62 protein-coding genes (2 of these 62 running past the window's edge) are annotated in these 55,317 nt (G+C 65.5%); 32 read left to right on the forward strand and 30 right to left on the reverse strand.

Features of this window, described 5'->3' with window-relative positions:
- The 3 genes in view from guaB to STE01S_RS11790 are tightly spaced (at most 32 nt apart) and all read left to right on the forward strand, a layout consistent with a single transcriptional unit that may run on beyond the window.
- Positions 1-21 carry the final stretch of an IMP dehydrogenase gene (gene guaB, locus STE01S_RS11780; RefSeq protein WP_058813334.1) on the forward strand. Its footprint begins 1,437 nt before the window's first position, so 21 of the gene's 1,458 nt are visible here — the last part of the coding sequence; its start codon lies beyond the left edge, outside the window; it ends in the stop codon at positions 19-21.
- A 9-nt stretch (positions 22-30) separates the two neighbouring features.
- Positions 31-1,221, forward strand: a complete 1,191-nt coding sequence (locus STE01S_RS11785; protein ID WP_062767851.1) for an RNA methyltransferase — start codon at positions 31-33, stop codon at positions 1,219-1,221.
- A 32-nt stretch (positions 1,222-1,253) separates the two neighbouring features.
- Positions 1,254-1,778, forward strand: coding sequence for a tetratricopeptide repeat protein (locus STE01S_RS11790; protein WP_003050253.1), 525 nt, complete (start codon positions 1,254-1,256; stop codon positions 1,776-1,778).
- A gap of 70 nt (positions 1,779-1,848) precedes the next feature.
- On the opposite strand, the gene mtgA is transcribed toward STE01S_RS11790, so the two are convergent.
- The 3 genes from mtgA to STE01S_RS11805 form a co-directional block, all read right to left on the reverse strand.
- The gene (gene mtgA / locus STE01S_RS11795; protein WP_062767853.1) at positions 1,849-2,556 is read right to left on the reverse strand and encodes a monofunctional biosynthetic peptidoglycan transglycosylase; all 708 of its coding nucleotides are present in this window, start codon (positions 2,554-2,556) and stop codon (positions 1,849-1,851) included.
- Between the two features lie 97 nt (positions 2,557-2,653).
- A complete protein-coding gene (rpoH, locus tag STE01S_RS11800; RefSeq protein WP_003050258.1) occupies positions 2,654-3,556 on the reverse strand; it encodes an RNA polymerase sigma factor RpoH in 903 nt (300 codons plus the stop codon).
- A 78-nt stretch (positions 3,557-3,634) separates the two neighbouring features.
- Positions 3,635-4,591, reverse strand: coding sequence for an RluA family pseudouridine synthase (locus STE01S_RS11805; protein WP_062767855.1), 957 nt, complete (start codon positions 4,589-4,591; stop codon positions 3,635-3,637).
- A gap of 119 nt (positions 4,592-4,710) precedes the next feature.
- Here STE01S_RS11805 and STE01S_RS11810 point away from each other — a divergent pair, with 119 nt between their 5' ends.
- The 11 genes from STE01S_RS11810 to STE01S_RS11860 all read left to right on the forward strand — a co-directional run bounded on the left by STE01S_RS11810 (position 4,711) and on the right by STE01S_RS11860 (position 15,092).
- Positions 4,711-5,355 carry a histidine phosphotransferase family protein gene (locus STE01S_RS11810; RefSeq protein WP_003050265.1) on the forward strand — a complete coding sequence of 215 codons (645 nt, stop codon included), beginning with the start codon at positions 4,711-4,713 and terminating at the stop codon, positions 5,353-5,355.
- A 62-nt stretch (positions 5,356-5,417) separates the two neighbouring features.
- Positions 5,418-7,820 carry a chemotaxis protein CheA gene (locus STE01S_RS11815; RefSeq protein WP_062767857.1) on the forward strand — a complete coding sequence of 801 codons (2,403 nt, stop codon included), beginning with the start codon at positions 5,418-5,420 and terminating at the stop codon, positions 7,818-7,820.
- Complete coding sequence (locus tag STE01S_RS11820; protein ID WP_120649320.1) at positions 7,817-8,254, forward strand: chemotaxis protein CheW; 438 nt, start codon at positions 7,817-7,819, stop codon at positions 8,252-8,254. Before STE01S_RS11815 ends, STE01S_RS11820 begins: the two co-directional genes overlap by 4 nt.
- A 71-nt stretch (positions 8,255-8,325) precedes the next feature.
- The gene (locus STE01S_RS11825; RefSeq protein ID WP_003050271.1) at positions 8,326-8,700 is read left to right on the forward strand and encodes a response regulator; all 375 of its coding nucleotides are present in this window, start codon (positions 8,326-8,328) and stop codon (positions 8,698-8,700) included.
- Between the two features lie 8 nt (positions 8,701-8,708).
- Entirely contained in the window at positions 8,709-9,824 is a 1,116-nt protein-coding gene (cheB, locus tag STE01S_RS11830) for a chemotaxis-specific protein-glutamate methyltransferase CheB (RefSeq protein ID WP_003050274.1), read from the forward strand.
- Complete coding sequence (locus tag STE01S_RS11835) at positions 9,821-10,678, forward strand: CheR family methyltransferase (protein ID WP_120649319.1); 858 nt, start codon at positions 9,821-9,823, stop codon at positions 10,676-10,678. The genes cheB and STE01S_RS11835 overlap by 4 nt, the downstream gene beginning before the upstream one ends.
- Positions 10,679-10,744: 66 nt before the next feature.
- On the forward strand, positions 10,745-11,434 hold the full coding sequence (locus tag STE01S_RS11840; RefSeq protein ID WP_062768003.1) for an N-acetylmuramoyl-L-alanine amidase: 690 nt from the start codon (positions 10,745-10,747) through the stop codon (positions 11,432-11,434).
- Positions 11,435-11,706: 272 nt separating this feature from the next.
- Positions 11,707-12,630, forward strand: a complete 924-nt coding sequence (locus STE01S_RS11845; protein WP_058812772.1) for an alpha/beta fold hydrolase — start codon at positions 11,707-11,709, stop codon at positions 12,628-12,630.
- A gap of 193 nt (positions 12,631-12,823) precedes the next feature.
- Complete coding sequence (locus STE01S_RS11850) at positions 12,824-13,621, forward strand: AraC family transcriptional regulator (RefSeq protein ID WP_082813314.1); 798 nt, start codon at positions 12,824-12,826, stop codon at positions 13,619-13,621.
- Entirely contained in the window at positions 13,590-14,816 is a 1,227-nt protein-coding gene (locus tag STE01S_RS11855; RefSeq protein ID WP_062767861.1) for a low temperature requirement protein A, read from the forward strand. The genes STE01S_RS11850 and STE01S_RS11855 overlap by 32 nt, the downstream gene beginning before the upstream one ends.
- Positions 14,817-14,840: 24 nt before the next feature.
- Positions 14,841-15,092, forward strand: a complete 252-nt coding sequence (locus tag STE01S_RS11860) for a hypothetical protein (RefSeq protein WP_058812769.1) — start codon at positions 14,841-14,843, stop codon at positions 15,090-15,092.
- On the opposite strand, the gene STE01S_RS11865 is transcribed toward STE01S_RS11860, so the two are convergent.
- Positions 15,076-15,507 (reverse strand): hypothetical protein, encoded by a 432-nt coding sequence (locus STE01S_RS11865; RefSeq protein ID WP_003047970.1) that lies wholly within the window; start codon positions 15,505-15,507, stop codon positions 15,076-15,078. The two genes, STE01S_RS11860 and STE01S_RS11865, sit on opposite strands and share 17 nt — an antisense overlap.
- Before the next feature lie 8 nt (positions 15,508-15,515).
- Here STE01S_RS11865 and STE01S_RS11870 point away from each other — a divergent pair, with 8 nt between their 5' ends.
- The gene (locus STE01S_RS11870; RefSeq protein ID WP_062767863.1) at positions 15,516-16,673 is read left to right on the forward strand and encodes a serine hydrolase domain-containing protein; all 1,158 of its coding nucleotides are present in this window, start codon (positions 15,516-15,518) and stop codon (positions 16,671-16,673) included.
- An 18-nt stretch (positions 16,674-16,691) separates the two neighbouring features.
- Here STE01S_RS11870 and STE01S_RS11875 read toward each other — a convergent pair whose 3' ends face one another.
- Together STE01S_RS11875 and pdxH are read right to left on the reverse strand one after the other, a co-directional pair.
- Positions 16,692-17,507: a PhzF family phenazine biosynthesis protein gene (locus STE01S_RS11875; RefSeq protein WP_003047965.1), complete on the reverse strand. Its 816-nt coding sequence runs from the start codon at positions 17,505-17,507 to the stop codon at positions 16,692-16,694.
- Positions 17,504-18,085: a pyridoxamine 5'-phosphate oxidase gene (gene pdxH / locus STE01S_RS11880; protein ID WP_003047963.1), complete on the reverse strand. Its 582-nt coding sequence runs from the start codon at positions 18,083-18,085 to the stop codon at positions 17,504-17,506. The genes STE01S_RS11875 and pdxH overlap by 4 nt, the downstream gene beginning before the upstream one ends.
- A gap of 132 nt (positions 18,086-18,217) precedes the next feature.
- On the opposite strand from pdxH, the gene STE01S_RS11885 reads away from it, so the two are divergent.
- The 9 genes from STE01S_RS11885 (at position 18,218) to STE01S_RS11925 (ending at position 27,680) form a co-directional block, all read left to right on the forward strand.
- On the forward strand, positions 18,218-19,150 hold the full coding sequence (locus STE01S_RS11885) for a DnaJ C-terminal domain-containing protein (protein ID WP_062767865.1): 933 nt from the start codon (positions 18,218-18,220) through the stop codon (positions 19,148-19,150).
- A gap of 3 nt (positions 19,151-19,153) precedes the next feature.
- Positions 19,154-20,230, forward strand: a complete 1,077-nt coding sequence (locus STE01S_RS11890; protein WP_003047960.1) for a YihY/virulence factor BrkB family protein — start codon at positions 19,154-19,156, stop codon at positions 20,228-20,230.
- 1 nt (position 20,231) lies between these two features.
- Complete coding sequence (gene fabI, locus STE01S_RS11895) at positions 20,232-21,056, forward strand: enoyl-ACP reductase FabI (RefSeq protein ID WP_003047958.1); 825 nt, start codon at positions 20,232-20,234, stop codon at positions 21,054-21,056.
- The gene (locus STE01S_RS11900) at positions 21,049-21,579 is read left to right on the forward strand and encodes a GNAT family N-acetyltransferase (RefSeq protein WP_082813315.1); all 531 of its coding nucleotides are present in this window, start codon (positions 21,049-21,051) and stop codon (positions 21,577-21,579) included. Before fabI ends, STE01S_RS11900 begins: the two co-directional genes overlap by 8 nt.
- Before the next feature lie 41 nt (positions 21,580-21,620).
- Entirely contained in the window at positions 21,621-21,995 is a 375-nt protein-coding gene (locus tag STE01S_RS11905; protein ID WP_062767867.1) for a VOC family protein, read from the forward strand.
- Entirely contained in the window at positions 21,992-23,068 is a 1,077-nt protein-coding gene (gene aroC, locus STE01S_RS11910; protein WP_062767869.1) for a chorismate synthase, read from the forward strand. Before STE01S_RS11905 ends, aroC begins: the two co-directional genes overlap by 4 nt.
- A 7-nt stretch (positions 23,069-23,075) precedes the next feature.
- Positions 23,076-24,866 (forward strand): SLC13 family permease, encoded by a 1,791-nt coding sequence (locus STE01S_RS11915; RefSeq protein ID WP_062767871.1) that lies wholly within the window; start codon positions 23,076-23,078, stop codon positions 24,864-24,866.
- Between the two features lie 91 nt (positions 24,867-24,957).
- On the forward strand, positions 24,958-26,310 hold the full coding sequence (locus STE01S_RS11920) for a dicarboxylate/amino acid:cation symporter (protein WP_062767873.1): 1,353 nt from the start codon (positions 24,958-24,960) through the stop codon (positions 26,308-26,310).
- 50 nt (positions 26,311-26,360) lie between these two features.
- Positions 26,361-27,680 (forward strand): dicarboxylate/amino acid:cation symporter, encoded by a 1,320-nt coding sequence (locus STE01S_RS11925; RefSeq protein ID WP_062767875.1) that lies wholly within the window; start codon positions 26,361-26,363, stop codon positions 27,678-27,680.
- A gap of 24 nt (positions 27,681-27,704) precedes the next feature.
- On the opposite strand, the gene STE01S_RS11930 is transcribed toward STE01S_RS11925, so the two are convergent.
- On the reverse strand, positions 27,705-28,601 hold the full coding sequence (locus tag STE01S_RS11930) for a hypothetical protein (protein ID WP_062767877.1): 897 nt from the start codon (positions 28,599-28,601) through the stop codon (positions 27,705-27,707).
- A gap of 173 nt (positions 28,602-28,774) precedes the next feature.
- Between STE01S_RS11930 and STE01S_RS11935 the strand changes: the two genes are divergently transcribed.
- The 3 genes from STE01S_RS11935 (at position 28,775) to STE01S_RS11945 (ending at position 31,416) form a co-directional block, all read left to right on the forward strand.
- Positions 28,775-30,166, forward strand: a complete 1,392-nt coding sequence (locus STE01S_RS11935) for a cytochrome P450 (RefSeq protein ID WP_062767879.1) — start codon at positions 28,775-28,777, stop codon at positions 30,164-30,166.
- A gap of 84 nt (positions 30,167-30,250) precedes the next feature.
- A complete protein-coding gene (locus STE01S_RS11940) occupies positions 30,251-30,691 on the forward strand; it encodes a hypothetical protein (protein ID WP_062767881.1) in 441 nt (146 codons plus the stop codon).
- Between the two features lie 8 nt (positions 30,692-30,699).
- Complete coding sequence (locus STE01S_RS11945) at positions 30,700-31,416, forward strand: extensin-like domain-containing protein (RefSeq protein ID WP_062767883.1); 717 nt, start codon at positions 30,700-30,702, stop codon at positions 31,414-31,416.
- Positions 31,417-31,425: 9 nt separating this feature from the next.
- On the opposite strand, the gene STE01S_RS11950 is transcribed toward STE01S_RS11945, so the two are convergent.
- The 11 genes from STE01S_RS11950 to STE01S_RS12000 form a co-directional block, all read right to left on the reverse strand.
- The gene (locus STE01S_RS11950; protein WP_003047938.1) at positions 31,426-31,797 is read right to left on the reverse strand and encodes a HesB/IscA family protein; all 372 of its coding nucleotides are present in this window, start codon (positions 31,795-31,797) and stop codon (positions 31,426-31,428) included.
- Positions 31,797-32,267, reverse strand: a complete 471-nt coding sequence (locus STE01S_RS11955; RefSeq protein ID WP_003047934.1) for an SUF system Fe-S cluster assembly protein — start codon at positions 32,265-32,267, stop codon at positions 31,797-31,799. Before STE01S_RS11955 ends, STE01S_RS11950 begins: the two co-directional genes overlap by 1 nt.
- Positions 32,264-33,445, reverse strand: coding sequence for an aminotransferase class V-fold PLP-dependent enzyme (locus STE01S_RS11960; protein WP_120694183.1), 1,182 nt, complete (start codon positions 33,443-33,445; stop codon positions 32,264-32,266). The genes STE01S_RS11955 and STE01S_RS11960 overlap by 4 nt, the downstream gene beginning before the upstream one ends.
- Positions 33,442-34,167: a SufD family Fe-S cluster assembly protein gene (locus STE01S_RS11965; protein ID WP_082813318.1), complete on the reverse strand. Its 726-nt coding sequence runs from the start codon at positions 34,165-34,167 to the stop codon at positions 33,442-33,444. Before STE01S_RS11965 ends, STE01S_RS11960 begins: the two co-directional genes overlap by 4 nt.
- On the reverse strand, positions 34,164-34,478 hold the full coding sequence (locus tag STE01S_RS11970; RefSeq protein ID WP_062767887.1) for a hypothetical protein: 315 nt from the start codon (positions 34,476-34,478) through the stop codon (positions 34,164-34,166). Before STE01S_RS11970 ends, STE01S_RS11965 begins: the two co-directional genes overlap by 4 nt.
- Positions 34,475-35,218: a Fe-S cluster assembly ATPase SufC gene (gene sufC, locus STE01S_RS11975; protein ID WP_062767889.1), complete on the reverse strand. Its 744-nt coding sequence runs from the start codon at positions 35,216-35,218 to the stop codon at positions 34,475-34,477. The genes STE01S_RS11970 and sufC overlap by 4 nt, the downstream gene beginning before the upstream one ends.
- Complete coding sequence (locus STE01S_RS11980) at positions 35,205-35,477, reverse strand: hypothetical protein (RefSeq protein WP_062767890.1); 273 nt, start codon at positions 35,475-35,477, stop codon at positions 35,205-35,207. The genes sufC and STE01S_RS11980 overlap by 14 nt, the downstream gene beginning before the upstream one ends.
- On the reverse strand, positions 35,474-36,952 hold the full coding sequence (gene sufB, locus STE01S_RS11985; protein WP_062767891.1) for a Fe-S cluster assembly protein SufB: 1,479 nt from the start codon (positions 36,950-36,952) through the stop codon (positions 35,474-35,476). The genes STE01S_RS11980 and sufB overlap by 4 nt, the downstream gene beginning before the upstream one ends.
- Before the next feature lies 1 nt (position 36,953).
- Positions 36,954-37,460 (reverse strand): SUF system Fe-S cluster assembly regulator, encoded by a 507-nt coding sequence (locus STE01S_RS11990; protein ID WP_003047910.1) that lies wholly within the window; start codon positions 37,458-37,460, stop codon positions 36,954-36,956.
- 292 nt (positions 37,461-37,752) lie between these two features.
- Entirely contained in the window at positions 37,753-38,610 is an 858-nt protein-coding gene (locus tag STE01S_RS11995) for a helix-turn-helix domain-containing protein (RefSeq protein WP_062767892.1), read from the reverse strand.
- Positions 38,611-38,740: 130 nt separating this feature from the next.
- Positions 38,741-40,558: a DUF885 domain-containing protein gene (locus STE01S_RS12000; RefSeq protein ID WP_062767893.1), complete on the reverse strand. Its 1,818-nt coding sequence runs from the start codon at positions 40,556-40,558 to the stop codon at positions 38,741-38,743.
- Positions 40,559-40,678: 120 nt separating this feature from the next.
- Between STE01S_RS12000 and STE01S_RS12005 the strand changes: the two genes are divergently transcribed.
- From STE01S_RS12005 to STE01S_RS12015, 3 genes are all read left to right on the forward strand, one after another.
- Positions 40,679-41,749: a quinone-dependent dihydroorotate dehydrogenase gene (locus STE01S_RS12005; RefSeq protein WP_062767894.1), complete on the forward strand. Its 1,071-nt coding sequence runs from the start codon at positions 40,679-40,681 to the stop codon at positions 41,747-41,749.
- Between the two features lie 82 nt (positions 41,750-41,831).
- Entirely contained in the window at positions 41,832-43,523 is a 1,692-nt protein-coding gene (gene ggt, locus STE01S_RS12010) for a gamma-glutamyltransferase (protein WP_062767896.1), read from the forward strand.
- 81 nt (positions 43,524-43,604) lie between these two features.
- Positions 43,605-45,434: an AMP-dependent synthetase/ligase gene (locus tag STE01S_RS12015; RefSeq protein WP_062767898.1), complete on the forward strand. Its 1,830-nt coding sequence runs from the start codon at positions 43,605-43,607 to the stop codon at positions 45,432-45,434.
- Between the two features lie 81 nt (positions 45,435-45,515).
- On the opposite strand, the gene STE01S_RS12020 is transcribed toward STE01S_RS12015, so the two are convergent.
- From STE01S_RS12020 to STE01S_RS12065, 11 genes are all read right to left on the reverse strand, one after another.
- A complete protein-coding gene (locus STE01S_RS12020) occupies positions 45,516-45,962 on the reverse strand; it encodes a hypothetical protein (RefSeq protein WP_255265940.1) in 447 nt (148 codons plus the stop codon).
- A 64-nt stretch (positions 45,963-46,026) separates the two neighbouring features.
- Positions 46,027-46,755, reverse strand: a complete 729-nt coding sequence (gloB, locus tag STE01S_RS12025; protein WP_062767902.1) for a hydroxyacylglutathione hydrolase — start codon at positions 46,753-46,755, stop codon at positions 46,027-46,029.
- 74 nt (positions 46,756-46,829) lie between these two features.
- The gene (locus tag STE01S_RS12030; RefSeq protein ID WP_003047492.1) at positions 46,830-47,267 is read right to left on the reverse strand and encodes a VOC family protein; all 438 of its coding nucleotides are present in this window, start codon (positions 47,265-47,267) and stop codon (positions 46,830-46,832) included.
- A gap of 9 nt (positions 47,268-47,276) precedes the next feature.
- Positions 47,277-47,714 carry an acyl-CoA thioesterase gene (locus STE01S_RS12035; RefSeq protein ID WP_062767904.1) on the reverse strand — a complete coding sequence of 146 codons (438 nt, stop codon included), beginning with the start codon at positions 47,712-47,714 and terminating at the stop codon, positions 47,277-47,279.
- Between the two features lie 9 nt (positions 47,715-47,723).
- Positions 47,724-48,491, reverse strand: coding sequence for an alpha/beta fold hydrolase (locus tag STE01S_RS12040; RefSeq protein ID WP_062767908.1), 768 nt, complete (start codon positions 48,489-48,491; stop codon positions 47,724-47,726).
- 10 nt (positions 48,492-48,501) lie between these two features.
- Positions 48,502-48,756 carry a DUF6356 family protein gene (locus tag STE01S_RS12045; RefSeq protein ID WP_062767910.1) on the reverse strand — a complete coding sequence of 85 codons (255 nt, stop codon included), beginning with the start codon at positions 48,754-48,756 and terminating at the stop codon, positions 48,502-48,504.
- 193 nt (positions 48,757-48,949) lie between these two features.
- The gene (locus STE01S_RS12050; RefSeq protein ID WP_062767911.1) at positions 48,950-49,858 is read right to left on the reverse strand and encodes an alpha/beta fold hydrolase; all 909 of its coding nucleotides are present in this window, start codon (positions 49,856-49,858) and stop codon (positions 48,950-48,952) included.
- Between the two features lie 4 nt (positions 49,859-49,862).
- The gene (locus tag STE01S_RS12055) at positions 49,863-50,054 is read right to left on the reverse strand and encodes a helix-turn-helix transcriptional regulator (RefSeq protein WP_062768012.1); all 192 of its coding nucleotides are present in this window, start codon (positions 50,052-50,054) and stop codon (positions 49,863-49,865) included.
- Positions 50,051-50,461 (reverse strand): hypothetical protein, encoded by a 411-nt coding sequence (locus STE01S_RS12060; protein ID WP_062767912.1) that lies wholly within the window; start codon positions 50,459-50,461, stop codon positions 50,051-50,053. The genes STE01S_RS12055 and STE01S_RS12060 overlap by 4 nt, the downstream gene beginning before the upstream one ends.
- A gap of 2 nt (positions 50,462-50,463) precedes the next feature.
- A complete protein-coding gene (locus tag STE01S_RS20420) occupies positions 50,464-50,634 on the reverse strand; it encodes a hypothetical protein (protein ID WP_162928273.1) in 171 nt (56 codons plus the stop codon).
- A gap of 104 nt (positions 50,635-50,738) precedes the next feature.
- Positions 50,739-51,152 (reverse strand): MerC family mercury resistance protein, encoded by a 414-nt coding sequence (locus STE01S_RS12065; RefSeq protein WP_062767913.1) that lies wholly within the window; start codon positions 51,150-51,152, stop codon positions 50,739-50,741.
- A gap of 149 nt (positions 51,153-51,301) precedes the next feature.
- On the opposite strand from STE01S_RS12065, the gene thrS reads away from it, so the two are divergent.
- Both thrS and STE01S_RS12075 read left to right on the forward strand, forming a co-directional pair.
- On the forward strand, positions 51,302-53,308 hold the full coding sequence (gene thrS, locus STE01S_RS12070) for a threonine--tRNA ligase (protein WP_062767914.1): 2,007 nt from the start codon (positions 51,302-51,304) through the stop codon (positions 53,306-53,308).
- Entirely contained in the window at positions 53,305-54,066 is a 762-nt protein-coding gene (locus STE01S_RS12075) for a sulfite exporter TauE/SafE family protein (RefSeq protein ID WP_062767915.1), read from the forward strand. The genes thrS and STE01S_RS12075 overlap by 4 nt, the downstream gene beginning before the upstream one ends.
- Before the next feature lie 10 nt (positions 54,067-54,076).
- Here the strand turns inward: STE01S_RS12075 and STE01S_RS12080 are convergent, their stop codons facing one another.
- Positions 54,077-55,317, reverse strand: the 3' end of a protein-coding gene (locus STE01S_RS12080) for an ABC transporter permease (RefSeq protein ID WP_062767917.1). It continues 1,261 nt past the right edge of the window; 1,241 of the gene's 2,502 nt are visible here — the last part of the coding sequence; the start codon falls outside the window, past its right edge; the stop codon is at positions 54,077-54,079.

The following is a 55,317-nucleotide window of genomic DNA, read 5'->3' on the forward strand; positions in this document are numbered from 1 at the left end:
CCGAATTATCCGGCGGGCTGAGGCCATCGCATGACCCCCGCCGCGCGCGTCCAGACCGCGATCGAGATTCTCGATACCATCGCTGCCGCGGCGCGCGAGGGCGGTGCGCCCGCCGACGCCCTGTTTGCCGAGGCGATGCGGGCACGGCGCTATGCGGGATCGAAGGACCGGCGCGCGATCCGCGGCCACGTCTATGACGCGATCCGCGCGGTGCGGTCGGTGCCGGTGTCGGGGCGCGCGGCGATGCTCGCGCTCGCCGACCGCGATCCGGCGCTCGCGGCGCTGTTCGACGGATCGCCTTACGGGCCCGCGCCGATTGCCAGCGACGAGCCGCGCGCCGAAACCGGCGTCGCCGCGCCGGCGCTCGCCGAATTGTTCGATCCGCTGATCGATGGCGCGGAAGAGGCGGCCATGCTCGAACGCGCGCCGCTCGATTTGCGCGCCAACCGCCTGAAGGCGTCGCGCGACGGGCTTGCCGAACTTTTTCCCGAGGGGCGCGCGATCGAGGGCACGCCCGACGGCTGGCGTCTGCCGCCCGAAACCGCGGCGATCCAGCATCCCGCCCATGAAAACGGCGCGTTCGAGGTGCAGGATGCGGCGAGCCAATATGCGGCGGCGGCGCTGGGTGCCCAAGCGGGCGCACGCATCGTCGACCTGTGCGCCGGGGGCGGCGGCAAGGCGCTCGCTATTGCATCGTTGACCGGCGATGCCGCCGACATATTGGCATGCGACGTCAATCGCGCGCGGCTCCAGCAATTGCCGCCCCGTGCGGAGCGGGCGGGGGCAACGCGGATCGAGACGCGCCTGCTCGATCCGGGGAAGGAAGCGGCGATGCTGGCCGATTGGTGCGGCAAGGCGACGCATGTTTTCGTCGATGCACCCTGTTCGGGCAGCGGCACCTGGCGGCGCAGCCCCGAACTGCGCTGGCGGCTGACGCCGGCGCGCCTCGACCGCCATATGGCCGATCAGGCGAACCTGCTCGCCATCGGTGCCGATCTGGTGGCGCCGGGCGGCAAACTCCTTTATGCTGTCTGCTCGATCATCGCGCGCGAGGGGCGGGCACAGGTGCAAGCGTTTCTGGACCGACATCGGGGCTGGACCGCCGACAGTGGCTATTTGCCGGACGGCATCGCGCGCGCCGCGGGCGCGGGCTATCTGTTCACCCCGGCGCACGACCGATGCGACGGCTTTTTCCTCGCACGGCTGACCGCGCCATGTTAGCGTCGCCGCAAATGAAGCGATGGGAGAATGCGATGCGCATCAGTTTACTGGCCCTTGGCGCCGGTCTCGTTCTGGCCAGCCTGCCTGTAGCCTCCGATGCGCAGCGTGCCGACAATGATATCCTGCCCCAATCCGTAGCGCTGATGAACCAGGGTCAGGCGGCGCAGGCGAAGGGCGATCTCGACGCCGCGATCGACGCCTATGAATCGGCGCTTGCCGCCGACCCGCGCAACCGTTCGGCGATCATCGCGCTTGCGCAAGTCGCGCGCGCGCAGGGCCTGCCGGGCAAGGCCATCGGTCTTTATCGCGAGGCGCTGCTGCTCGAACCCAACGACATCGCCGCGCTGGCGGGGCAGGGCGAAGCGCTCGCTGACAAGGGCGCGATCGAACTGGCGCGCGAAAAGCTCGCCGACGTCCAGCGGCTGTGCAAGGATAAATGCCCGCAGGTCGCGGCGCTCGAAAAGGCGATTGCCAATGGCGACACGAAGCGCGTCGTCGCGGCAGAGGCAATCACGCCCAAACCCGTCGTCGCGACCGTGACTCCCAGCCAGAACTGAGGCAGCCAAAACTGAGGCAGCCAGAACTGAAGGCAGCCAGAACTGAAGGCGGCGCGCCGCTTGCGCTCCCCTATTTATAGATGCACGCGTCCAGACCATCGCGCCGGACCTGGCCGATGCGCGCGGCGATCATATTGCCGTAACGGCGTGTGAAGCCCGAGGGGCTGATTGCCTCGCGCTTTTTGGGGAGCGGCAGGATCGCGGCAATGCGCGCGGCCTCGGCCGGGCTGAGGCGGTTCGCGCCATGGTTGAAATAGCGCCGAGCGCCCGCTTCGACGCCATAAGTGCCGATCCCCGTCTCGGCGACGTTCAGATAGACTTCCATGATCCGCCGCTTGCTCCAGAAGGTTTCGATCAGGAAGGTGAACCACACTTCCGGCACCTTGCGCAGATAGCGGGTCCAGCCGCTGCCCTGCCACAGAAAGACGTTCTTTGCCGTCTGCTGGCTGATCGTCGACCCGCCGCGCAGCCGCTTGCCCTTGGCATTCCGCTCGATCGCATCTTCGATGGCTTCGGTGTCAAAGCCGTTATGGGTGCAGAATTTTCCGTCTTCGGCGGCGATGGCGGCGCGGACCATGTTGCGGTCGATCGCCGAAAGGCTCGTCCAGTCCTTGGTGATGCCGTTGCTGTCGGCGAGCATGGTGAAGGTGACGGGCGGCGGCACCACCGCATAGACGAGCACCCACGCCGCCGACCCTATGGCGAACCATAGGAGCCATTTGAAGGGGCGCAGATACCAGGGGAGCGTGCGCTTTCTTGCGCGGGATCGGGATGCCATGCCGGGCAAATTAACCGCTCGCGCGCCTGAGGCAAGCGCGCGATCGGAACAAGACCGCTAACCTCGCCCCCGCCGGGGCGGGAGCAAGGAAAAGCGTTCAGGCGCCGATAAGGCGGCGTTCACCGGCAAGCTTGAGCATCGCCTTTTGCAGTTTTTCGAAGGCACGCACTTCGATCTGGCGGACGCGTTCGCGGCTGACGTCATAGACCTGGCTCAGATCCTCGAGCGTTTTCGGGTCGTCGGTCAGGCGCCGTTCGGTCAGGATGTGACGTTCGCGCTCGTTGAGCGTTGCGAGCGCTTCGGTGAGCAACTCGTGCCGCACGTCGCGTTCCTCGGCCTCGGCCACGCGCTCGTCCTGAAGCGGGCCTTCGTCGCCGAGCAGGTCCTGCCACTGGCTGTCGCCATCCTCGCCCATCGGCACGTTGAGCGACGTGTCGCCGCCCATCGCCATGCGGCGGTTCATGCTGACCACCTCATCCTCGGTGACGCCCAGATCCTTTGCGATCTTGGCGACGTTTTCGGGGCTGAGATCGCCGTCCTCGAACGCCTCGAGATTATTCTTCATCCGGCGCAGGTTGAAGAACAGCTTCTTCTGGGCCGCGGTAGTGCCCATCTTCACTAGGCTCCACGAGCGCAGGATGAATTCCTGGATCGAGGCGCGGATCCACCACATCGCATAGGTGGCGAGGCGGAAGCCGCGTTCGGGGTCGAATTTCTTCACGCCCTGCATCAGCCCGATATTGCCTTCGCTGATCAGTTCGCTGACCGGCAGGCCATAGCCGCGATAGCCCATCGCGATCTTAGCGACGAGACGCAGGTGCGAGGTGACGAGCTGCGCCGCAGCTTCGCTGTCGCCATGCTCCTGAAAGCGCTTGGCGAGCATATATTCCTGCTCGGGCGTCAGAAGCGGAAATTTGCGGATTTCGGCCAGATAGCGGTTCAGGCTCGCCTCACCGCCGAGCGCGGGCACCACTGCCGGAACATTGCTTTTGTTAGCCATGGAGAGTGTCTTCCCTAAAACCTGAAAATATCCTGCCGCGATTGCCTTTCGCGGTCAAAATAGATTTTCATTCGAAACCTAAACGCGCAGTTCATCGATCAGTTCCCGCATGTCCGCTGGGAGTTCGCTGTCGAGCGCGATGCTGTTACCGGTCACCGGATGAATAAAGCCCAAATGGGCTGCATGCAACGCCTGACGCGCAAAATGGCGGGCTTTAAGCAGATCCGAAAGCGGCTTTCGGGCGCGCCCATAGACCGGATCACCGACGAGCGGGTGGCCGATATGCGCCATATGGACGCGAACCTGATGCGTGCGGCCCGTTTCCAGCCGGCATTCCACCAAAGTTGCGTCCCGCAGCGGCTCGATCGTCCGGTAATGGGTGATCGCATGTTTGCCGCGGCCCGGCTCGACCACTGCCATCTTCTTGCGATTGACGCTCGACCGACCGAGCGCGGCCTCTACCGTGCCGTTGGCGGGCATCGGGCGACCGGTCGCGATCGCGAGATAGCGGCGGTCGATGCTGTGCGCGGCGAATTGCTTCGCCAGCCCCTCATGCGCCTTGTCGTGCTTGGCGGCGACGATCAGTCCGCTCGTATCCTTGTCGATGCGGTGGACGATGCCGGGGCGCGCGACGCCGCCGATTCCGGACAATTGTCCGGCGCAATGATGGAGCAGCGCGTTGACCATCGTGCCGTCGAGATTGCCGGCGGCAGGATGAACGACCATCCCCGCGGGCTTGTCGACCACGATCAGATGCTCGTCCTCATAGGCGATGACGAGATTCATGTCCTGCGCCACATTATGCGCGGGAGCGGGGGCGGGCAGGCGCAGTTCGAGCTTCGCCGGTGCGGATGCCTTGGCGGCGGGATCCCACAGGATGCGCCCGCCAGCATCGGTAACGCGGCCGCCCTTGATCAGCGTCTTGACGCGCTCGCGCGACAGGCTGGGCAAAGCCTCCGCCAGCGCCCGGTCGAGCCGCAACCCGGCCGCGCTGTCGCCCAACGCCACGGTCAGAATGTCGTCGTCCCCCTTCATTGGTCGTCATGTGGCCCCGTCCGGGCAATATTCAAGGGGATGGCGCTTGCCCTGAAGGGGGCCGCTGCCCTAGGAGCGGCGGTGCCGGAAACTGCCGAGCTTGGGGAGCCACTGCATCCATGACCGACGATCGCGTCGATTTCGCCTCGATGATGGCCTCGCGCCTGTGTCACGACCTGCTGAGCCCCGTCGGGGCCTTTGCCAACGGCCTCGAGCTGCTGGCCGATGAAAAAGACCCCGAGATGCGGGCGCGGGTGCTCGACCTGCTCGAACAAAGCGCACGGACATCGGCCGCGAAGCTGAAATTCTTCCGGCTCGCCTTCGGATCGGCGGGCGGCTTCGGCGAAGCGGTGCCGCCGACCGAGGCCAAGGGCGCGATCGAAGGGATCATGGCCGACCGCCCGATCACGCTCAACTGGATGATCGGCGAGGACGCGCTGCCCAAACCGGCGGTCAAGATCATCCTCAACCTCGCGCTGATTCTGGTCGATGCGCTGGTCCGCGGCGGACGGCTCGACATCGGCTGCGAGCGGCAGGGCGAAAATATCGAGATTGCGTTGCATGCCGAGGCCGAGCGCATCCTGGTCGATGCCGACGTCGAACGCATCCTTGCGGAAGGCGAGGCGGCGGCCGCGATGACCTCACGAACCGCTCCCGCGGTGCTCGTTCAGGCGGTGGCGGCGCAGAATAACGGCACCGTGATGCTGGCGCGCGAAACGCCGACGTCTTTGCTCGTCGGCGCGGTGCTGCGGCCCGCCGGGTAAAGCGCTCCTTAACCATTGTCGGTCATGGTTGCGCCTTGATTTTGGGGCGCAGCGGAACCGCGATGGACGATCTTCTGAACGATTTTCTGGCTGAAACGTCGGAAATCCTTGCCGATGCCGGCGGGGCGCTGGTCGTGTGGGAGGCCGATCCCGCCGACCGGGCGCAGCTCGATTCCATCTTTCGGATGATGCACACGATCAAGGGAAGCTCGGGCTTTCTGGCTTTGCCGCGCGTGACCGCGCTTTCGCATGCTGCCGAAGAGGCGCTCGACCAGGTTCGCCGCGGTCATCGCGCGCCCGACGCTGCGCTCGTCACCGGCGTGCTCGCCATCGTCGATCGACTGTCGATGCTGTGCGAGCGGTTGGCGAGCGAAGGCGCCGAGCCGGCGGGTGAGGATGGCGACGTTATCGCCTCCCTGTCGGGCGATGCGCCTGATCCGGTGCAGGCGGACGCGGCACCCGCGGTTCCGGCGGCGATCCGGATGCGGCGCGACGACGATATCATCACCGAATTGCAGGGCTGGCGGTCGATCCGCGTGCCGCTGCCGCTGCTCGACAGCGTGATGACGGGGGTTACCGACATCGTGCTCGCACGCAATGAATTTGCGCGGATGCTGCGCGAGTCTGGAGCCGATGCGGCACTGATCGGCGCGTTCGACCGCCTTTCCGATTCGATCGCGGGGATGCGCCAGTCGGTCAGCCAGATGCGGATGCAGCGTATCGACAAGCTGTTCGCGCCGCTGCCGCGCATCGTGCGCGATCTGGCGCAGGAACTGGGCAAGAAGGTCCATTTCGATACGAGTGGCGGCGAGGTCGAGCTCGACCGCGAGATGATGGAGAATATCCGCGATCCGCTGATCCATATCGTCCGCAACGCCATCGATCACGGGATCGAGGGGCTCGACGAGCGGGTCGCAGCGGGGAAGGATATTACTGCCACCATCAGGGTTTCGGCGCGCCAGTCGGGCAATCAGATCGAAATCGAGGTGCGCGACGACGGGCGCGGCCTGTCGCCCGACGCGCTGGTTGCCAAGGCGATCGCCAACCGGCTGCTCTCGGCGGCCGACGCTCGGACGCTGACGCCGGCTGAAAAGCTGGAGCTGATCTTTCGTCCGGGCTTTTCGACCGCGGCGCAGATCACGGAAATTTCCGGCCGCGGCGTCGGCATGGACATCGTCAAGGCGAATGTCGAAAAGATCGGCGGCCTCGTCGAACTGCGCAATGAAGAGGGGCGCGGCCTGTCGGTGTTGCTGCGCGTTCCGATGACGCTGACGATCATTTCGGGGCTGATGGTGCGCGCAGCAGGGCAATATTTTGCCATTCCGCGCGGATCGGTGCGCGAAATCCTGCTGGAGACGAACGACAGTGTTCGCATCGAGCGGCTCGGTGGCGGCGAAATCGCAACGGTGCGCGGCGAGCAATTCCCCTTGCTGCGGCTCGAGGATGTGCTGGCGCGTCAGCGCGGCGACGACGACGATGTCGACGACCGCGCGCTCGTCATCATCCGGCCGGGGCAGGGGCAGAGCTATGCGCTCAGCGTCGCGGCGATCCACGACCATGAGGAACTGGTCATCAAGCCCGCCGCGCCCATGATCATGGCGACCGGCCTTTATGCGGGCACCACGCTGCCCGACAACGGCCGGCCGGTGCTGTTGCTCGATGTTCAGGGGCTGCTCGCGGCGTCGGGCGTCGATGCCGGTGAAGCCGGCCGCAGTCAGGACCGCGCCGACGAACGCGAGGCGCAGGCCGAACGGGCGCGCAACGCGACGCAATTGCTGCTGTTCCGCGAGGCCGCCGGCCGCACGCGCGGCGTCCGCCTGTCGGTGATCGAACGGGTCGAGGAAGTGCCGCAATCGGCGCTGTTCGAAAGCGGCGGCGCCGTTCGGGTGCAGGTCGGCGACGAGATATTCCCCGTCCACGCGGCAACGGTGCCGGCCGGCGAGGCGGCGGTGAAACTGCTGCGACTGTACGACGGCGATACCGTGATCTGTTACCCGATCGCGGCGGTGATCGACATCGTGCGCCTGCCTGACGTGGTTGAACCCGCGTCCGCGCCGGGCCTGATCGCGGGTGTGGTGCTGGTCGGCGGCGAGCCGGTCGAACTCATCGATCCTTTCTGGATCATGGAATGTCACGCCGGCGGCCGCACCGCTGTCGCGGGCCGCGCGCCGCTGTGCCGGCTCGTGGGCGATGCCGACGGGTGGGGCGAGAATTTCCTGGCGCCGCTGCTGCGCGGCGCGGGCTACCGCGTCGCCACCGCCGCCGACGCGGGCGAGGAGGCCGATGTGATGCTGTGCCTGACCGAAAGCGGACAGGGCTGCGGCCATGATGCGGGCGATCTTCCCGTCATCTGCTTGCGGTCGGCAGTGGTTTCGGCAAGCCCCGAGGGCGCGAGCGTCTATCGCTACGACCGTGCGGGCTTGCTCGCTGCGCTGCGCCGTAAGGTCGGAGGAGCGCGGTCATGATGGAAAAGCTGTATCTGATCGCGCGCATCGCCGACACGCGCGTCGCGCTGCGCTCGCGCTCGATCAACTCGGTCGTCACGGTCGGGGCGCCGGTCGAAGTGCCGGGCGCGCCGCCGCACGTCGCGGGCCTGTTCGCGCTGCGCAGCCGCGTCTTCACGCTGATCGACCCGCATGTCGTCGTCGGCCTGCCGCCGGTGGCGGTCGCGAGCGGGCAGCGGGTGATCGTCGTCGATGTCGCGGAACATGGCTACGCACTGCTTGCCGACGAAATCGAGGATGTGTGCTTCATCGACGCGGCCGAGACGCGCCTGGCCGGCAAGCTGATGCCGGGATGGGCGCGCGTCGCCGAAGCGATGATCGAGCATGAGGGCGCGTCGCTGCTCGTGGTCGATCCGTCGCATTTTATCGTACCGCCCGCGCTTAAGGCAGCGTGATGCGGGCCGTATTAACATAGTGGACACCCCTTCGCCGTAACGTGGCGTAAATTCCGGGGTCGGAGGAATAAATGTCGAAATCCTGTCTGGTCGTCGATGACAGCAAAGTCATTCGCAAGGTCGCGCGACATATTCTTGAAAGCATGTCCTTTTCGGTCGACGAAGCGGCCGACGGGCAGGAGGCGCTGACCTTCTGCCGCGCCAATCGGCCCGACGTGATCCTGCTCGACTGGAACATGCCGGTGATGAGCGGGATGGAATTTCTCGGCGCCTTCAACGATCTCGATTTCGGGATCGAGGAGCGCCCGCGCGTCGTCTTTTGCACGACCGAAAACAGCATCGACCATATCCGCGCCGCGATCGAGGCCGGAGCCGACGAATATGTCATGAAGCCGTTCGATCGCGAGACGCTGGAAGGGAAATTGCAACTCGTCGGCGTTGCCTGAGCCCGGACGTGTCGCTGCCCCAATCTTCGCTGACTGATCCCAGGGTCGAAACCGACATACCGGCGGCGCGCACGGTTCGCGTGATGCTGGTCGACGACAGCCTGGTCGTCCGCAGCATCCTTGAGCGCATTGTCGACGGTACCCCGGGGCTGACGGTGTGTGCCTCGGTCGCATCGGCGCATGATGCGCTTGCCTTTCTGGCGACCGAGCCCGTCGATGTCGTGGTGCTCGATATCGAAATGCCGGGGATGAACGGGATCGACGCGCTGCCGCATATCCTGCGCAGCGCCGTGAACGCCCGTGTCCTGATCCTCTCGTCGAACTGCGTCGAGGGCGGCCCGGCCGCGATCGACGCGCTCTCGCTCGGCGCGAGCGATACGCTGGCGAAGCCGGGGCGGGGCAGCTTTTCGGGTCGCTTCGCCGAGATTCTGACCGACCGCATCCTGTCGCTCGGCCAGCGGCAGCCGATCCCGCCCGCGGCGCGGCTCGCCCGCCGCGAAATTCCGCCACCGGCCCCGGTGGCATTCGATGCGGCGGCGCCGCTCGCCTGCATCGCGGTCGCGGCCTCGACCGGCGGCATTCCGGCGTTCACCAACTTCCTCGCCAATCTCGACCCGCGGATTTCGGCGCCGATCCTGCTGACCCAGCATCTGCCCGACGCCTTCATGGAATTTTACGCGCGCCAGATCGCGACGATGACGGCGCGCACCGTTCGCGTCGCGGCGGCGGGCATGCCGGTATTGCCGAACCATATCTATCTCGCCCCCGGCGATGCCCATCTGATGGTCGTCAATGCAGGGCGGCGGCAGGAAATCGCGCTCGATCGCCGTCCGGTCGACAATGGCTGTTGCCCCTCCGCCGACCCGATGCTGGCTTCGGTCGCCGATGTCTATGGCGCCGGCGGTGTGGCCGTCGTGCTGAGCGGCATGGGCCGCGACGGGGCGACCGGCGCGGCGCGACTGAAGGATGCGGGCGGCACGGTCCTCGCGCAGGCGCCCGAAAGCTGCGTCATCTGGGGGATGCCCGGCGCCGTTGCCAAAGCCGGGATTGCCGCGGCGACGCTCAACCCCGATGCGATCGCGCTGATGCTCGGCGCCTATCTTGGCGGCAGCAAAAAGTCATGATGGGCGGCGGCGCCAGCGAGTCCGCCTATCGCGTGCTGATGGGCGTGCTCGAATCGCGCACCGGCCAGACGCTGTCGCCGAACCGGATATGGCGGATCGAAATGTCGCTGAAGCCGGTGATGCAGCGTCACGGCATCGCCGATCTCGACGCGCTTGTCGCCGCGCTCGTCACCTCGACCAGCCGGCAACTGCTCGACGACACGGTCGATGCGATGCTCAACAACGAAACCTATTTCTATCGCGAACATAGTGTGTTCGATGACATAGCGAAGACCGCGCTTGAACATATTCGCGAAACCAATGCGGCCAAGCGGCGCGTGACGATCTGGCATTGCGGCGTGTCGACCGGCCAGGAAGCCTATTCGATGGCAATGCTGCTCGCCGAACAGGGCGAGCAATGGGCGGGGTGGCAGGTCGATGTCGTCGGCACCGACGTCAGCTACCATGCGATCAGCCGCGCGCGCGTCGGGCTGTACAGTCAGTTCGAGATTCAGCGCGGGCTGCCGGTGCAGCGCATGGTGCGATGGTTCGACCAGACCGAAGGCGGCTGGCTGGCCAAGGCCGACCTGAGGCGCCGGATCGACTTTTCGGTGCAGAATATGCTCGTCGATCGCCCGCCGCTTGCCAGCCCGGCCGATCTCATCTTTTGCCGCAACCTGTTGCTCTATTTCTCGCTGCCGATGCGGCAGAAGGCCTTCGCGCGGCTGCGTTCGGTCGCCGCGCCGCAAAGCTTTCTGGTGCTGGGGGCGGGCGAGACGGTGCTCGGCCAGACCGACCAGTTCGTGGCGAGCCGCCGCCTGCGCGGGCTTTACGAGCCCGCCGACCAGCAGGTGCGCGCGCCGGTCGCGGCCTGACCTTGCAATTTGCGCCCGACTGGCGCAAGCGAACGCAAGGCAGGGCAGGAACGGGCCGCGACACGCATGAGCGACTTTATCGAACGCTGGTCACCCAATTTCGACGAGCGCGCGCTGCCCATCTCGATGATCGTGCTGCATTATACCGGCATGAAGACCGGCGCCGAAGCCCTTGATCGGCTTGCCGATCCCGAGGCGAAGGTGTCGGCGCATTATGTCGTCAGCGAGGACGGCCAGATCACCCATATGGTGCCCGAGGACAAGCGCGCTTGGCACGCGGGCAAGTCCCACTGGCGCGGGATCAGCGACATCAATTCGGCGAGCGTCGGGATCGAGATCGTCAATCCCGGTCATGAATTCGGCTATGTTCCCTTTCCCGACCCGCAAGTCGCCTCGGTCGTGCGGCTCGTTCATCAGATCAAGGACCGCCACGCGATCACGCGCGGCAATGTCGTCGGCCATTCGGACATCGCGCCGACGCGCAAGCAGGATCCGGGCGAGCTTTTTCCGTGGGGCGAACTGGCGCGCCGGCGCTTGGCGCTGCCGCGGCCGACCAAGAAACTGACCGATCCGCTATGGACGGACGCCGGTTTCCTGCTCGCGCTCGAACGCTTCGGCTATGATGTCACCGACGGCTTTGCCGCGACCGTCGCCTTTCAGCGCCGTTTCCGCCCCGAACTGATCGACGGGACGATCGACGGCGAATGCCGCGCGATCCTGCTCGCACTGCTGCTGCCGCAGCCCGAGGGTGATTGATCGAGCGGGAGCGACTGGAAACGAACATCGTCTTCATCGTCATCCCGGATCAAGTCCGGGATAACGAAGGTATGAAAGTCCCGCTTCGATGTTGTGTACCCCGGCCTTCGCCGGGGTACACAAAGCGGTTCGCCGAAACGTCCGCCAACCACCCCAAAGCCGACAAATCGAAAATTTGCAGCGCTTGCTGTCACCACCCGCCATTTGTTGCAGCTTGCCAGGGCTCACGCGCTCGGCCAGACGGTTTTGAAATGAAACCAGAGGAGCGATGCATGAGCGGCGATTTCGATCAGGTGCGGGTCAGGCTGGCGACGGGGGTCGAGCTCGACGTTGTTGATATGGGGCCGCGCGATGCGCCGGTGCTGATCTTCCTCCACGGCTTTCCCGAATCGCACCGCACCTGGCGCTTTCAGCTGCCGCATTTCGCGCAGCATTTCCGCTGCATCGCGCCCGATCAGCGCGGCTATCGCGGGTCGTCGAAGCCGCAGGACGCCGCCTCCTACACCCCCGACAAGCTGATCGCCGACATCTTCGCGCTCGCCGATGCGCTGGATGTCGCCGATTTCACGGTCGTCGGGCATGATTGGGGCGGGGCGATCGCGTGGGGTGTGGCGCTCGGCGGTCAGACGGGGGGATTGCATCCCGAATGGTCGGGCCGCGTCACGCGGGCGGTCATCGCCAATGCGCCGCACCCTGCGATCTTTCAGCGCTTGCTGCTGACCAATGCCGAGCAGCGCGCGGCGAGCCAGTATATCCGTACCTTCCGCGATCCTGCCAGCGACGCGATCATCGAGGAGCATGGCATTGCGGGCATCCTGGCCCATGCCTTTGCGGGCAGGGTGCCGAGCGGCGGGATCCAGCCGCCCGACGAGATCGCCCGGCTGCTCAAGGATTGGGAGGATCGCGACACCTGCCGCGCAATGATCAACTGGTATCGCGGTTCGCCCGCCAATGTGCCCGCAATGGACGACCCCTATGCCGAGCCGCCCGCGATGCCTTTTCCGAAGCTGACGATCCCGACGCTGGTCGTCTGGGCGCTCGACGATGTCGCGCTGCCGCCGTGCAACCTTGACGGGATCGAGGAACTGGTGCCCGATATCACCATCGTGAAGGTGCCGGGCTGCGGCCATTTCGTGCCTTGGGAAGCGCCCGATGCGGTCAACGCCGCGATGGACGAATTTCTCGCCGCAAACTGACCCGGGTCGCCGTTTCGCGGAGCCCGAAAAACGGCGGACGACTGTAACAGTCGCCCGCCGGAGGCGTCGGTTTTGGGGTGCACCTTCAGTCCGTCCACTGGTTTGCGACCCAAAAACTGAAGGTGCGATTTAACCATAGATTTGGCCTATATTGCAGGCTTTCAGATTCTCCCGCATTCGGCATATTCGCTGGATGAACGCGGGAGAAGTCAGGGCAATCGCCAAGGTCGACCGGATCGACGGCCCGAGCAGTTGGACGGTGTCTGGCAATTGTCACATGCTGATCCTTTACGAAGCGGGCAGCTACCACTGGCTTGAAACATGGCTCGACGGACGGCGGACATCGCTGGGCGATCCGATCCCCGGCGAAATGTGGCTGGCGCCCTTCGGTCACGAATATCGTGCGACGGCGCAGGGCGGCGCGGTGCGGAGCATCGAGGTCGAAATTCCGCATCACCGGCTCGCCGTTTCGCCCCATGCGCGGGCGATCGCGGGGCATGATGATCCGGCGATGGCGGCTCTCGCCCGCGCGCTCGCGGCGGGCGATGCCGAGGCGGGCGACGCCCTGATCGCCGCGATCGCCGAACGGCTCGCGACCACGGCGACGCTTCCGGTGCAGCCGGGCATCGCGCGCCGTATCGACGATCTGATGCGCTATATCCAGAAGGGTCTCGAGACCCAGCTGTCGGTCCACGAGCTTGCCGAGGAAGCGGGCATGTCGGTCAATAATCTGATCGTCCAGTTCGCGCGCGCGACAGGCCGGACGCCGGCGCAATATGTGCTGCACCAGCGGTTGCGTCGTGCCTGCTGGTTCCTGCTCAACCGGCCGCTGAGCGTCGCCGAAATCGCCTTTGCAACCGGCTTTTCGAGTCACGCGCATCTTTGTGCTGTGTTTCGGCGCAGGCTTGCTATGTCTCCCGGCCAGTGGCGCAAACTTATGAAGGGGAGGGCAAGCGTCGATGGCGAGGACCAATCTGTTTCGGGCGCGTGACGCGCACGGCCATGCGCCGGTCACCTATATCGAGCTGTTCTTCGACCTCGTTTTCGTCTTCGCGATAACCCAGCTTTCGCACGGTCTGCTCGCGCATCTGTCGCTGATGGGGGCGTTGCAGGCGCTGATCCTGCTGTTCGCGGTCTGGTGGGTGTGGATTTACACGACCTGGGTTGCGAACTGGCTCAACCCCGACCGCGCCAATGTCCGCCTAATGCTGATCCTGCTGATGCTCGCGGGGCTCGCGCTGTCGAGCGCCATTCCCTATGCCTTCGGCAAGAATGGCTGGCTGTTCGCCGCGGCCTATTGTTCGATGCAATTGGGGCGGTCGCTTTATGTCGTCTGGGCAAGCTGGGGGATCCACGACGGGCGCGCCCGCAATTTCGCGCGCATCGCCTTCTGGTCGCTGCTCACCCTGCCCCTGTGGATCGCGGGCAGCTTCGCGGATGCCGAGGTGCGGATGCTGTGCTGGGCGGCGGCGCTCGCCATCGAATATGCCGGTCCCTTCGCTTTTTTTGCGACGCCCGGGCTGGGCCGGTCGAACGCGGCCGACTGGGACATCGCCGGGGCGCATATGGCCGAACGCTGCGCGCTGTTCATCATCATTGCGCTGGGCGAGGGGGTGCTCGTCACCGGGGCGACCTTTGCAACGTTGCCGCAGGACGCGCTCCACTGGACGGCTTTCGCGACCTGCTTTCTCGGCAGCGCGGCGCTGTGGTGGCTCTATTTCGACACCGGCGCGGTGCGCGGGAGCAAGCTGATCGAGGCGAGCGGCGACGCCGGGCTGCTCGCGCGCAATGCCTATACCTATTGGCATATCCCGATCGTCGCGGGGCTCGTCGTCTCTGCGGTCGCCGACGAAATGCTGCTCGCCCACGCCAAGGGGCATATCGAGCCGGCCTATCTCGCCGTTGCCGTCGGCGGCGCGCTGCTCTTCCTCGTCGGCAATATGGGGTTCAAGCGCGCGACGAACGATCGGCCGCTGCCGCCCTTTTCGCATATGCTCGGCTGCGCGCTGCTGCTCGCGATCGGCGCCGCGGCCTGGTTCGGCCATTGGCAGCCGCTGACGCTCGGCATGGGAATTTTCGGCGCGCTGTTGTTCACCGCGATCTGGAAATGGGGATCGCTCAACGGCGGCTGGCAGCGCTGGGCGCCGGGACTTGGCCGGCTATTCGGCGCCGATCCCGATGCCTAGCCGGATGTTTCAGGGGAGGAATCCATGTCGCACACCATGATCATGCTCATCGCCGCGCTGGCCCTGCTGGTCCTGCTGCGCCTGTCCATTCGCGACGCCGCCCGCGCGACCCGGCTGTTTCTGATCCTGTGGTTGGTCGTATCGGTCGCCAATCTGCTCTTCGGCGTGCTTTCGGCCGGCTATGGCTGGGACGAGGAGGCGATGGTGTGGCTGCTCGTCTTCGGCGTCCCCGCGGCGTTCGCGCTGATCACACAGCGGTTCAGGGTGCGGGGTTGATCAAACAGCCGTTGGCACCGGCATAGCGTGCGCTGCGCGACGCGAGCAGCGGCACGCTGCCCGTCACCGTCTTCGTCGCCGGATCGTCGCTGAGTGACACCAGTTCCATGCCGGGCTCGAAGTCCGTCTGGCAACTGTCGAGGCTGCGTCCCTGGACATAGCGGCACGAGCAACCGACGCGCGCGGCATAGGCCGAGCCGAGTTCGGCCTGCGCCTTGAACGACGGAAATTGCCAGATCAGGAAGATCAGCAACAGGACGCCGAACCCCGCAGCCCATGGCAGGCAGCCGCCCCAGCGGCTCGCTCCGCGCCTGCGGCCGTGCAGGCGGCGCGGCACTTCCGGGCGCTCGCCGGTCGGCGTCGGCGCCGCAGCAGGTTCGCCCGTTGCCGTTTCGGGTGGGTTGGTGTTACTCACGGGCAGCCATGATCACGAAAAAACTCCTGCTGGCAAGTGCCGCGCTCGCGCTCCTGGGGGGCTGGTCGCTCACGCACGCCGCCGGGCAGGGCAGCATGGCGCCGCCCGCACCGGCGCCGCGGCTGGGCGCATCGCTCGACGATGTCGTGCCGGTCGCTGCGTCGCCCGCGCTCCCGGCGCTCGATCCGGTGGTGAAGGCGAAGGCCGATGCGCTGTTCGACGATGCCGGCGATATCGGCGAGACGCGCGCGCTGTTGGTCCTGCGCGACGGCAAGCCGATCTACGAACGCTATGGCGCCGGCTTCGGCCCCGATACCAAGCTTATCAGCTGGTCGATGGCCAAGAGTATTACGGCCGTGCTGACCGGCTTTCTGGTCGCCGATGGCCAATTGTCGCTCGATGGCCCAGCGCCGGTCGCGGCGTGGCAACGCAGCGGCGATCCGCGCGGCACGATCACGCTCAGGGATCTGCTGCACATGTCATCGGGCCTCGAGCATGTCGAGGAAGGCGACCCGGTTTGGCGCGGCGACACGGTCGACATGCTGTTCGGCAAGGGGGCGCAGGATATGGCCGCCTTTGCCGAGGGCAAGCCCGCGATCGCCAAACCGGGCGAAGTCTTCAACTATAGTTCGGCGACCAGCGTCATCCTTGCCGATATCCTGACCGATGCGCTGACCCCGTCGTCGAACCCCGACGCTCGGCGCGACGCGATGCTCGATTTCATCCACGGCCGCCTGACCGAGCCGCTCGGCATGACCAGCCTGACCCCCGAATTCGACGCGCATGGCACGATGGTCGGCGGATCGATCATGCACGCAACCGCACGCGATTATGCGAAGTTCGGCGAATTCCTGCGCAATCATGGGGTTGCGAACGGCCAGCGGTTGCTCCCCGAAACCTGGATGCGCTTCATGCTGACGCCGTCGCCCAACGATGCCGGCTATGGCGGGCACATCTGGCTCAACCGGGCGCGGCCCGCGGGCGTGGGGGCGGCGCTATGGCCCGATCGCGGGCCGAACGACCTGTTCGCCTGCATCGGGCATCAGGGGCAATATATCATCGTGTCGCCGTCTCAGCGGATCACGATGGTGCGGCTCGGCATAACGAAGGACAAGCAGTTCCCGGCGCTCCGCCGCCATCTCGCCGATCTGACTGCCGCGCTCTAAGGCGCTACGCCGCGATCGTCAGAGCAGGAATTCGCCGGTCAGCGTCGTGACGCAGCGACCCGAAAGCTCGACCTGATCGCCGTCGATATGACAGCCGACTCGCCCACCGCGCTCGCTCGCCTGCCAGGCGGTAAAGCGGTCGCGCGCCAGTCGGCGCGTCCAATAAGGGGTAAGGACGCAGTGCGCCGACCCGGTGACGGGATCTTCATCGATCCCCGCGCTTGGCACGAACACGCGGCTCACGACATCGGCGCCTGCTGGGTCGCCCGCGCCGTCGGCGGTGGCGATCGCCTGTACGTCGCCCAGCGCCTTGAGCGCCGCCATGTCGGGCGCCAGCGCGCGCACCTCGCGCGGATCAGCATAGACCAGCAGCGCATAGCGCCCGTCATGCCACAGCGTTTCGAGCGGCGACCCGCCGACCGCGGCTGCGATCTTTGCCAGCGGCTTGGGTTCGGGGCGATAGGCGGGCAGGCGCATGCGATATCCGTCCTCGTCATCGCGCGCGACAACGAGGATGCCCGCGTGGCGCGTGCGAAAACGCATGTCGCCGCGCCACTGGGCGGTGGTCAGCAGCACATGTCCGCTCGCCAGCGTCGCGTGGCCGCACAGAGCGACCTCTTGCTTGGGCGTGAACCAGCGCAGTTCGTAATCGGCCTCGCTCGTTTCGTCGGGAACGACGAAGGCGGTTTCGGACAGATTATTCTCCGCCGCGATCGCCTGAAGCATCGCGTCGCTCATCCACTCATCAAGCGGCATGACGGCCGCCGGATTGCCCTCGAACGCCCGCTCGGCAAAGGCGTCGACGCGCGTGATCGGCAGGCGGCGCCAGCTCATGGGTAGAGCAGTCCGCTCGTCCAGCCATCGCCCGCGCGCACGAACAACGTGCGTTCGTGCAGGCGATGCGCCCGGTCCTGCCAGAATTCGATTCGCTCGGGCGTCACGCGCCAGCCCGACCAGCGGGGCGGACGCGGCACGTCCTGCCCTTCGAAGCGCGCCTGCATTTCGGCAAAGCGGCTTTCGAAGCTTTCACGCGCGTCGAGCGGACGCGACTGCTGGCTGGCCCAGGCGCCGAGCTGGCTGTCGCGGCTGCGCGTCGCGAAATAGGCATCAGCGGTTGCGTCGTCGACGGTCGATACCGGGCCTTCGATGCGAATCTGTCGGCGCAGCGACTTCCAGTGAAAGAGCAGGGCGACATGCGGGTTCGCCGCAAGCTCGCCGCCCTTGCGGCTGTCGAGATTGGTGTAGAAGACGAACCCGTCGGGGCCATGCCCTTTTAGCAGGACCATCCGCACCGACGGATGGCCGTCCGCCGTCGCGGTCGCCAGCGCCATCGCATTGCTGTCATTGGGTTCACTCGCGCGTGCCTCGCCATACCATAGGTCGAATAGCGCGAAAGGATCGGTCGTCGTCATGCCGGCTCAATACTCCGCGTCGCGCCTCTGGTCGAGCAAAAGCGTCGGGAACTTGACCCTCTGCGCAGCCATTACCACATGGCGCGCAATCGGCCCTTCACGGCCAGTCACTTATCGGGCTACAGGAGACAGATGGCAGATCCCTATTCCACCCTCGGCGTGGCGAAAAACGCGAGCGAAGCGGAAATCAAATCCGCTTATCGCAAGCTTGCAAAAGAGCTGCATCCCGACCGGAACAAGGAAAATCCGAAGGCGTCGGAGAAATTCTCCGACGTCACGAAAGCCTATGACCTGTTGTCCGACAAGGAAAAGCGCGCGCAGTTCGATCGCGGCGAAATTGATGCAGAGGGCAATCCCGCCATGCCGTTCGGTTTCGGCGGTGGCGGCGGCGGCTTTCGGGGCGACCCGCGCGGCGGGCCGCAGGGGGGTTTCGGCGGTTTTGGTGGCGAGGGCGCCGACTTTGGCGACATATTTGAAGGCCTGTTCGGCGGTCGCGGTGGTGGCGGCGGATTTGGTTTCGGCGGGGGACGCAGCGCACCGCCGCAAAAAGGCGCCAATGTCGCCTATCGGCTGAGCGTTTCGTTCGTCGACGCGGCGACCCAGGCGATGCAGCGGATTACGCTTGCCGATGGCAAGACCATCGACCTCAAGCTGCCGGCCGGGGTCGAAACCGGAACGCAGATGCGCCTTGCGGGCAAGGGGCAGCCGGGCCCCGGAGGCAATGGCGACGGCATCGTGACGATCAGCGTCAAGGATCATCCCTTCTACGAACGCGAGGGCGACAATATCCGGCTCGACTTGCCGATCACGCTGAACGAAGCGGTCAAGGGTGCGAAGATCAAGGTGCCGACCGTCGACGGACCGGTGATGTTGTCGATCCCCGCGGGTTCCTCGTCGGGCAAGGTGATGCGCCTCAAGGGCAAGGGGTTCAGCAGCAAGGGCGGCGGCCGCGGCGACCAGCTCGTCCGGTTGATGGTGGACATTCCTTCGGGCGACACCGCGCTCGAAAAGGCGCTCGAAGGCTGGACCGACACGCGGCCGGTGCGGGCCGATCTTGGCGTGTGATGCGTGGTTGAACGTCCCGGGCAGCAAGACGCCGCAGCGCTCGAACGTCAGGTCGCCGAAGAGGTCGGCAGGGAATTTCTGGCCGAAGGCCACTCGCCCCATTCGCCCGAGGCACGCGCCGAGCGCGCCAAGCGCATGCACCTGCGCGGGCGGGCACAGGGCGTCATCGAACGCGGACGCGAAACGCTCGGCCCCGGGACACGCATCTTTCGTGTCGCGCGCCGGGTGGTGGTCGGCACCTATACCGACGGGTTCATCCACGCTGGCAATCTTGCCTATCTTGCGCTGATCGCGCTCTTTCCCTTCTTCATCCTGCTCGCCGCGGTGCTCAGTCTCGTGGGCGGCGCTTATGGCAGCGAGCGGGCGATCGAAGCGGTCTTTTCGACGATGCCGCCATCGGTTGCGCGCGCGCTCGCGGGGCCGATCGCAGAGGTAATGAGCGCGCGGACGGGCATTTTCCTCTGGCTCGGCGCGCTCGTCGCGCTGTGGACCGTCGGCAGCCTGATCGAAACGATCCGCGACATCTTGCGCCGCGCCTACGGCACCCATTTTTCCAAGGGCTTTTTCCACTATCGGCTGGTGTCGATCGGCATCGTCACCGGTGCGGTCGTGCTGATGCTGATTTCGTTCAGCATGCAGGTGCTGATCGTTGGCATCGAACAGTTCGTCGAGCGCGTCCTGCCCTCTGCCTATCAGTCGGCGGGCGTCGTCGCCATTTCGCGCGGCGTATCGGGGCTGGGGCTGTTCGCCGCCATCTATTTTCTCTTCCTGTCGCTGACGCCGTCGAAATATCGCGGGCGACAATTTCCCAAATGGCCCGGCGCGCTCTTCACCACCCTGTGGTGGATGGCGGTCACCCTGGCGCTTCCGCCTTTGCTCGCCAGCCTGTTCCGCTATGACGCGACCTACGGCAGCCTTGCCGGCGTCATGATCGCGCTGTTCTTTTTCTACCTCGTCGGATTGGGTATGGTGATCGGCGCCGAACTCAATGCAGCGCTCGTCGAGGTTGAGGATTTGGGCCACGACGCTATTGGGCGCGTCGACGATATTGTGGTCGGTAACGACAAGACCGGAGAATGACATGGGGCTGATGAAGGGAAAGCGCGGGCTGATCATGGGGCTTGCGAACGACAAGTCGCTTGCCTGGGGCATCGCGAAGGCCCTGCATGCGCAGGGCGCGGAACTTGCCATTTCCTATCAGGGCGAGGTGATGGAAAAGCGGGTGAAGCCGCTCGCCGACCAGCTCGGCTGCGATTTCCTGATCGATTGCGACGTCAGCGACATGGCCAATCTCGACCAGGCCTTTGCCACGCTCGCGGCGCGTTGGCCGACGATCGATTTCATCGTCCACGCGATCGGCTACACCAACAAAGAGGCGCTGCGCGGCGCCTATGCCGATGTCGGGCTCGAAGATTTTCTGATGACCATGAACATCAGCGTCTACAGCTTCACTGCGGTCGCCAAGCGCGCGGCGGCGATGATGACGCCCTATGATCCCGAAACGGGGCAGGGGGGCGGCGCGATGCTGACGCTCAGCTATTATGGCGCCGAAAAGGTCATTCCGCATTACAATGTGATGGGCGTTGCGAAGTCGGCGCTTGAAACCAGTGTCAAATATCTCGCCAATGATTATGGGCCGCAGGGCATTCGCGTCAACGCGATCTCGGCGGGGCCGATCAAGACGCTGGCGGCGAGCGGGATCGGCGATTTCCGCCTGATCCTGAAGTGGAACGAATATAACGCGCCGCTGCGCCGCAATGTGACGATCGACGACGTCGGCGGCTCGGCACTCTATCTGCTCAGCGACCTGTCGAGCGGCGTCACCGGCGAAACGCATCATGTCGATGCGGGCTACCACACCATCGGCATGAAGCAGGAAGACGCGCCGGACATCGCGCTTGCCTGATGCAATCGCGGTCCGCCGCGCCCGCGCCAAGGACGCGGCGGCAATCGCGGCGGTGCATCGGGAGGCTTTCACCGCAACCGGCTTCGGCTATCAGGGCGAGGCCGAACTCGTCGCGATGATCGAGGCCGATGGCGATGCGCTCGTTTCGCTCGTTGCCGAGCGTGCTGGTACGGTCGCCGGGCATATCCTCTTCAGTCGCATGAGCGTGGTCGCGGACGGCCGGTCTCTTGCTGCGGCCGGACTCGCGCCGGTGGCTGTGCTTCCCGATTGGCAGGGGCAGGGCGTCGGCGGCCTGCTGATCCGCGGGGGACTCGCGGCGCTGCGCGATCAGGGGATAGCGTTGTGCGTCGTGCTTGGCGATCCGGCCTACTATACGCGCTTCGGCTTTTTCGCCGATCTTGCGGCGCGCTTCGCTTCGCCGTTCGCGGGCGAGCATCTGATGGCGATGATGCTCGATCCGGCGGCTGTCTGGCCGGTCGCGGGCCGGGCCGATTATGCCCCTGCCTTTGCGCGGATGGGCTGAGCGCGCTTGAATTGCGGCGCGATTCCCGCCATCGGCGGGGCATGGATTTCGCGCTTGCCCTCGATCATGTCCAGATCGCCATTCCGGTGGGCGGCGAAGCGCGGGCGCGCGCTTTCTATGGCGCGCTTCTCGGCCTCGCCGAATTGCCCAAGCCCGCCGACATGGCGGCGCGCGGGGGCTGCTGGTTCGCGCTTGGCGACCGGCAATTGCATCTGGGGGTCGAGGGCGATTTCCGGCCTGCCAGAAAAGCGCATGTCGCGCTCGCCACCGACGCGCTCGACGCGTTGCGCGCACGGGTCGAGGCGCATGGTCATCCGACGAAGGATGACAGTCCCGTCGATGGGCGTTACCGTTTTTTCACCGAAGATCCCTTCGGCAACCGCATCGAGTTCATGGACAGGACGCCGCGCACATGAGTTTCAACAGCTTCGGTCGCGTTCTGCGCTTCACCACCTGGGGTGAGAGCCACGGGCCGGCGCTCGGCGCGGTGGTCGATGGCTGCCCGCCGCGCCTCGCGCTGTCCGAAGCCGATCTTCAGCCTTGGCTCGACAAGCGCCGCCCGGGCCAGTCGCGTCACACGACGCAGCGGCAGGAGCCCGATCAGGTGCGCATCCTGTCGGGAGTGTTCGAGGGCAAGACCACCGGCACGCCGATCAGCCTGATGATCGAGAATGTCGACCAGCGGTCGAAGGATTATGGGGAGATTGCCCAGGCCTATCGCCCCGGCCACGCCGATTATGCCTATGACGCCAAATATGGCATCCGTGACTATCGCGGTGGCGGACGGTCGAGCGCGCGCGAAACCGCCGCGCGCGTCGCCGCGGGCGGGGTCGCGCGGCTGATCCTGCCCGAGGTGCAGATCCATGCGTGGGTCGCCGAAATCGGCGGCGATGCGATCGACCCGGCGAACTTCGATCTCGAAGAGATTGATCGCAATCCCTTTTTCTGTCCCGATCCGGCCGCGGCGCAGCGCTGGGAAGGGCTGATGGACGCCGCGCGCAAGTCGGGCAGCTCGCTCGGCGCGGTGATCGAATGCGCGGCGAGTGGCGTTCCCGCCGGCTGGGGCGCGCCCGTCTATGCCAAGCTCGATGCCGACCTCGCCTCTGCGATGATGGGTATCAATGCCGTCAAGGGCGTCGAAATCGGTGCGGGCTTCGGCGCGGCGCGGCTGCGCGGCGAGGAAAATGCCGATCCGATGCGACCCGCGAGCGACGGCAGCAACCGCCCCGATTTTCTGTCGAACAATGCAGGCGGCATTGCGGGCGGCATCTCGACCGGCCAGCCCGTCGTCGTCCGCGTCGCCTTCAAGCCGACCAGTTCGATCCTGACCCCCGTGCCGACGGTGAACAAGGCGGGCGAGGCGACCGACATCATCACCAAGGGGCGCCACGATCCCTGCGTGGGCATCCGCGGTGCGCCGGTGGTCGAAGCGATGATGGCGCTCGTCCTCGCCGATCACAAGCTGCTCCAGCGCGCGCAGTGCGGATGATCGCCGAATGATCGTCGCGGCGCAGGCCTTCATCGCCCAGCATCAGGCGATCATCGGCCTTGTCGTGCTTGCCCTGATGTTCGTCGGCTTCGTGATGGAGCGCTTCCCGGCGACCGTCGTTGCGATCCTCGGCACCTGCACCTTCCTTTTCCTCGGCATCCTGTCAGGCAAGGATCTTTTTTCGGTCTTTTCCAATTCGGCGCCGGTGACGATCGGCGCGATGTTCATCCTGTCGGGCGCCTTGCTGCGCACCGGCACGCTCGACGCGATCGCGAACCGCATCATCGCGCGGGCGCAGCGGCACCCGAAGCTCGCGCTCGCGGAGATGTTCCTCGGCGTCTATGTCGCCTCGGCCTTCCTCAACAACACGCCGGTCGTGGTCGTGATGATCCCGATCATGCTCAAACTGGCAAGCGCGCTGGGGATCAGCGCCAAGCGGCTGCTGATGCCGCTGTCGTTCGTCTGCATCCTCGGCGGCACGACGACGCTAATCGGCACCTCGACCAACCTGCTCGTCGCCGCGGTGGCGCAGGATAATGGCCTTGATCGCTTCGGCATCTTCACCATCACCCCGGTCGGGCTTGTTGCGGGGGTTTCGGGCACGCTGGCGCTGCTGCTGATCGCGCGCCGCTTTCTGCCCGACGATTCGCCGTCGCAGATCGCGCTCAGCCAGGAACATCGCACCTTCCTCTCTGAAGTGCGCATCCTGAAGGACGGCAATCTGGTCGGGCGGCGTGTCGGCGACGTTCCTTTCGTCAAGCGCGCCAATGTGAAGCTCGTCGCGATGAAGCGCGGTGCGACGCTGCGCCGGTCGAACCTTGCCGACGATATATTGGAACCCGATGACCGCCTCGTCCTGCGGCTTGAGCTTGCCGAACTCCTGTCGCTGCGCGCGAACAAGAATGTCGCCATCGGCCTGACCGCCGGGCACGACAATGCCGACCAGAATGACGAGGCGATCGTCGAGGCGATGATCGCCCCCAGCCACCCGGCGATCGGTCGCCGGCTGATCGAAATACCGTTTCTCTCGTCGCTCAAGGTCCGCATCCTCGGCATGGCGCGCTTTCGCAAGACGCCGGGTCCCGACCTCCCCAATGCGCGCGTTCAGGCGATCGATCGCGTGCTGGTAACGGGGCCGGCGGACCAGATCGAACAGCTCTATGGCCATCCGCACCTCTATGGCGTCGGATCGACCAGCGAGCGCGAGTTTCGCCGCAACAAGGCGCCGATCGCCATCGGCGCGCTCGTCGGCGTCATCCTGCTGGCGACCTTCAATGTCATGGACATAGGCGTCGCCGCGATCATCGGGGTCGGGCTGATCCTGGTGACGCGCTGCATCGACGCCGACGAGGCGTGGGATTCGATCGATGGCAATGTCCTTGTCCTGATCTTCGCGATGCTCGCGGTCGGGCTGGCGCTCGAAAATTCGGGTAGCGTCGAACTGGTCGTCGGCGAACTGACGCCGTTGCTGCGCAGCGTACCGCCGTGGGGGCTGGTCGTTGCGACCTATATCCTGTCGGTGCTGCTCACCGAAATCGTCACCAACAACGCGGTCGCCATTCTGGTGACGCCGCTGGCGATCGCGGTGGCGCGGCAATTGGGGGTCGATCCTTATCCGCTGGTGATCGCGGTCATGTTTGCCGCATCGGCCAGCTTCGCCACACCTATCGGCTATCAGACGAACACGCTGGTCTATGCGGCGGGCAATTACCGCTTCATCGACTTTTTCCGTGCGGGCATTCCGCTGACGCTTGCCGTTGGCGCCGCGACCTGCGCAGCCATTACTTTTCTTGTGTAGGCTCTGAAGATTCTGGCGATTGCTCCGCGGGCACCGGGCTGTTAGGCCCCCCATTTACATTCGGCGGGGACCGGAACAGGGGAGCGAATTGATGGCGAAACGCCTCACAATCTACATTTTGATCGGCATGGTCCTGGGTGTCGTCGCCGGCTATCTGGTGCGCGTTATGGTGCCCGCGGGCAGCGAGGCGTTCGATAATTGGCTGCGCGGCTTTTCGATGCTCGCCAATATTTTCCTCAATCTGATCAAGATGCTGGTTGCGCCGCTGATCCTCGGCACGCTGATCGCGGGCATCGCGCATATGGGCGACAGCTCGGCGCTCGGCCGCATCGGGATCCGCGCCATTTCATGGTTCATCATCGCCAGCCTGATTTCGATCAGCCTCGGGCTGATCATGGTCAATGTGCTCGAACCCGGCGCCGGGCTCCACCTGACCGTCGGCGCCCATTCGGCGGCCGAAGTCGGCGAGGTCAAGAAACTCGACCTGTTCGAATTCGTCGAACATATTTTCCCCAAGAATATCGTCGCCGCGATGGGCGAGAATAACGTCCTCCAGATCCTCGTCTTTGCGCTGTTCGCGGGCGTCGGCCTGTCGGCGATCGGCGAAAAGGGCGCGCCGCTCGTCCGCGGGGCCGAGGCGCTTGCCGAACTGATGCTCCAGATCACCGGCTATGTCATGCGCCTCGCGCCGCTTGCGGTGTTCGGTGCGCTCGCCAAGGTGGTGGCGCAATATGGGCTCGGCATCCTTGCGACCTACGCCGAACTGCTCACCGAATTCTACATGTCGCTCGTCGTGCTGTGGGCGCTGCTGCTCGGCATCGGGGCGATCTTCCTCGGCAAGCGGATCGTCGAACTGATCCGCTATATCCGCGAACCGATCCTGATCGCCTTCTCGACCGCCTCGTCCGAAGCCGCGATGCCGAAGCTGTTCGAACAGCTCGACCGCTTCGGGGTGCCGCGCCGCATCTCGGGCTTCGTGCTGCCGCTCGGCTACAGCTTCAACCTCGACGGGTCGATGATGTACGCCAGCTTCGCGACGATCTTCATCGCGCAGGCCTATGGCATCGAACTGTCGATCACGACGCAGATCCTGATCCTGCTGACCCTGATGGTGTCGTCGAAGGGCATTGCGGCAGTGCCGCGCGCCAGCCTGGTCGTCATCACCGCGACGCTCGCCATGTTCGACCTTCCGGTCGAGGGCGTCGCGCTCGTCTTCGCGATCGACCAGTTCCTCGACATGGGGCGCACCGCGACCAACGTCGTCGGCAATGCGGTGGCGACCAGCGTCATCACCAAATGGGAAGGCATGCTGGAGGTCGAGGATCCGGCGTTCGACGACCGTCCGCATGCACCGGCGCATACGTCGCATCACGGGATGCGGGGGCTGGACCTTCAGGAAGATATGGTCGAGGATAGGACCACGCCCCCGGCCGACCGCGCCTGACGCCCAGCTTTTCGGCCGCCCCCACCCACGGGCGCGCAAGGAGCTGAGCCATGACCGAAACCAAAGCCCCGCCCGGCGGGGATGAGGAGGCGCGCGCCAAGCAATTGCAATGGCGTATGCTGTTCGGTTTCGTCGGCGGCCTGATCGCCGGACTTGCCGCGCATTATGGTGCGGCGGGCGCCGGCTGGGTCGACAGTGCGACGACTTACGTCACCGGTCCGATCGGCCAGATTTTCCTGCGCCTGCTGTTCATGCTCGTGATCCCGCTGCTGGTGTCGGCGCTGATCGTCGGCGTCGCCGAAATGGGCGAGATGCGGGCGTTGAAATCGGTGGGCATCCGGACGCTGCTCTACACGGTCGTCGTCTCGTCGATTGCCGTCGCGATCAGCCTGCTGCTCGTCAATCTCATCCAGCCCGGGGCGGGGGTCGATCCGGCGCTGGCCCGGAATCTGATCGCCGAGGGCGCGGAGGGCGCCAGGGCGATTACCGACCGCGCGGCCGAGGCGAAGTCGGGGATGGATGCGCTCGTTGCGATCGTGCCGAGCAATTTCATCGGCGCGATGAGCGAGAATGATGTGCTCGCCGTGATGTTCTTCGCGCTCTTCTTCGGTATTGGCCTGATGCTTGTCCGGACGCCGCAGACGGCGGCCCTCAAGACCGCGATCGAGGGTGTGTTCGAAGTGTCGATGAAGCTGATCGGCCTCGTCATCCGCCTCGCACCGATCGCCATCTTCTGTTTCATGTTCAATCTTGCCGCGCAGTTCGGCTGGGATCTGATGGTGCGCCTGTCGGCTTATGTCGGGGTCGTGCTGCTGGCGCTCGGGCTCCAGATGTTCATCGTCTTTCCGGTGATGTTGCGGCTGCTTGCGAACAAGTCGCCGACGGCCTTCTTCCGTCAGACGCAGGAAGCGTTCGTGATGGCCTTCGCGACATCGTCGTCGAACGCGACGCTGCCCACCGCGCTGCGCGTTGCGCACGACCGGCTGCGCCTGCCCGACCAAGTGGCGCGCTTCGTGCTGACGCTCGGCGCTACCGCAAACCAGAACGGCACCGCCATGTTCGAAGGCGTGACCGTGATCTTTCTTGCGCAATTCTTCGGCATCGACCTGACACTTCAGCAGCAGCTGATGGTGATGCTCGTCTGCATCCTCGGCGGTATCGGCACCGCGGGGGTACCGGCGGGGTCGCTGCCGGTGATCGCGCTCATCCTGGCCTCGGTCGGGGTGCCGCCCGAAGGGATCGGTCTCGTGCTCGGCGTCGACCGTTTCCTCGACATGTGCCGCACGACGCTCAACGTGATCGGCGACCTCGTCGCCGCGACCGTGGTGTCGGCGGGCACGAAGGACGAAGCGCGGCCATCACCCGCCTGATCGGGGCTGGCAGCCCGGCATCGGTCAGTTTTCGCGAATGTGTCCCGACCGGTCGCCGCGGCTAGGGCGCGGCGCATCGCGGGAGGGTCGCGCCGGCGGTGCACTTGCCGCAGGCGGCGGCGGAGGGGGCGTTCGCGCGGCTGGCGCGGGTCGCTGCGGTGCGGGAGCCGCACGGGTTGCAGGCGGCGTATTGACGACCGGGGACGGGCGCTGCCGGTTTCCGGTCCATTCACCCGAAGGCGCGGGCCGCGGGCGGAGGACGCCGGGACCGCGCGTAGGCCGCGATGGCGCCGTGACGGGATCGCCTGAGGGGCGCGTCGGGGTGCTGCCCACCGGCGGACGCGGGCGGATGACGCCCGGACCGCGATCGGGGCGTCCCGGGTTGCCGCTGGTCGGCGGGGTACCGGCGCCGGGCCGACCGCCGGGCGGGCGCGTCCCATGCTGGCCGTCGCCGTCCCGATCATGCCCCTGCCAGCCGCCGGGGCGATGGGGGCGTCCGCCGTGATCGCCGCCGCTCGACGGCGGGCGGCCTTGCCAGTGGCCGTCGCCGCGGTCGCCGCGATGCTTCCACCAGGCGCGGCGCCCGCCCCAATAGTTCAGATACTGGCCGCGCAGCGGGTAGCGGTTGCGATAATTGTCGAACATCCACATGCCGTAGCCGGGGTAATAATAATTGTCGTACCAGCCGCCGCCGAAACCGATCTGGACGAAGCCGCCGCTATAATCGGTCGGATCGTAACAGTCGTAGCTATAGCCGTCCGAATAGGCATAGGGATCATAGTCGTAATAGTCGTTGGCGCAGACCCCCGCCGAGGCATAGCTCGGGCCATAGAGATCGCCGTCATAGTAGCAGCCGCCGAGCGTCGCGGTGGCGAGGGCGCCGAGAGCGAGGGAGAGAGGCTTTTTGAGGCTGTTGGGCATGATGCCATCCTTCCTTGGCGCAGCGATGGAGGCGCCATATCGGAATCGAAACTGTACGAAGCGAGTTGAATTTGCGGTGAATGGTCGCCGCCGCCGGAATAAGACTTACTTGCAACAATGTCAGTAAGCCGATAGTCTGCGCCGACATCGGACAAAATGAAGGATTTGCCGCGATGAATGCCCCCACGACGATCGAATGGTCGGAACGCCGCTTCGGACCCGATACCGCGCACTGGATGCCGCGCAACGCGGAGACCGCGCTCGATCATATTCCCGGCGACGACGGGATTCCCGTGCTCGGCACGACGCTGGCGCAGCTCAAGGATCCGGTCGGCTTCACCAACCGCATGGTCGCGCAGCACGGCAAGGTCTATCGCGCCAAAAGCTTCGGCGGCCGCGGCGTGTCGCTCGTCGGGCCCGAAGCGAACGAGCTTGTGCTGTTCGATCGCGAAAAGATCTTCTCGTCCGAACAGGGGTGGGGGCCGGTGCTCAACCTCCTGTTCCCGCGCGGCTTGATGCTGATGGACTTCGAAAAGCATCGCGCCGACCGCAAGACGCTGTCGGTCGCCTTCAAGCCCGAACCGATGCGGCATTATGCCGGCGCACTGAACGAGGGTATCGGCAGCCGCATCGGCGCATGGAGCGGCAAGAGCTTCAAATTCTATCCGGCGATCAAGCAGCTGACGCTCGATCTGGCCGCGACGAGCTTTCTAGGCATCCCTTGGGGGCCGGAGGCGGAACGGATCAACAAGGCGTTCGTCGACATGGTGCAGGCGTCGATCGGCATCATACGCGTGCCGATGCCCTTCACCGCCATGGGCCGCGGGGTCGCCGGGCGCAAATTCCTCGTCGATTATTTCACGCGACTGGTGCCCGAACGCCGGGCATCGGAAGGCGAGGATATTTTCACCCAAATCTGTCAGGCCAAGGACGACGACGGCGAATATCTCAGCGTCGAGGCGATCGTCGACCACATGAACTTCCTGATGATGGCGGCGCACGACACCATCACCAGTTCGATCACCTCGCTCGTCTGGCTGCTCGCCCGGCATCCCGAATGGCAGGACCGGCTGCGCGACGAAATGCTGTCCGTTGCGCCGGCGGGCGAGGGCGTCGGGCACAACAGCCTCGGCGAGCTTGAACTGACCGAAATGGCGTTCAAGGAGGCGTTGCGACTGATCCCGCCGGTGCCCGCCATCCCGCGCCGCGCGCTCCGGGATTTCGAATTCGGCGGCTACCATATTCCCGCCGGCACCAATGTCGGGATCAACCCGAGCTATACGCATATGATGGCCGAATATTGGCCCGACCCCGAACGCTTCGACCCGCTGCGCTTCGCGCCCGACGCGGTGCGGGGCCGCCACAAATATGCATGGGTTCCCTTCGGCGGCGGCGCGCACATGTGCCTGGGGCTGCACTTCGCCTATATGCAGGCGAAAATCTTTTTCCATCATGTGCTGACGACGCATCGCATCCGTATCGCCGACGGTTATGCCCCCGACTGGCACATGTGGCCGATCCCGCGCCCGAAAGACGGGCTGACGGTCACCTTCGACCCGCTCTGATCTTCGCCCGGCGATTTCAGCGGCTTGCGCCGCGACCCGTCCGCCCTATCTCTGTCTTTCAACCGAAAGGCAGGGGGACAGGATATGGCATTGGCGGCTTTTCTTGCGGGGCTGGTGGCGGCGATGCTGCTGGCACCGGACACGCCCGCGGCGCGCTGGCTTCACCGCCATTGCGTCGAAGAACTGCTCGATCTCGCGAGCCGGCTCGAGCGCAAGCATATCCTGTTCCTCGTCGTCGGCCTCGTGTCGATCCAGGCTTTCGCGATGACTCTGCCCGCCGAACTGGCGGTGGCGATGGCGTGGGATGTCACCGCCTATGTCGATCTGGTCGTCGCCGTCTGGACGCTCTCCGCCTTCGCGCGAGTCCGGTCGATGAAGGCCTGGGTCGCGATGAAAGTCCGCGGGTCGCTGCTGCGGCTGCACCGCCGCCGGGTGCGGGCGAGCCGCGTGCGCCGACCCGTCGAAAGCCATAGCGCCGCAAATGACGACGACCCTGCGCCGGCGCGCGTTGCGCTGGCGGCCTGAGCGCCGCCGTGGCACGCCGTCGCGGGCCGATTCTGTCCCTGCTGCTGCTGGCGCTGCTAAGCGCGGGCTTGCTGGTCGGCTGGCGCTGGCTGCGCGCGCATCCCGAACATGATCCCTTTGCGCCCTTCGACCTCGCGCAGCCGCTGGGCTGGGCAACGCATCGCAAGCTCGTCGGACTGGCTGGCGAGGATGAAGCCTGTTTTTCGGTGTTCGACCGCGCGGGCGAGCGATACGCGCGGCGCCCTGCGGCCGACGCGGGGCAATGCCGTGCGAGCCAGCGCATGATCCTTGCCGGCAATCGCCTTGTCCCCTCGATGCGTCCCGCGAACGCCGCACCCGGCTGCGCCGTGACCGCGGCACTGGCGCTATGGACGCGCGATGTGGTTCAGCCCGCGGCGCAGGAGCATTTCGGACAGAAGGTTGTCGGCCTTGAAAATCTGGGCAGCTATAATTGCCGCAAAATTGCCGGGCGACAGGCGCAAAGCGAACATTCGACCGCCAATGCAATCGACATTTCGGCCTTCATCCTTGCTGACGGGACGCGTGTGGCGCTGCGTGCCGACTGGGACGATCGCGGTGCGAAAGGAGCTTTCCTGCACGCGGTGCGCGATCGGTCGTGTGGGCTGTTCAGTACGCTGCTGTCGCCCGATTATAACCGGGCGCACGCCGACCATTTCCACCTCGATATGGCGGCGCGGACGGCGGGGTGGACGGTCTGCAGCTAAGATCGACCGTCAGACCGTAAAGCTCTCGCCGCAGCCGCACGCGCCCTTGGCGTTGGGGTTCTCGAACACGAAACCCGCTGCGAAATCATCCTCCACCCAGTCCATCGTGCTGCCGATCAGATAGAGTACCGACGCGCCGTCGATGTAAAACACGCCGCCGGGCGTTTCGATTTTCTCGTCGAATTTCTGCTCGTCAGTCACATAGTCGACCGAATAGGCAAGGCCCGAACAGCCGCGCCGCGGCGTCGACAGCCTGACCCCGATCGCGCCGTCGGGCGCGGCCGCCATCAGCTTTGCGATGCGCGCTTCGGCGCCGGGCGTCAGCGTGACGGCGGCGGGGCGGGCTGTCCGCGTCTTCTCGGGTGTCTTGGCTTCAGTCATCACAGCATTCCCAATTCGAGCCGCGCCTCGTCGCTCATATTGGCGGGCGACCAGGGCGGATCCCAGACAAGGTTCACTTCGGCGTCGCCGACGCCGGGCACCGCGCCGACGCGCAGCTCGACCTCGCCGGGCATCGATTCGGCGACGGGGCAGTGCGGGGTGGTCAACGTCATGGTGACGATGACATGGCCTTCATCGATCTCGACATTGTAGATCAGGCCAAGGTCATAGATATTCACCGGAATTTCCGGATCGTAAATATCCTTGAGCGCCGCGACGACGGCTTCGTACAGGTCGCCGCCGACGCCGTGCGGATCGACCGCTGCGGGCTTGGCGGCGAGAAAGCCCTCCAGATAATCGCGCTTGCGCTCCAGCTTCTCGGGCGCGGTTTCGGCATCCTCGACGCGCGCTTTGGGCGGCGGCGCGACGCTTTCCACTTCCTCGATCCTGATGCTGTTTTCTTCGCTCATCCGAAAATCCTCTCGACGCGCGCCAATCCTTCGACCAGCGCGGTCACATCGTCTGCATTGCTGTAGAGTCCGAAGCTCGCGCGGGCGGTCGCCGGTACGCCGAGATGCGCCATCAGCGGCTGCGCGCAATGATGCCCGGCGCGGATCGCGACCCCGCTTTCGTCCAAGATAGTGCCGATGTCGTGCGGATGAACCCCCGCCATCGCGAAACTGACGATCCCGGCGCTGCGGTCGGGGCCGAACAGCGTGATGCTGTTCTTGCGGGCGAGCTGCTCGCGCAAACTGCCGACCAGCGCACATTCATGCGCGTGGATCGCCTCGAGCCCGATCGTCTCGACATAATCGACCGCCGCCGCGAGCCCCAGCGCCTCGACAATCGCGGGCGTGCCGGCTTCGAAACGGGTCGGGGCGGGGGCGTAGGTCGTCCTTTCGAACGTCACCCGGTCGATCATCGACCCACCGCCCTGCCACGGCGGCAGGCGATCGAGCTTGTCGCCCCACAGCACGCCGATACCGGTCGGGCCGTAGAGCTTGTGGCCCGAAAACACATAATAATCGCAGCCGAGCGCCGCGACGTCGACCGGCAGCCGCGGCACCGCCTGGCAGCCGTCGATCAGAAGTTCGGCGCCGACGCGGTGCGCGATTTCGGCGGCGCGGGCAACCTCGAGCGGGCTGCCGAGCACGTTCGACACATGCGCGAAAGCGACCATCGTGTGTTCGGGGGTCAGCATCTTTTTGGCGGCATCGAGATCGATGCAGCCGTCTTCGGTCAGCGGGCACACGTCGACCTGCCAACCGGCGAGCTGCCAGGGCACGATATTGCTGTGATGTTCGAGCATCGACAGCAGCACGCGGCCTTTGCGCGGGTGGGAATAGGCGACGAGGTTGATCGCCTCGGTCGCACCGCGCACGAAGGCGATCTGATCCTCCTTCGCGCGGATGAACCCTGCGATCCGCCGCCGTGCCGCCTCATAGGCGAGCGTCATGTCGGCCGAGCGCGCATAGACACCGCGGTGCACGGTCGCATAGTCGCGGCCCATCGCATTCACCGTCGCATCGATCACCGCCTGCGGCTTCTGCGCGGTCGCGGCGGTGTCGAGATAGTGCCAGCCGGGCGTCAGGCCGGGGAAATCGGCGCGGACATCGGGGAAGGTGCGGAGGGCGGTCGCGGTGCTCACACCAATTCCCCCAGCTTCGCCAGCGCCAGCTCCCGCAAGTGTGCTTCATCTTCGGCGCCATCGAAAACGCCGGCCACGAAAGCCTGCAGCAAGATCTTCTTCGCCTCAGCCGACGGCAGTCCGCGCGACTGAAGATAGTAAAGGCTCATCGCGTCGAGCTCGCCGATCGCGCAGCCATGCGCACACTTCACATCGTCGGCGAAGATTTCGAGTTCGGGCTTGGCGTTGGCGGTCGCGCTGCGGTCGAGCAGCATCGCCTTCACATCCTGTTCGCTGTCGGTCTGCTGCGCGTCACGCGCGACCGCAACTTTGCCGAGATAGGTGCCGGTCGCGGTGCCGCCGAGGACCGAGCGCACCATCTGCCGCGACGTCGCACCGGGCTCGGCATGGGTGACGGTGGTGACGATCTCGAGATTCTGCTCGCCGCCGCCAATCTGCGCGGCGCCGAGATTGAAGTCCGCGCCTTCGTGGAGCGTCACGGCGAGTTCGATGCGGCCATATGCACCGCCGATGTTGAGGACGTGCAGCGACGCAGTCGCGCCCTTGCCCAGCACCAGCTCGATCTGGTGGATATCGCCCGCGTCCTGCACGATTGCGCGCATGAAGTCACCGCCTGCGGGCACGACGATATTTTCGGGCGCGGGCAGCGGCCAAGCTGCTGCGACCGCGTCGATGTCGCTATAGCGCCACGCTTCGTCGCGGCGATTAGGGAGAGCGGTCATGGCCTGCGCTCCGCCCATTCGCGGCGGAAGTTCGCGAGCAACGTCGATTTTCGCTTGTCGATGCAGGCCTTCACTTCAGCCTGATTCGATGCGCCTTTCTTCACGCAGGTCGCGCTTGTCTTGCAGAGCTGCGCGTCGAGACGCGCATTGCCGCTGCTTTCGCTGAGGTCGCAATGATAGCGCCCCTTGGCATCACGGCCGACATGGACCGCGATGCCGCTCAGCTTCTGTGCGATCACGACGATTTCCTCGTCGGTCGGCACCGGCTCGGGCGCTTGCGCAATCGTCAGAAGGGCGAAAGCGAGGATCACGCCGCGATCTCCGCATAGCCTTCGCGTTCGAGCTCAAGCGCCAGCTCGGGCCCGCCCGATTTCACGATTCGTCCCCCGGCCAGCACATGCACGAAGTCGGGCTGCACATAATCGAGCAGCCGCTGATAGTGGGTGATAAGCAGCACTGCCTTGTCGGGGCGCCGCATGATCGCATTGATCCCGTCGCCAACGGTGCGCAGCGCGTCGATGTCGAGGCCGCTGTCGGTCTCGTCGAGAATCGCGAGCTTGGGATCGAGGATGCCCATCTGCACCATCTCGTTGCGCTTCTTCTCGCCGCCCGAAAAGCCGACGTTCACGGGGCGTTTAAGCATGTCCATGTCCATCTTGAGCAGCCCCGCCTTCTCGCGCGCCACTTTAAGGAACTCGCCGCCCGACAGCGGGTCCTGCCCGCGCGCTTTGCGCTGCGCGTTCAATGCCTCGCGCAGGAACTGGACGTTCGACACGCCGGGAATTTCGACCGGATACTGGAAACCGAGGAACAGGCCGGCGGCGGCGCGCTCGTGCGGCTCCATATCGAGCAGATCCTGTCCCTCAAAGGTCGCCGATCCCTCGATCACCTCATACCCCGGCCGCCCGCCGAGCACATAGGACAAAGTCGATTTACCCGCGCCATTTGGCCCCATGATCGCATGGATCTCGCCCGCATTGATGGCGAGCGACAGGCCCTTCAGGATCGGCTTGTCGGCGACGGTGGCGTGGAGGTTTTCAATCCGAAGCATTGTTTTCCAGTTCAGCAATTAACTCGGAAACCAGAGGCGTGATACGTTGCCGCACCGCTTGGTCTCGTGAGGAAAGTAGATCGATCAGTTCGTCTGCAACTCGAAGACGGCACCGATCGATCGCAGGGTCAGAATGCGGGATCGACGTGAAGTCATCTATGTCCCACGCGCCCATATCGAGCTGCTCGCGGCCATCGATGGCGCTGAGCAGACGTATCGCGTCGCTGCGAGTTTCGATGCCGTTGGGAAAGGCGGTCACCCCACGCTCCCCTCAAGGCTGATCCCCAGCAATTTCTGCGCCTCAACCGCGAACTCCATCGGCAGCTGCTGCAGCACTTCCTTCGCGAACCCATTCACGATCAACGCGACCGCTTCTTCCTGTCCCAGCCCGCGCTGCATCGCGTAGAAAAGCTGATCGTCGCTGATCTTGCTCGTCGTCGCTTCATGCTCGACGGTCGCGGTCGGGTTGCGGACTTCGATGTACGGCACCGTGTGCGCGCCGCATGTGCTGCCCAACAGCAAGGAATCGCACTGGGTGAAGTTGCGCACGCTCTCGGCGTTCGGCGCCACCCGCACGATGCCGCGATAGGTGTTGTTAGACTTGCCCGCGCTGATCCCCTTGCTGACGATGGTCGAGCGCGTGCGCTTGCCATTGTGGATCATCTTGGTGCCGGTGTCGGCCTGCTGGAAATTGTTGGTGACCGCGACCGAATAAAATTCGCCGACGCTGTCGTCGCCGTTGAGCACACAACTCGGATATTTCCACGTGATCGCGCTGCCGGTCTCGACCTGCGTCCACGACACCTTGCTGCGCTTGCCCTGGCACAGCGCGCGCTTGGTCACAAAATTATAGATGCCGCCGAGGCCTTCGGCATTGCCGGGATACCAGTTCTGGACGGTCGAATATTTGATCTCGGCATCGTCAAGCGCGACCAGTTCGACCACCGCGGCGTGGAGCTGGTTCTCGTCGCGCATCGGCGCCGTGCAGCCTTCGAGGTAGCTGACGTACGCGCCCTTGTCGGCGACAATCAGCGTCCGCTCGAACTGCCCCGTATTCTCGGCATTGATGCGGAAATAGGTGCTGAGTTCCATCGGACAGCGCACGCCCTCGGGAACATAAACGAACGTCCCGTCGGAGAAGACCGCGCAGTTCAATGTCGCGAAATAATTGTCGTGCATCGGCACGACCTTGCCGAGCCACTTCTTCACCAGCTCGGGATATTCGCGGATCGCTTCGGAGATCGAAAGGAAGATCACGCCGGCGCGCTTCAGCTCCTCGCGGAAAGTCGTCGCGACGCTCACGCTGTCGAACACCGCGTCGACCGCGACCTTGCGCGCGCCTTCGACGCCGGCGAGCACCTTCTGCTCCTCGATCGGGATGCCGAGCTTTTTATAGACTTCGAGGATTTCGGGATCGACCTCGTCGAGACTGCTGAGCTTCGGCTTCGCCTTGGGCGCCGCATAATAGTACGCATCTTGGTAGTCGATCGGCGGCACGTTGAGCTTCGCCCAGTCGGGGGTTTCCATCGTCTGCCAATGACGAAACGCCTTGAGCCGCCAGTCGAGCATCCATTCGGGCTCGTTCTTCTTCGCCGAAATGAAGCGGACCGTATCCTCGGTCAGCCCCTTCGGCGCGAAGTCGGTCTCGATGGCGGAAGACCAGCCATGCTCATAGTCGGCAACGCGCAGCGCGGCGTCGCGGGCGGCCTGATCCTTGATTTTTACTTCATCCATTTCAAAAACCCGTTTGTGCTGAGCTTGTCGAAGCACTGATCTTTTCTGTGCTGCTGCGAAGAGGGAAAGACGGCCCTTCGACAAGCTCAGGGCGAACGGTTTTGGCAAGTCCGCTCAGGCTCGCCAGGCTGATGTCCGCCAGCGCGCCGCGCACGGCGCTGTTGACGACGCCCCAGTGCGGTTTGACGCGGCAATTGCCTTCGAGCGCGCAATCGTGCCGGCCATCCTCGACGCAGGTGGTGAGGGCGATCGGACCTTCGACGGCTTCGATAATATCGGCGATGCTGATCGCCGCCGCGGGACGGGCAAGGCGCACCCCGCCGCCGGTGCCGCGCGTCGACACCAGCAGGCCGGCGCGGGCGAGGCCGCTCACCAGCTTCTGCGCCGTCGGGCCGGGAATGCCCGTCTGTTCGGCCAGCATCGCCGCGTGCAGCGGCACCGATCCGCACTGGCGCGCGGCGGCGCTCATCAGCACGACGGCATAATCGGCAAGGTTGGACAGGCGCATGGCTCTTTCCGGCGGAATTGCGAACGATTCTTAATTGGAGTAATTTGTTCCAATTAGATAGTCGCTGAGCGCCCTAGGCGCAAGGTCGAGGACCGGCAATAAAAAAAGGCACCCATCCAGCCGGAGCCGAATGAGTGCCGAGATGAAGGTCTCAGTCCTCGTCAAAGGAAGAGCTCTTCTGGGTCGCGGATTCCGGATAGGTCGCGGGCCCGATTCGCGATTGTATCAAAACGCCAAATCGTCGCTCGGCGCCGAAAAAGACCGTCCCGTCGTGGGGCAGGGCCGAACGGACTCAGGTTTCGGAAACGATCGGGCTGACCTTGCCCGCAAGCTGTTTGCGGCCCTTCGTCGTCGCCTCGGTATAAAGCGTCGGCTTGCCGAGCTGTCCCGGGGTTGCCCCGGCGAAGCGCTTGATCTCGCGGATCAGGTGCGACTGGTCGTAAAAGGCGTCGCCAAGCTGTGCCTCGTCCAGCGTCTCGCCGCGCGCCAGCGCCGCCGCGGCGCGCACGGCGCGATATTTGCGCGCCAGCATGCGCGGCGACAGGCCGTAATAATGTTTGGTCATCCGCTCGACCGAGCGGATCGACATGCCGGTTGCTTCGACCAGGTCATGCACCTGCGGCGACGCCGATCGCGTCAGCCATTCATCGACGGTGCGGATGAACCACATCGCGGGCGCCTCGGTCTGTTTCAGCACCGCGCGGACGAAATTATTACCGATAATCAGCCGCTCTTCGTCGTTCGCGGCGCCCAGTATCGCGTCGGCAACCTCGTTGATCCAGTCGCCGAACAGATCGGCGGCGTCGATCGCGCGATCGGTCAGTTTCTCGCCATGGCTGCCCATCAGCGCGGCCCAGCCGGCGGGCAGCATGCCGAAGCCGAAGATGCGCGTCGGGCGGTTGCTGATCGCGCGGACGCGGCCGCTCGTCGGTCCGACGATATTGGCGCGCCGTACCGTGCTGCTGTGTCCGTCCGAAAAGACATATTCGCCGTCGGCAACGGTGATGAAGCGAAACTGCGGGCGGTCGGCGCGCTCATATTCGTCGAAGCGCGGCATGTTGATGCGCGCACAGTAAAAGCTCGACACCATGTCCGCCAGATCGGGATCGGGCGGAAAATAGTGCAGCTCGAACGGCTGCTCGCCGCTCATCTGCCCGGATGAGGCTGACGTATCCGACATGACGAGACCGACCCTTCGGCGGCTTTGTTGCCGCCTTTTGCTTCCCCGCCATAATTTCAGAACGCCCGGCTGCGTCAAGGCGCAATTTTGATTCGCACTATCAACGGCTGGCGGCGATCCAGGCATCGACGCGGCGTTCGAGGATGTCGAGCGGCACCGGCCCCGATTTGAGCACCACGTCATGAAAGTCGCGATAGTCGAAACGGTCGCCCAGCGCCGCCTGCGCGCGCGTCCTGAGTTCCATGATCTTGAGCTTGCCGATCAGATAGGCGGTCGCTTGTCCCGGATAGACGATATAGCGTTCGATCGCCTTTTCGATGTCGCCGTCGGGGTTGGGCGTATTGTCCTTGAGATACTGGATCGCCTGCTCGCGGCTCCAGCGCTTGTCGTGAATGCCGGTGTCGACGACGAGTCTGCACGCGCGCCACAATTCCATGCCGAGGCGCCCGAAATCGCTGTAGGGATCGGCATAGGCGCCCATGTCCTTCGCCAGTTCCTCCGAATAGAGGCCCCAGCCTTCGGTATAGGCGGTGAAGCCGCCGAAACGGCGGAAGGGCGGCAGGCCGGTCAGTTCAGTCTGCACCGCGCGCTGCAGGTGGTGTCCCGGAATACCCTCATGATAGGCGAGCGCTTCAAGCTCGGTCTTCGACATGTCGCGCAGGTCATAGAGGTTCACATAATAGGTGCCGGGCCGCGATCCGTCGGGCGAGGGCGACTGGTAAAAGGCCTTGCCCGCCGACTTTTCGCGGAAGGCTTCGACCGCTTTCACCTGCAGGTGCGCCTTCGGCAACGTATGGAAGAAGGCGGGCAGCCGCGCCTCCATCGCCTTCACCTTGGCATCGACATCGGCCAGATAATCCTCGCGGGTCGTATAATAATATTGCGGGCTGGTGCGCAGATGCTCGAAAAACTCGCGCAACGTCCCTTTGAAGCCCACCTGCGCCATGATCTTCTTCATCTCGCCGTGGATACGCGCGACTTCGGAGAGGCCGAGCGCGTGGATCTGCGCCGCGCTCATGTCGGTGGTCGTATAATTGGCGAGCAGCGCGGCATAATAGGCTTTGCCGTCGGGCAGGCGCCAGATGCCGTCCTGCGTCGGCGCGACCGCCTGCTGGCGCTTCATTTCGGCGAGCAGCCGGCCATAGGCGGGGCCGGCGCTTTCCGCCCATGCGGCCTTTGCCGCATCGGTCAGTCGTGTCTTTTCGCCGGCGTCGATGTCGAGCTTGCCGACCTTCGCGCCGATATCCTCGATCACCGCATTGTCCGGCTTCATCAGATTTTCGATGTCGCTGATGACATAGGCATAGACCCACTTCGGCGGCTGGACGCCCATTTTGGCGCGCCGTGCCGATTCCGCCGACAGCGCGTCGAGCACCGGGCCCATGCCGCGGATGCGCTCCACATAGGCTTCGGCTTCGGCAACATTGGCGACGCGGTGGATGTTGATCAGAAAGGCGGGCATCTGGCTCTGCGCGCCGTTCATCTGGTCGAAGATATATTCATCGTCGCGGAACGGGAACAGCCGCTCGGCGCGCGCCGCCTGCGCGTTGAACAGTTCGAAGGACAGCGCTTCCTCCGCCGACAGCTTCGCGGGGTCGAAGCTCGCGCGCATGGCCGCCGCGGTCGCCTGTTGCAGCGTGTGGCTGGCAACCTCGGCATCGTCGCTCGGGTCGTTCCACTTGCCGTAATCGGCGTCGCGGATACCGCGATACGCCTTGCCTTGCGGGCTCAACGACAGCTGCGCTTCGTCATAATTGTCGAAGAATTGCGCAAGATCGGCGCCCGCCGGTGCGCTCGCCGCGGGCGATTGCGGCGCGGTCGCCACGGTCGCCGGCGTACATCCCGCCGTCGCCAGCAGCACGAGCGCGGTGGACAGGATCGCGGTGGACGGGCGGGCGGCGAAACGGCGATGCGACACGATAGTCTCCCTTTGTTGGCCGGTTGACCGCAGGCCCGGCAAGGCCCTTCATTTTGCAACGATTTCCGGCTGGTCGGCAGGGGGCTTGCCATAGCCGTCGTCCCGGCGCAATGGCGGGGCATGTCGCTCTTTGCCTCCGCCGCCGATGCCGCCTACGGCCTTGTCCGCCCCGTCGTTCACGCGACCGATGGCGAGGCGGCGCATAATCTGACGCTCGCCGCGTTGCAGCCCTTGCCGCGTGCGCGCCGGGCGCTGACCAGTCCCGTGCTGGCGACCGAGCTGGCGGGGCTGAACTTCCCGAACCCGGTCGGCCTCGCCCCCGGCTTCGACAAGGATGCGCGCGTGGCGCATGCGATGCCCCATTTCGGTTTCGGCTTTGTCGAGGTCGGGACGCTCACCCCCTTGCCGCAGGACGGCAATCCGCGCCCGCGGCTGTTCCGGCTGGTCGAGGACCGCGCGGTGGTCAACCGCATGGGCTTCAACAACGGCGGGCAGGCAAAGGCGGCCGACCGCATCGCCTGCCTGCGCCGCCACGGTCTGCCGGTGCCGCTCGGCATCAACATCGGCGCCAACAAGGACAGCGCCGATCGCATCGCCGACTATGCGAAGGGCACGGCGGCCATGGCGCCGCTCGCCGATTATCTCACCGTCAATATCTCGTCGCCCAACACGCCGGGCCTGCGCGCCTTGCAGGATCGCGGCGCGCTCGAGGCGCTGCTCGACGGCGTCGCGGCGGCGCAGCCTGCGGGAGCGGCCAAGCCCGTCTTCCTGAAGGTCGCGCCCGATCTTGAACCCGCCGACATCGACGACATCGTCGCGGTGGCGATCGACAAGCGCCTTGCCGCGGTCATCGTGTCGAACACCACGATCACGCGCCCGCCGCTCGCCTCGCGCCACGCGGGCGAAGCGGGGGGGCTGTCGGGCGCGCCGCTTCACGATCTCGCGCTTCAGCGCTTGCGCGACTTTCGCCGGGCAAGCGGCGGAACAGTGCCGCTGATCGGCGTCGGCGGTATCGCCAATGCCGATCAGGCTTGGGCGCGCATCCGCGCGGGCGCCAGCCTGATCCAGATCTATTCGGCGATGGTGTTCGAAGGGCCGGGGCTGGCCGCACGCATCGCGCACGGCCTCGAAGATCGCGCCGCGCGCGACGGTTTTGCACGGGTGAGCGACGCGGTGGGCGCCGACGCCTGACGTGCTCGCGCCGGCGGGCAGGGGAGACGGGCGGGGGGAACAGGGCTTGCACTCGCCAGACCCCCGCGCCAATGTCGCGCGCATGCTTAAACGACTCCTTGCTGTCTTCAGCCTCTTCGTCCTTGCCGTCCCGTCGCTTGCCGCGGCGCAGGGCGTCACCTCGTCGGCCGACCCGCGTGCGACCGAGGCGGGGCGAGAGATTTTGCATCAGGGCGGATCGGCGGCTGACGCCGCGATTGCCATGGTTGCGGTGCTGACGCTCGTCGAACCGCAATCGAGCGGCATCGGTGGCGGCGGGTTCATGGTCTACCACAACGCCAAGGACGACAGCATCTCGACCATCGACGGCCGCGAAAAGGCGCCGGCCGCGGCGAAGGGCGACCGCTTCCTCGGCCCAGACGGCAAGCCGCGCGGGTTCATGGACGTCGTGCCGGGCGGCCTGTCGGTCGGCGTTCCGGGCAATGTCCGCCTGATGGAAATGGCGCACAAGAAATGGGGCAAGCTCGAATGGAAGGCGCTGTTCCAGCCCGCGATCAAATTGGCCGAGGAAGGGTATAAGGTCACGCCCGCGCTTTACACCTGGCTCGAGCAATTCCAGCCGGTGTGGAAGGATTTCCCGGCCGCCCGCGCCATTTATTATGTCGACGGCAAACCCGCGCCCGTCGGCACCGTGATCCGCAACCCCGCCTATGCCGCCATCCTGCGCGACATTGCAGCGCGCGGCCCCGAAGCCTTTTATGCGGGCGCCAATGCCAAGGCGATCAGCGACGCGGTGGCCAAGGCGCCGCGCAATCAGGCACAGCTCACGCTCAAGGATTTCGCCGCCTATCAGGCGAAGGAGCGCCCGGCGGTCTGCACCACCTATCGCATCTACAAAGTGTGCGGCATGGGGCCGCCCTCGTCGGGCGCGACGACCGTCTTCGGCATCCTCGGCATGCTCGAGGGCTATGACATGAAGGCGATGGGCAAGGACAATCCGATGAGCTGGCACCTGCTGGCCGAAGCGATGCAACTCGCCTATGCCGACCGCGCGGCCTATCTCGGCGACGCCGATTTCGTCGATGTGCCGGTGAAAGGCCTGCTCGACAAAGGCTATCTGGCCGAACGCCGCCAGCTCATCTCGCCCTATGGCGCCGCAGGCCATTATGAACCCGGCACGCCGCCGGGCGCGAAGCCGCGCGCTGCCGCGCCGCCGATTCCCGAACATGGCACGACGCATTTCGTCGTCGCCGACAAGGACGGCAATGTCGTCTCGATGACCTCGACCGTCGAAAGCATCTTCGGCAGCCAGCTCATCGCCAACGGCTATTTCCTCAACAACGAGCTCACCGATTTCGACTTCGTGCCGGTCAAGGACGGGCAGCCGACCGCCAACCGGGTCGAAGCGGGCAAGCGACCGCTTTCCTCCATGTCGCCGACGATCGTCTATGGCCCCGACGGCAAGGTGATCCTGGCGGTCGGCTCGGCGGGCGGCAAGCGCATCATCATGCATGTGACCAAGACGCTGATCGGCGTCCTCGACTGGGGCCTCAGCGCGCAGGACGCGATGGAACTGCCCAATATCTTCTTCGGTCAGCAGGGCGTGCTGATCGAGAATGACGATCTCGGCAAGGCGATCGCGGCGAAGATGAAGCCCTTCGGCTACAGCTTCACGCCGACCGATCTGGGCTCGAAGCTCAACGCGATCGAACGCGTCGGCGATGGCTGGCGCGGCGCCGCCGACCCGCGCGGGCCCGGCACCTCGTCGGTCGATGGCGCCCCGGCCCAGAACTGACCCGGAAGGGGGCTTCAACCGGAACGCCGTTCACCCTAAGAACGACCCAACGACAATAACCTCCCGAGGAGAGCGAGAGGCATGAAGCTGGACAACCCGCATCTCGACCATTTTCCCAGTCTGGTCGCGATGTTTTTCGACCGTGCCGAACGGGGCGGCGAAAGCCCCTTTCTCTGGCACAAGGCCGATCGCGCGTGGCAACCGCTGAGCTGGCGGCAGGTTGCGAACCAGGTCGCCGCGCTCGCGCATAATCTGCGCGCGCTGGGGCTGAAGGAGGGCGACCGCGTCGTCCTCGTCAGCGAAAACCGGCCCGAATTCTGCATCGCCGATCTCGCCATCATGGCGGCGGGGTGCATCACCGTGCCGACCTACACCACGAACACCGAACGCGATCACCAGCATATCCTCGACAACAGCGGCGCGCGCGCCGTCATCGTCTCGACCGCAAAGCTCGCGCGCACCCTGATGCCCGCAGTGATGCGGTCCGATGCGCATATCGTCATCAGCATGGAAAGCCTGCGCGTCGGCCAGCAGGGCGAGGTGGCGGTCCACGACTGGGCGCCGCTGGTCGAAGGCGGCGAGGCGCATCTGGCGGACGCGAAGGCGCGGGGGCTCGCGATGACGCGCGATGATACCGCCTGCCTTATCTACACCAGCGGCACCGGCGGCGCGCCGCGCGGGGTGATGCAGCATCATGGCGCGATCCTGCACAATGCGGCGGGCGCCGCCGAGGTGCTGGTCAATGATTTCGGCATCGGCGACGAAGAGGTGTTCCTCTCCTTCCTGCCCCTGAGCCATGCCTATGAGCATTCGGGCGGGCAGTTCCTGCCGATCATGGTCGGCGCACAAATCTATTACAGCGAGGGCCTCGAAAAGCTCGTCTCGAACATCGAGGAAACGAAGCCGACGATCATGGTCGTCGTCCCGCGGCTGTTCGAAGTGATCCGCGCCCGGATGATCAAGTCGGTCGAAAAACAGGGCAAGCTTGCGAACTGGATGCTCAGCCAGGCGCTGCGCGTCGGCGAAAAGGATTATGAGCGCCGCCTCGGCGTGCTCGACCGCCCGGTCGACCTCATCCTCAACAAGCTGTTCCGCCCCAAGATCCAGCAGCGCTTCGGCGGCCGGATGAAAGCGCTCGTTTCGGGCGGTGCGCCGCTCAACCCCGAAATCGGCGTCTTCTTCCACTCGATCGGCCTGACGCTGCTTCAGGGTTATGGACAGACCGAGGCGGGGCCGGTGATCAGCTGCAACCGCCCCTCGGTCGGCCTCAAGATGGATACGGTCGGCCCGCCGCTGATGAACACCGAAGTGCGGATCGCCGACGACGGCGAAATCTGCGTCCGCGGCGAGCTCGTCATGAAGGGCTATTGGCGCAACGAGGAGGAAACGGCGCGGGTCCTCGTTCCCGATCCGGCCGAACCCGACAAGGGGCCGTGGCTTCATACCGGCGACATCGGCCATATCGACGACCAAGGCCGCATCGTCATCACCGACCGCAAGAAGGATCTGATCGTCAACGACAAGGGCGACAATGTCTCGCCGCAGCGGGTCGAAGGGATGCTGACGCTCCAGCCCGAAATCCTGCAGGCGATGGTCTATGGCGACAAGCGCCCGCACCTCGTCGGCATATTGGTGCCCGATCCCGAATGGATGGCCGAATGGGCCGAGGTCGAAGGGCTACCCAAGGATTTGAAACTGCTGCGCGAGCATGAAAAATTCCGCACCGCGATCCGCGAGGCGGTCGACCGCGTCAACGGCCAGCTTTCGGTGATCGAAAAGGTGCGCAAGTTCGACTTTGCCGACGAACCCTTCACGATCGAGAATGAACAGATGACCCCGTCGATGAAGATCCGCCGCCACATCCTGCGCAAAGTCTATGAGGACAAGATCGCGGCGCTCTACAAGGGGTAGGTTCGCGTCAGGATACAGGCGGGGGCGCGACCCGAAAAGCTCGGCGCAAACCGGAACCCCGCCTGTGACCGAACCTTTGGTTCAGCCGCCGTCCCCCGCCGGTTTGCGATAGGGGACGAATTCGCCAAAGACGCATGTCGGACCGCGAATGCCGCTGCTGCGGTCGACGAGATAGAAGAAGTCGCCTTCGCAGGTCGACGATCCGAACTGGCGCACGACCATGATGTCGCTGTCGCGCGCGAGGCCGGGGCAACTGCCCTTCAGCGTGTTGCGGTAAACCAGATTGCGCCCCGACCGATAGAGCAGGATGTCGTCCGACACGCGAATGCTGTCCATCGAACGGTAATTGGGCAGGCATTTGACCGGGGTGCCCGGCGTCTTGCCCGCGAGCTGCTTGTCGAGCGTCGCCGCCTGCTTGGGCGTCAGCGCCGCGGCACCGGGGGCGCCGCTTCCCGACGGCGCACAGCCGGCAAGCGAGGCGGCGGCGCCGATCAGGGCGGTGCAAAGGGCAAAACGGGGCATGGTCATCATAGGGGTCCTGACGGGCGTTGTTTGGCGGACGGACGCTGAACGAGGGCTGAAGCAGCCCATGTCAGGCCGCATCCTTCAGCGCGCGGATGCGGCCGAGTTCCGCTGCGCTGGGCGCGCGAAGAAAGGGGTTGGTCGCGCGCTCGTCGCCGATCGTCGTCGGCACTGTGGCTATGCCTTGCGCGCGCGCCGTTTCGACCGCGCTCAGGCGCTCGGCCAGCGCGCGGTTGTCGGGATCGACCGTCACCGCGAAGCGCGCGTTCGACAGCGTATATTCGTGCGCGCAATAGACGCGCGTCGCATCGTCGAGGGTCGCGAGGCGCTGCATGTTCGCGAACATCTGGTCGGCGGTGCCTTCGAACAGGCGGCCGCATCCCATCGCGAACAATGTGTCGCCGACGAAGATCACGCCGTCCTCGGCAAAATGATAGGCGATATGCCCGGCGGTGTGCGCGGGGACCGCCCAGACGTCGGCGACATGCGCGCCGAGCATGACCCGGTCGCCATCGGCGACGAGGCGGTCGGCGGTCGGTATGCGCTCGCGCTCGGCCGCGGGCGCGATGATCTCGCACCCGGTCTTCGCCTTGATGTCGGCGTTGCCGCCCGTATGGTCGGGGTGCCAATGGGTGTTCCAGATCGCGGTGATCGGCCAGCCGCGCGCGTTCGCCTCGGCCAGCACCGGCTCCGCCACCGCGGGATCGACGACCATCGTTTCGAAGCTCGCCGGATCGTGGACCAGCCAGACATAATTGTCGCTGAGGACGGGGATGCGGACGATTTCCAGCGCGCTCACGCTCTTCTCCTATGTCTCGCCGGCCTCATGCCTTCCAAGACGGACACGCGCGCGCGCCGCCTTGGTTGCACGATCTACCAGCTTCCCGTGTTCGGCATGGAGGCCCAGGGTTCGGCAGGCTCCAGATGGCCGTCCTGCAACAGCTCGACCGAAATGCCGTCGGGTGATCGCACGAAGGCCATATGGCCGTCGCGCGGCGGGCGGTTGATCGTCACGCCGGCGTCCATCAGGCGCTGGCAGGTTTCGTAGATATTGTCGACGCGATAGGCGAGATGCCCGAAATTGCGCCCGCCCGAATAGCTTTCGGGGGCGCTGCCATCCTCGGGCGGCCAATTATAGGTCAGTTCGACCTCGGCAACGCCGGCCTGTCCCGGCGGGGCCAGAAAGATCAGCGTGAACCGGCCCGCTTCGCTGTCGAAGCGGCGGACTTCCTCAAGGCCGATCAGCTTGAAGAAATCGATGGTGGCGTCCGGATCCGAAACGCGGATCATCGTGTGGAGATATTTGGTCATGCCCCCATATTAGGCACGAAGCGCGCGACCTTCAAACGCTTCGAACAGATTTACGAATTCATCGGGGACCGGGCTCGGCGCGCCCTGCGCTTCGGCGACATGGACGTTGACCAGAACGCCCGTCGCGCGCAGATCGTCCACGCCCGCGCCGTGCAGTTCGAAATGAAAGACCATCGAACTGCGCCCAACGCGCGCCGCGCGCACGCAGATGTCGATTTCCTCGTCGAGCAGGATGGGCGCACGATAGTCGATCTCGGCGCGCGCAACGTGGAATTCGGGGCTGTCGTGGCCCGGCCAGCGGTCATACACCCCCGCCGCGCGCCAATATTCGGTGATGCCGATATCGAAATATTCGAGGTAGCGGCTGTTGAACACCACCCGCTGCGCGTCGATTTCGGCATAGCGGACGCGCTTGCGCACATGGAATTTATAGTCGCTGCGGGCCATGATTGTCCTTCAGTCCGGATGGGTCGCGAGGCGCGCGACAGTATCGATCAACAGGGCGATGTCGCCATCGCGCGAAAGGCGGTGGTCGCCGCCCTTGACCAGCGTCACCTGCACATCGTCGCTGGCAAGCGCCGCGGCAACGCGCAGGCTGATGTCGGGCGGCACGTCGCCATCCTCCTGGCCGTGGAGCAGTCGCACCGGACAGGCGAGGGGGATTTCACCGTCGAGCAACAAGTTCGCCTCTCCTGACTGGAAGAAGCCGCGCGTCGTCACATAGGGCTGATCGCCATAGGGCGTCTCTTCGATCAGCGCGCCTTCGGCGAGGATGATCGCCTTTTCTTGCGGCGAGAAACCCCAGCGGGTGAAGTCGGGCGCGGCGGCGATGCCGACCAGTCCCGCCACCCGCGCCGGCCCGTCGCGCGCGACCAGTTCGCGCGCCGCAAGCAGCATCAGCCAGCCGCCCATCGACGATCCGACAAGGATCACCGGCCCCTCGACCTTTGCGTCGATCAGGTCGAGGACGTCGCCGCGCCAGTCGAGCAAAGTCTGGTCGGCAAACAGTCCGTCGGACAGGCCGCAGCCCGCATAATCCAGCAGCAGGCAGGCCTGCCCTTCGGCGGCCGCCCAGTCGAACAGCGCGGTCGCCTTGCCGCCGGCCATGTCGGACATATAGCCGGGCAGGAATATGATCGTCGGCCCCGCGCCGCTGGCATGGCGATAGGCAAGCCGCGGGCGGCCGGGACGGTCGAGATAATCGGGTGTCGCCGTTTCGGTCACGCGAACGCGCTCAGATCACCCAGTCGACCGTGTTCATCTGTGCCACGGCCTGGCCCTTGGCGCGGCGCTGTTCGACCATGATCTTGTTGAGCCGCTGGATGGTGTCGCTGCCGGTGGTGATGCACCAGCCGGGCACGACCGCGTGGACCAGCGCGCACAGACCGCCCCAGATCATCGTGAAGCCGAAGCGCGAGGCGACCGCGAAATGCTCGACGTAATTTTCGTCTACGCTTTTCGGATGATCGACAAACAGGCGCTTGAACATTTTGGCGGCTCCTTTCGGTTTGCCGCCGCCCTAGCGAGCGGCCGAGGCGCAGGCAAGGGCGGTATCCGGATACTCCCCGCGGGGGAACACTTACTTGTTCCAGCCGGAAATATGCCGACCTTGTCCTGAGCGCCTACCAGACAGCCGAAGCCCGCTGCCGCCTCCCCGGGCCGCCAGCACAGGGAGGATCAACTTAATCTGAAAGGAACTTGTCGACCGCGTCGGCAAAGGCCTCGGGTTGATCGAGCATGATGAAATGGCGGCTGCCGTCGATCCGCTTCAGCTTCACGGTCTTCGCCGTTGTAAAGGCACCTTTGTAGAGGCCATCGACCATCGCTTCGGGCATCGCGCTGGCATCGAGCGGATAGAGCATCGTGAACGGCGCAGCGATCGCGCTCAGCTCGGGTCGAAGATCGGTGGTCATGTCATCATACATCAGCTGCACCGCCACCTTCGCGTTCGCCGCCCGCGTCCACGCCTTGACCTGCGCACGGCCGGCGTCGGTGGCCGACATTATCTGCAGCGTCCGGTCGTCGGCCTCGGCGCTTTCCCGTGCGGCGAGCATCGTCTGCATCGCGGCGGCCTGCGGCTCGACGTCGGCGACGGTCGCGGTCGGACCGAACAGAATCCCGAAAAAGGGCAGGCTGTCGACGACCATCAGCCGGCCGACTTCCTGGGGGGCGCGGGCGGCGATCATCATGGCGGTCAGCCCGCCGAGCGAATGGCCGATGACCGCCGGAGCGGGGCGGCCTTGGTCGACGATGCAATCGTCGATATAGTCCGCAATCTCGCGCATCATCGGCTCGAGTATCGGGCCCTCGGCATTCAGGCCCGGCGCATCGCCGCCGAATCCGCGCACCTCGACAAGGTGCAGGCGATGCGTCGCTTTCAGCCGTTCGGCAGTGGGCGCCCAGACCGCGCGCGGCGAGGACAGGCCGGGGATCAGCACGACATCGGGACCGTCGCCTTCGACCTCGACCGTGATCCGCTTGCCTTCGAGCAGGCCGGTGCCGCATCCGGCGGCGCCTTCCGCGGCATCGGCGCGCGGTGCGATGGTGGCGATCAGCAAGATGAACAGCGCGGCGATGGAAAGTCGTTTCATGGGTTCAGTCTTTCAGGAATATGGCTTCGATCGGCAGGCCGAACAGGTCGGAAATGCGGAAGGCGAGCGGCAGCGACGGATCATATTTGCCGGTTTCGATGGCGTTGACCGACTGGCGCGACACCTCGAGCCGGTCGGCGAGGTCCTGCTGGCTCCAGTCACGCTCGGCGCGCAGAACCTTCAGGCGGTTCTTCACGCGCACCCCGCATCGCCAAGCGTCAGCTTGTTGACCAGCGCGCCGACGCCCAGCCCGAAGCACCAGACCGGAAAGACCCAGAAGATGGGAACCCGGGAAACGTCGGTATAGAGTTCCAATATGCCCCAGGTCGATGCCAGCGAAAGCGTCAACCCGGTCGCGACCAGCGCCTTGCGTATCTCCAGCATCCGCAGATATTCGTCGCTGAGTTCGGTCAGGAAGCGGCCGATCGACCAGATCACGCCAAGCACGGCGAGGCCGGGGATCAGGGCGATGGCGATAGTCGCCGGGCTTGCGCTCGCGCCTTTCGGAAGGACGCTGCTGGCAAGGAGGATCGCCGCGACATAAGCGGCCGACATCGGGATCAGGCGCCGGACATAGCGGCGCTGGGCGAGATTCATCGCCATGGTCAGGTCGCTTCCCGCGTGCGACAGTGTTTCGGCGTCGTTGCGATCATGATCGCGGGCAGCACGATGATCAGCATTGTCGCGATATTCTCGGGAATGATGTCGAGGATCTGCGCAAAGGCGACGCACATGATGGCGAGGGCCCAGCAAAGAGCACGGAAAATCGGCGGCATCGGTCAAGCTCCCTTGTTAAACAGTAAAGGAACATTGACACAGGGATTCGTTCTTGTCAAGCGACATTGACACAATGACAAGCGAGCCAATCGCGCTGGAGGCGTCAGCCTTTCGCGTGCCGCAATCGCCAGTTGACGATGTGTGCGCTGGCGAGGGCGATCGCGCCGAGGGTGGTGAACAGGCGGTCGCCGGTTTCGGGGGCGAGGCCGCCGATCCAGCCTTCGTGCGCGGCGAGTCCGGCGGCGAGGAGGGCAAGGCCGATCAGTGCCGCGGCGACGGGATAGCGATGGCCGTGGTGCCGCTGGCCGTCGGCCAGCGCCAGCGCCGCCGCGGGCGCGGCAAGCAGCAGGATCACCGCATGAAAGCTCTCGGGCAGCGAGAGCCAGGCGCTCAGCGCGGGCGCCGCGAGCAGGAGCAGCGGCAGTGCGAGGCAATGGACGAGGCAGGCGAGCGACAGCCCGACTCCGATAAGGTCGGCGGCGCGCGAGCGCAGCGAGGGGCGGGCGGGGAGGCACATGGATCGGGCTTTCGGCAGAGGAGGCGACGGGGTCGACATAATGATACATTGTATCATTGCAAGCCCTCGCGGTGAAAACGGCCCTTGCCGCTGCTTTCGCGCGCTGGCAAAGGGGCGCAGTTTATTCCGCCAGAAAGGCCCGATTTCCAATGTCCGAGATGATCCGCGTCACCCTTCCCGACGGCTCTGCCCGAGAAGTCGCACGCGGCACTACTCCGGCGCAGATCGCGGCAGACATCGGCCCCGGCCTCGCCAAGGCGGCACTTGCCGCAAAGATCGACGGCGAACTGCGCGACATCATGCGGCCGCTGGAGGAAGACACCAACCTTGCGCTGGTCACGAGCCGCGACGAGGCCGATGCGCTCGAACTCGTGCGCCACGACTATGCGCATGTGCTGGCGGAGGCAGTGCAGAATCTGTTTCCCGGCACGCAGATCACCTTCGGTCCCTCGACGAACGACGGTTTCTATTATGATTTCGCGCCGACCGCCGACCGCGGCCCGTTTCGCGACGACGAACTGCCGCTGATCGAGGAGGAGATGCGCCGTATCATCGCCGCCGACCTGCCGCTGACGCGCGAGGTGTGGGAACGCGACAAGCTGATCGCCAAATGGCAGGCCGAGGGTGAGACGTTCAAGGCCGAATGGGCCGCCGAACTGCCCGAGGGCGAGGAACTGACCGTCTACCGCTCGGGAGACGGCTGGATGGACATGTGCCGCGGGCCCCATTTGGCTTCGACCGGCAAGCTCGACCCCGCCGCCTTCAAGCTGACGCGAGTCTCGGGCGCCTATTGGCGCGGCGACCAGAAAAATGCCCAGCTTTCGCGCATCTACGGCACCGGCTGGCTCAACAAGAAGCAGCTCGCCGAGCATCTCGTCCGGTTGGAGGAAGCCGCGAAGCGCGACCACCGCAAGATCGGCCGCGAGATGGACCTCTTCCACCTCCAGGAAGAAGCGCACGGCAGCGTCTTCTGGCACCCCAAGGGCTATCGCATCTACCGCGAGCTTGAGGCCTATATGCGCCGGGCGATCGACGGCTCGGGCTACCAGGAGGTCAAGACGCCGCAGGTGATGGACGCGCGCCAGTGGGAACAGTCGGGCCACTGGGGCAAATATCGCGAGAATATGTTCGTCATCCCCGACGAGGTGCCGAATATCGAGGACGACGGCCCGCTCGTCTCCGACGATGCCGAGTGGATGGCGCTCAAGCCGATGAACTGCCCCGCGCACGTGCTGATCTTCCGCCAGGGGATCAAGTCGTACCGCGACCTGCCGCTGCGCATGGCCGAAATGGGCTGCTGCCACCGCAACGAACCGCATGGTGCGCTGCACGGCATCATGCGTGTCCGCCAATTCACGCAGGACGACGGCCATATTTTCTGCCGCGAGGATCAGATCGTCGAGGAAGTGCGCGCCTTCTGCGAACTGCTCGACCGTGTCTACAAGCAGCTCGGCTTCGAGAAATATGCCGTGAAGCTCGCGCTGCGGCCCGAGATGCGCTTCGGCACCGACGCGATGTGGGACAAGGCCGAGCAGGAACTGCGTGAGGCGGTCGCGCGCGCGGGCATGGCGAACGACGATTATGGCTGGGAAGAATTGCCGGGCGAGGGCGCCTTCTATGCTCCCAAGCTCGAATTCCACCTGACCGACGCGATCGGGCGGACGTGGCAGTGCGGCACGATCCAATCCGACCGCGTCATGCCCGAACGCCTCGATGCATCCTACGTGGGCGAAGATGGCGAGCGCCACCGCCCGGTGATGCTCCACCGCGCGATCCTCGGCACCTATGAACGCTTCATCGGCATTTTGATCGAGCATTTCGCCGGCCGCTTTCCGACCTGGCTCGCGCCGGTGCAGGCGGTCGTCGCGACGATCGTGTCCGATGCCGACGATTATGCGAAGGACGCCGCGGCGCAGCTCGAGGCGGCGGGCATCCGCGTCGAAACCGACCTGCGCAACGAAAAGATCAACTACAAGGTGCGCGAACACAGCCTTCAGAAGGTTCCCTATCTGCTTGTCGTTGGCAAGCGCGAGGCCGACGAAGGCACCGTCGCGATCCGCACCCTCGGCCAGGATGGCCAGCGCATCCTGCCGCTCGCCGAAGCGATCGCGATGCTGAAGGGTGAAGCGACCCCGCCGGACCTGCGCCCCGCTTGACCGGCATCAAGGCTCTCGTCGGCCTGGCGCCGCTCACCTTTGCGGGCGCTGCGGCGATGACGTTCGGCGCGGCCTATGTGCGCGGGCTGACCGGTTTCGGCATGGCGATCATCCTCGTGCCGCTGCTCGGGATGATCGTGCCGCCGGGGCAGGCGGTCGTCGTGGCGATCATCCTGCAATTGCTGATCGGTCCGGTCGGGCTGCGCGTCATCCTGGCCGATGCCGACCGCCATACGGCGGTGCCGATCGGGCTGATCGCGATGGCGACGACGCCGCTCGGCATGCTCGCGCTGAAAGCGATAACCCCCGATGTCGCGCGCCTGATGATCACGCTCGTCGCGGTCGGCGCCTTCCTGGCGATCCTGATGCCCAAACAGCCCGAGGGACATCGGCCCGGCCGCGTCGCCATCGGCGGGACGGGGATTGCGTCGGGCTTGCTCACCGGCTTCGCCGCGATGCCGGGGCCGCCGGTGGTGCCTTTCTACCTGCGCCGCCGGCTCGATCCGCGGACCGCGCGCGCGTCGATGATGCTGATCTTCTTCGCCACTGCCATCGCAGGGACGCTCGCGGCGCTGTGGACCGGGCTCGCGACGCACCGCCTGCTCATCCTCGCGCTGCTGCTGTTCGTGCCGATGTGGCTCGGCAATCATCTCGGCGGCCGCCACTTCGGCCGCGTTCCGGCGCATCTATGGCAGGCGATGGTCGCGGTCGTCCTCGGCCTCTCGGCGATTTCGGCGGTGGTGCGGATCTTGAACTAGGGTCAGGACCCTAGAGGCTGCGCAGCGCCTGCGCGGGCTTCGCCGACAGCAAGGGCCAGCTTCCGGCGATGCCGATCAGGAAGGCGAGGCCCGCACCGCCGACCAGCGTCGCGCCAACCACGAGCGGATCGGGGGCGAAGCGGAAGTCGAACAGCTCGACCACCACATAATGCGCCGCGACGAGCCCGAGGCCGAGCGCGAGCAGCGCGAGGATCGCGGCGAGCAGCGCATATTCCAGCCCCTGCGCCCCCAGAATCTGGCCGCGCGTCGCGCCGAGCAGTTTCAGGATCACGCTGTCATAGACGCGTCGCTCGCGGCTTGCGGCAATCGCGCCGATCAGCACGGCAATGCCGGCCAGGATCGCAATGCTCGCCGCCGCGGCAATCGCCTGGCTCATCTGCGTCAGCAGGCTCGTCACCTGGCTCACCACGTCGCGCACCTGAATCAGCGAGGCCGAGGGGAAGGCGCGGGGAATGCTGCGCGCCAGCGCGGTTTCGGCCTGCGGCCCAACGGCGACGGTCGCCACCATGTTATGCGGCGCCGCGTCGAAGGTGCCGGGCGAAAAGACGAGCGCATAGTTGAGCCCGAAATTGTCCCATTCGACGGAGCGGAAAGAGGCGACCCGCGCCTGCACCTCCACCCCCAGCACGTTGACCGACAGCGTGTCGCCGATCTTCAGCGCCAGCGATTTGGCGACATCAGCCTCGACGCTGACCAATGGCGGGCCCTTGTAATCCGGGGCCCACCACTGGCCCTGGGTCAGGCTGCTGCCCTTGGGCAGCACGGGGCTGTAGGTCAGGCCGCGGTCGCCGCGCAGCACCCACGCGCCTTCGGGCAGTTCGGTGAGTTCGTCGACGCGCTTGCCGGCAAATTCGGTGACGCTGCCGCGCAGCGCGGGGATCATGTTGATCGCCGCCTTGCCGTCGGCGCCCGTCACCAGCGCGCGGAACGCCGCCGCCCGGTCGCGCGGAATATCGAGCACGAAAAAGCTCGGCGCGCGTTCGGGCACGGTGCGAGCGATTTCGGCGGTGATGCTCGTCTGGATCGCGGCGAGGGTGACGAACAGCGTCAGCCCCAGGCCGAGCGCGACGACCAGCGCGCCGGTTGCGGCGCCGGGACGATGCAGATTGGCGAGCGCAAGGCGCAGCAGCGGCCGCTTCGGGCGCGGCACCCGGCTCGCGATGCGGCGCACCAGCCAGCCGAGCGCGACGAGGATCAGGAGCAGCAGCACCGCCCCCCCGATAAAGCCCA

Source organism: Sphingopyxis terrae subsp. terrae NBRC 15098 (assembly GCF_001598815.1).
In the GTDB taxonomy this organism is placed as follows: domain Bacteria; phylum Pseudomonadota; class Alphaproteobacteria; order Sphingomonadales; family Sphingomonadaceae; genus Sphingopyxis; species Sphingopyxis terrae.

Bases quoted from the DNA above. Each gene is read 5' to 3' on its own strand.
- STE01S_RS12015 (WP_062767898.1), top strand. From the start codon at position 43,605: ATGAAGCTGGACAACCCGCATCTCGACCATTTTCCCAGTCTGGTCGCG.
- STE01S_RS11965 (WP_082813318.1), bottom strand. From the start codon at position 34,167: ATGACCGCTCTCCCTAATCGCCGCGACGAAGCGTGGCGCTATAGCGAC.
- STE01S_RS11820 (WP_120649320.1), top strand. From the start codon at position 7,817: ATGATGGAAAAGCTGTATCTGATCGCGCGCATCGCCGACACGCGCGTC.
- STE01S_RS11885 (WP_062767865.1), top strand. From the start codon at position 18,218: ATGGCAGATCCCTATTCCACCCTCGGCGTGGCGAAAAACGCGAGCGAA.
- STE01S_RS20420 (WP_162928273.1), bottom strand. From the start codon at position 50,634: ATGCCGCCGATTTTCCGTGCTCTTTGCTGGGCCCTCGCCATCATGTGC.
- STE01S_RS11905 (WP_062767867.1), top strand. From the start codon at position 21,621: ATGGATTTCGCGCTTGCCCTCGATCATGTCCAGATCGCCATTCCGGTG.
- STE01S_RS11855 (WP_062767861.1), top strand. From the start codon at position 13,590: ATGGCGAGGACCAATCTGTTTCGGGCGCGTGACGCGCACGGCCATGCG.
- STE01S_RS11815 (WP_062767857.1), top strand. From the start codon at position 5,418: ATGGACGATCTTCTGAACGATTTTCTGGCTGAAACGTCGGAAATCCTT.
- STE01S_RS11850 (WP_082813314.1), top strand. From the start codon at position 12,824: ATGAACGCGGGAGAAGTCAGGGCAATCGCCAAGGTCGACCGGATCGAC.
- mtgA (WP_062767853.1), bottom strand. From the start codon at position 2,556: ATGGCATCCCGATCCCGCGCAAGAAAGCGCACGCTCCCCTGGTATCTG.
- STE01S_RS11940 (WP_062767881.1), top strand. From the start codon at position 30,251: ATGGCATTGGCGGCTTTTCTTGCGGGGCTGGTGGCGGCGATGCTGCTG.
- STE01S_RS12005 (WP_062767894.1), top strand. From the start codon at position 40,679: ATGTCGCTCTTTGCCTCCGCCGCCGATGCCGCCTACGGCCTTGTCCGC.
- STE01S_RS12035 (WP_062767904.1), bottom strand. From the start codon at position 47,714: ATGGCCCGCAGCGACTATAAATTCCATGTGCGCAAGCGCGTCCGCTAT.
- STE01S_RS11955 (WP_003047934.1), bottom strand. From the start codon at position 32,267: ATGAGCGAAGAAAACAGCATCAGGATCGAGGAAGTGGAAAGCGTCGCG.
- STE01S_RS11875 (WP_003047965.1), bottom strand. From the start codon at position 17,507: ATGAGCTGGCGCCGCCTGCCGATCACGCGCGTCGACGCCTTTGCCGAG.
- ggt (WP_062767896.1), top strand. From the start codon at position 41,832: ATGCTTAAACGACTCCTTGCTGTCTTCAGCCTCTTCGTCCTTGCCGTC.
- STE01S_RS11870 (WP_062767863.1), top strand. From the start codon at position 15,516: ATGATCACGAAAAAACTCCTGCTGGCAAGTGCCGCGCTCGCGCTCCTG.
- STE01S_RS11810 (WP_003050265.1), top strand. From the start codon at position 4,711: ATGACCGACGATCGCGTCGATTTCGCCTCGATGATGGCCTCGCGCCTG.
- sufB (WP_062767891.1), bottom strand. From the start codon at position 36,952: ATGGATGAAGTAAAAATCAAGGATCAGGCCGCCCGCGACGCCGCGCTG.
- STE01S_RS11990 (WP_003047910.1), bottom strand. From the start codon at position 37,460: ATGCGCCTGTCCAACCTTGCCGATTATGCCGTCGTGCTGATGAGCGCC.
- STE01S_RS12020 (WP_255265940.1), bottom strand. From the start codon at position 45,962: ATGACCATGCCCCGTTTTGCCCTTTGCACCGCCCTGATCGGCGCCGCC.
- STE01S_RS12050 (WP_062767911.1), bottom strand. From the start codon at position 49,858: ATGAAACGACTTTCCATCGCCGCGCTGTTCATCTTGCTGATCGCCACC.
- STE01S_RS11825 (WP_003050271.1), top strand. From the start codon at position 8,326: ATGTCGAAATCCTGTCTGGTCGTCGATGACAGCAAAGTCATTCGCAAG.
- sufC (WP_062767889.1), bottom strand. From the start codon at position 35,218: ATGCTTCGGATTGAAAACCTCCACGCCACCGTCGCCGACAAGCCGATC.
- pdxH (WP_003047963.1), bottom strand. From the start codon at position 18,085: ATGACGACGACCGATCCTTTCGCGCTATTCGACCTATGGTATGGCGAG.
- STE01S_RS11790 (WP_003050253.1), top strand. From the start codon at position 1,254: ATGCGCATCAGTTTACTGGCCCTTGGCGCCGGTCTCGTTCTGGCCAGC.
- STE01S_RS11950 (WP_003047938.1), bottom strand. From the start codon at position 31,797: ATGACTGAAGCCAAGACACCCGAGAAGACGCGGACAGCCCGCCCCGCC.
- STE01S_RS12045 (WP_062767910.1), bottom strand. From the start codon at position 48,756: ATGTTCAAGCGCCTGTTTGTCGATCATCCGAAAAGCGTAGACGAAAAT.
- STE01S_RS11840 (WP_062768003.1), top strand. From the start codon at position 10,745: ATGAGCGACTTTATCGAACGCTGGTCACCCAATTTCGACGAGCGCGCG.
- STE01S_RS11805 (WP_062767855.1), bottom strand. From the start codon at position 4,591: ATGAAGGGGGACGACGACATTCTGACCGTGGCGTTGGGCGACAGCGCG.
- STE01S_RS11845 (WP_058812772.1), top strand. From the start codon at position 11,707: ATGAGCGGCGATTTCGATCAGGTGCGGGTCAGGCTGGCGACGGGGGTC.
- fabI (WP_003047958.1), top strand. From the start codon at position 20,232: ATGGGGCTGATGAAGGGAAAGCGCGGGCTGATCATGGGGCTTGCGAAC.
- STE01S_RS11785 (WP_062767851.1), top strand. From the start codon at position 31: ATGACCCCCGCCGCGCGCGTCCAGACCGCGATCGAGATTCTCGATACC.
- STE01S_RS12065 (WP_062767913.1), bottom strand. From the start codon at position 51,152: ATGTGCCTCCCCGCCCGCCCCTCGCTGCGCTCGCGCGCCGCCGACCTT.
- rpoH (WP_003050258.1), bottom strand. From the start codon at position 3,556: ATGGCTAACAAAAGCAATGTTCCGGCAGTGGTGCCCGCGCTCGGCGGT.
- STE01S_RS11920 (WP_062767873.1), top strand. From the start codon at position 24,958: ATGGCGAAACGCCTCACAATCTACATTTTGATCGGCATGGTCCTGGGT.
- STE01S_RS11995 (WP_062767892.1), bottom strand. From the start codon at position 38,610: ATGAGCGGCGAGCAGCCGTTCGAGCTGCACTATTTTCCGCCCGATCCC.
- STE01S_RS11860 (WP_058812769.1), top strand. From the start codon at position 14,841: ATGTCGCACACCATGATCATGCTCATCGCCGCGCTGGCCCTGCTGGTC.
- STE01S_RS11925 (WP_062767875.1), top strand. From the start codon at position 26,361: ATGACCGAAACCAAAGCCCCGCCCGGCGGGGATGAGGAGGCGCGCGCC.
- STE01S_RS12030 (WP_003047492.1), bottom strand. From the start codon at position 47,267: ATGACCAAATATCTCCACACGATGATCCGCGTTTCGGATCCGGACGCC.
- STE01S_RS11835 (WP_120649319.1), top strand. From the start codon at position 9,821: ATGATGGGCGGCGGCGCCAGCGAGTCCGCCTATCGCGTGCTGATGGGC.
- STE01S_RS11930 (WP_062767877.1), bottom strand. From the start codon at position 28,601: ATGCCCAACAGCCTCAAAAAGCCTCTCTCCCTCGCTCTCGGCGCCCTC.
- aroC (WP_062767869.1), top strand. From the start codon at position 21,992: ATGAGTTTCAACAGCTTCGGTCGCGTTCTGCGCTTCACCACCTGGGGT.
- thrS (WP_062767914.1), top strand. From the start codon at position 51,302: ATGTCCGAGATGATCCGCGTCACCCTTCCCGACGGCTCTGCCCGAGAA.
- STE01S_RS12060 (WP_062767912.1), bottom strand. From the start codon at position 50,461: ATGGCGATGAATCTCGCCCAGCGCCGCTATGTCCGGCGCCTGATCCCG.
- STE01S_RS11935 (WP_062767879.1), top strand. From the start codon at position 28,775: ATGAATGCCCCCACGACGATCGAATGGTCGGAACGCCGCTTCGGACCC.
- STE01S_RS11915 (WP_062767871.1), top strand. From the start codon at position 23,076: ATGATCGTCGCGGCGCAGGCCTTCATCGCCCAGCATCAGGCGATCATC.